This window comes from Arthrobacter antibioticus (assembly GCF_030063205.1).
Taxonomy (GTDB): Bacteria; Actinomycetota; Actinomycetes; order Actinomycetales; family Micrococcaceae; genus Specibacter.
In genome coordinates, this window is sequence record NZ_JASISQ010000003.1 from 346,029 (window position 1) to 401,108 (window position 55,080).

At 56.4% G+C, this 55,080-nt stretch carries 52 protein-coding genes and 3 pseudogenes (1 of these 55 cut by a window edge); 22 read left to right on the forward strand and 33 right to left on the reverse strand.

The features are described from left to right. Window positions 1–755: the 5' portion of an ABC transporter permease gene (locus QMG40_RS09040; RefSeq protein ID WP_283530697.1), read on the reverse strand. 229 nt of this gene lie to the left of the window's left edge; only the first 755 of its 984 coding nucleotides appear in the window; it begins with the start codon at window positions 753–755; the stop codon falls past the left edge of the window. Window positions 756–1,284: 529 nt separating this feature from the next. On the opposite strand from QMG40_RS09040, the gene QMG40_RS09045 reads away from it, so the two are divergent. Together QMG40_RS09045 and idi are read left to right on the forward strand one after the other, a co-directional pair. Next, window positions 1,285–3,126, forward strand: a complete 1,842-nt coding sequence (locus tag QMG40_RS09045; RefSeq protein ID WP_283530699.1) for a hypothetical protein — start codon at window positions 1,285–1,287, stop codon at window positions 3,124–3,126. A gap of 125 nt (window positions 3,127–3,251) precedes the next feature. Continuing rightward, window positions 3,252–3,800: an isopentenyl-diphosphate Delta-isomerase gene (gene idi, locus QMG40_RS09050; RefSeq protein ID WP_283530701.1), complete on the forward strand. Its 549-nt coding sequence runs from the start codon at window positions 3,252–3,254 to the stop codon at window positions 3,798–3,800. A 16-nt stretch (window positions 3,801–3,816) separates the two neighbouring features. Here idi and QMG40_RS09055 read toward each other — a convergent pair whose 3' ends face one another. The 4 genes from QMG40_RS09055 to QMG40_RS09070 form a co-directional block, all read right to left on the reverse strand. Then, the gene (locus tag QMG40_RS09055; protein ID WP_283530703.1) at window positions 3,817–4,638 is read right to left on the reverse strand and encodes an SDR family NAD(P)-dependent oxidoreductase; all 822 of its coding nucleotides are present in this window, start codon (window positions 4,636–4,638) and stop codon (window positions 3,817–3,819) included. 67 nt (window positions 4,639–4,705) lie between these two features. Further along, window positions 4,706–5,413 (reverse strand): hypothetical protein, encoded by a 708-nt coding sequence (locus QMG40_RS09060; protein WP_283530706.1) that lies wholly within the window; start codon window positions 5,411–5,413, stop codon window positions 4,706–4,708. A 56-nt stretch (window positions 5,414–5,469) separates the two neighbouring features. Then, on the reverse strand, window positions 5,470–6,231 hold the full coding sequence (locus QMG40_RS09065; RefSeq protein ID WP_283530708.1) for a TetR/AcrR family transcriptional regulator: 762 nt from the start codon (window positions 6,229–6,231) through the stop codon (window positions 5,470–5,472). Window positions 6,232–6,341: 110 nt separating this feature from the next. Further along, on the reverse strand, window positions 6,342–7,046 hold the full coding sequence (locus QMG40_RS09070; protein WP_283530710.1) for a FadR/GntR family transcriptional regulator: 705 nt from the start codon (window positions 7,044–7,046) through the stop codon (window positions 6,342–6,344). A 200-nt stretch (window positions 7,047–7,246) separates the two neighbouring features. Between QMG40_RS09070 and QMG40_RS09075 the strand changes: the two genes are divergently transcribed. The 4 genes from QMG40_RS09075 to QMG40_RS09090 are packed head-to-tail and all read left to right on the forward strand — an operon-like array spanning window position 7,247 to window position 12,021. Beyond that, window positions 7,247–8,710 (forward strand): four-carbon acid sugar kinase family protein, encoded by a 1,464-nt coding sequence (locus tag QMG40_RS09075; RefSeq protein WP_283530712.1) that lies wholly within the window; start codon window positions 7,247–7,249, stop codon window positions 8,708–8,710. A gap of 51 nt (window positions 8,711–8,761) precedes the next feature. Then, a complete protein-coding gene (locus QMG40_RS09080) occupies window positions 8,762–9,664 on the forward strand; it encodes an NAD(P)-dependent oxidoreductase (RefSeq protein WP_283530713.1) in 903 nt (300 codons plus the stop codon). 51 nt (window positions 9,665–9,715) lie between these two features. Beyond that, on the forward strand, window positions 9,716–11,170 hold the full coding sequence (locus QMG40_RS09085) for a GntP family transporter (protein WP_283530714.1): 1,455 nt from the start codon (window positions 9,716–9,718) through the stop codon (window positions 11,168–11,170). Then, window positions 11,170–12,021 (forward strand): class II fructose-bisphosphate aldolase, encoded by an 852-nt coding sequence (locus QMG40_RS09090; RefSeq protein ID WP_283530715.1) that lies wholly within the window; start codon window positions 11,170–11,172, stop codon window positions 12,019–12,021. The genes QMG40_RS09085 and QMG40_RS09090 overlap by 1 nt, the downstream gene beginning before the upstream one ends. Window positions 12,022–12,069: 48 nt before the next feature. On the opposite strand, the gene QMG40_RS09095 is transcribed toward QMG40_RS09090, so the two are convergent. The 8 genes from QMG40_RS09095 to QMG40_RS09130 all read right to left on the reverse strand — a co-directional run bounded on the left by QMG40_RS09095 (window position 12,070) and on the right by QMG40_RS09130 (window position 20,543). Continuing rightward, window positions 12,070–12,864: a triose-phosphate isomerase family protein gene (locus tag QMG40_RS09095; protein WP_283530716.1), complete on the reverse strand. Its 795-nt coding sequence runs from the start codon at window positions 12,862–12,864 to the stop codon at window positions 12,070–12,072. A gap of 37 nt (window positions 12,865–12,901) precedes the next feature. Continuing rightward, a complete protein-coding gene (locus QMG40_RS09100; protein ID WP_283530717.1) occupies window positions 12,902–14,251 on the reverse strand; it encodes an MFS transporter in 1,350 nt (449 codons plus the stop codon). A 187-nt stretch (window positions 14,252–14,438) separates the two neighbouring features. Then, window positions 14,439–15,218: an SDR family NAD(P)-dependent oxidoreductase gene (locus QMG40_RS09105; RefSeq protein ID WP_283530718.1), complete on the reverse strand. Its 780-nt coding sequence runs from the start codon at window positions 15,216–15,218 to the stop codon at window positions 14,439–14,441. A 35-nt stretch (window positions 15,219–15,253) separates the two neighbouring features. Continuing rightward, window positions 15,254–16,231: a 3-hydroxyacyl-CoA dehydrogenase family protein gene (locus QMG40_RS09110; protein ID WP_283530719.1), complete on the reverse strand. Its 978-nt coding sequence runs from the start codon at window positions 16,229–16,231 to the stop codon at window positions 15,254–15,256. A 2-nt stretch (window positions 16,232–16,233) separates the two neighbouring features. Beyond that, on the reverse strand, window positions 16,234–16,722 hold the full coding sequence (locus QMG40_RS09115; protein ID WP_283530720.1) for a ribose-5-phosphate isomerase: 489 nt from the start codon (window positions 16,720–16,722) through the stop codon (window positions 16,234–16,236). A 2-nt stretch (window positions 16,723–16,724) separates the two neighbouring features. Continuing rightward, window positions 16,725–18,461, reverse strand: coding sequence for a dihydroxyacetone kinase family protein (locus QMG40_RS09120; protein WP_283530721.1), 1,737 nt, complete (start codon window positions 18,459–18,461; stop codon window positions 16,725–16,727). A 72-nt stretch (window positions 18,462–18,533) separates the two neighbouring features. Beyond that, window positions 18,534–19,541 carry a sugar phosphate isomerase/epimerase family protein gene (locus QMG40_RS09125; protein WP_283530722.1) on the reverse strand — a complete coding sequence of 336 codons (1,008 nt, stop codon included), beginning with the start codon at window positions 19,539–19,541 and terminating at the stop codon, window positions 18,534–18,536. A gap of 318 nt (window positions 19,542–19,859) precedes the next feature. Next, on the reverse strand, window positions 19,860–20,543 hold the full coding sequence (locus tag QMG40_RS09130) for a GntR family transcriptional regulator (protein WP_283530723.1): 684 nt from the start codon (window positions 20,541–20,543) through the stop codon (window positions 19,860–19,862). Between the two features lie 174 nt (window positions 20,544–20,717). Between QMG40_RS09130 and QMG40_RS09135 the strand changes: the two genes are divergently transcribed. Further along, entirely contained in the window at window positions 20,718–21,773 is a 1,056-nt protein-coding gene (locus QMG40_RS09135) for an alpha/beta hydrolase (RefSeq protein WP_283530724.1), read from the forward strand. Window positions 21,774–21,802: 29 nt separating this feature from the next. Here the strand turns inward: QMG40_RS09135 and QMG40_RS09140 are convergent, their stop codons facing one another. From QMG40_RS09140 to QMG40_RS09170, 7 genes are all read right to left on the reverse strand, one after another. After that, a complete protein-coding gene (locus tag QMG40_RS09140) occupies window positions 21,803–22,540 on the reverse strand; it encodes an FMN reductase (protein ID WP_283530725.1) in 738 nt (245 codons plus the stop codon). A 115-nt stretch (window positions 22,541–22,655) separates the two neighbouring features. Then, entirely contained in the window at window positions 22,656–24,089 is a 1,434-nt protein-coding gene (locus QMG40_RS09145; RefSeq protein WP_283530726.1) for an aspartate ammonia-lyase, read from the reverse strand. A gap of 74 nt (window positions 24,090–24,163) precedes the next feature. Continuing rightward, entirely contained in the window at window positions 24,164–25,132 is a 969-nt protein-coding gene (locus QMG40_RS09150) for an asparaginase (protein WP_283530727.1), read from the reverse strand. Further along, a complete protein-coding gene (locus QMG40_RS09155) occupies window positions 25,129–25,836 on the reverse strand; it encodes a FadR/GntR family transcriptional regulator (RefSeq protein ID WP_283530728.1) in 708 nt (235 codons plus the stop codon). The genes QMG40_RS09150 and QMG40_RS09155 overlap by 4 nt, the downstream gene beginning before the upstream one ends. Before the next feature lie 147 nt (window positions 25,837–25,983). Next, a complete protein-coding gene (locus QMG40_RS09160) occupies window positions 25,984–28,050 on the reverse strand; it encodes a DUF5107 domain-containing protein (protein WP_283530729.1) in 2,067 nt (688 codons plus the stop codon). A gap of 214 nt (window positions 28,051–28,264) precedes the next feature. Continuing rightward, entirely contained in the window at window positions 28,265–29,140 is an 876-nt protein-coding gene (locus QMG40_RS09165) for a TIGR01777 family oxidoreductase (protein WP_283530730.1), read from the reverse strand. Then, window positions 29,137–29,787 carry a TetR/AcrR family transcriptional regulator gene (locus QMG40_RS09170; RefSeq protein ID WP_283530731.1) on the reverse strand — a complete coding sequence of 217 codons (651 nt, stop codon included), beginning with the start codon at window positions 29,785–29,787 and terminating at the stop codon, window positions 29,137–29,139. Before QMG40_RS09170 ends, QMG40_RS09165 begins: the two co-directional genes overlap by 4 nt. Before the next feature lie 382 nt (window positions 29,788–30,169). Between QMG40_RS09170 and QMG40_RS09175 the strand changes: the two genes are divergently transcribed. After that, on the forward strand, window positions 30,170–31,267 hold the full coding sequence (locus QMG40_RS09175) for an alpha/beta hydrolase (protein ID WP_283530732.1): 1,098 nt from the start codon (window positions 30,170–30,172) through the stop codon (window positions 31,265–31,267). A gap of 39 nt (window positions 31,268–31,306) precedes the next feature. Here the strand turns inward: QMG40_RS09175 and QMG40_RS09180 are convergent, their stop codons facing one another. The 3 genes from QMG40_RS09180 to speB all read right to left on the reverse strand — a co-directional run bounded on the left by QMG40_RS09180 (window position 31,307) and on the right by speB (window position 34,858). Then, on the reverse strand, window positions 31,307–31,936 hold the full coding sequence (locus tag QMG40_RS09180; protein ID WP_283530733.1) for a CG0192-related protein: 630 nt from the start codon (window positions 31,934–31,936) through the stop codon (window positions 31,307–31,309). Window positions 31,937–32,093: 157 nt separating this feature from the next. Further along, window positions 32,094–33,782, reverse strand: coding sequence for a thiamine pyrophosphate-binding protein (locus QMG40_RS09185; protein ID WP_283530734.1), 1,689 nt, complete (start codon window positions 33,780–33,782; stop codon window positions 32,094–32,096). Then, window positions 33,779–34,858 carry an agmatinase gene (gene speB / locus QMG40_RS09190; protein ID WP_283530735.1) on the reverse strand — a complete coding sequence of 360 codons (1,080 nt, stop codon included), beginning with the start codon at window positions 34,856–34,858 and terminating at the stop codon, window positions 33,779–33,781. The genes QMG40_RS09185 and speB overlap by 4 nt, the downstream gene beginning before the upstream one ends. A 1,383-nt stretch (window positions 34,859–36,241) precedes the next feature. Here speB and QMG40_RS09195 point away from each other — a divergent pair. Next, window positions 36,242–37,108, forward strand: coding sequence for an SDR family oxidoreductase (locus QMG40_RS09195; protein ID WP_283530736.1), 867 nt, complete (start codon window positions 36,242–36,244; stop codon window positions 37,106–37,108). A 359-nt stretch (window positions 37,109–37,467) separates the two neighbouring features. On the opposite strand, the gene QMG40_RS09200 is transcribed toward QMG40_RS09195, so the two are convergent. From QMG40_RS09200 to QMG40_RS09210, 3 genes are all read right to left on the reverse strand, one after another. Next, on the reverse strand, window positions 37,468–38,274 hold the full coding sequence (locus QMG40_RS09200; RefSeq protein ID WP_283530737.1) for an aminoglycoside phosphotransferase family protein: 807 nt from the start codon (window positions 38,272–38,274) through the stop codon (window positions 37,468–37,470). Window positions 38,275–38,437: 163 nt separating this feature from the next. After that, the gene (locus QMG40_RS09205; RefSeq protein WP_283530738.1) at window positions 38,438–39,016 is read right to left on the reverse strand and encodes a dihydrofolate reductase family protein; all 579 of its coding nucleotides are present in this window, start codon (window positions 39,014–39,016) and stop codon (window positions 38,438–38,440) included. Between the two features lie 32 nt (window positions 39,017–39,048). Next, window positions 39,049–39,324 carry a hypothetical protein gene (locus tag QMG40_RS09210; protein ID WP_283530739.1) on the reverse strand — a complete coding sequence of 92 codons (276 nt, stop codon included), beginning with the start codon at window positions 39,322–39,324 and terminating at the stop codon, window positions 39,049–39,051. Window positions 39,325–39,812: 488 nt separating this feature from the next. Between QMG40_RS09210 and QMG40_RS09215 the strand changes: the two genes are divergently transcribed. From QMG40_RS09215 to QMG40_RS09230, 4 genes and pseudogenes are all read left to right on the forward strand, one after another. After that, window positions 39,813–40,229, forward strand: a complete 417-nt coding sequence (locus QMG40_RS09215) for an SRPBCC family protein (protein ID WP_283530740.1) — start codon at window positions 39,813–39,815, stop codon at window positions 40,227–40,229. A gap of 317 nt (window positions 40,230–40,546) precedes the next feature. Then, window positions 40,547–40,831: a hypothetical protein gene (locus QMG40_RS09220; protein ID WP_283530741.1), complete on the forward strand. Its 285-nt coding sequence runs from the start codon at window positions 40,547–40,549 to the stop codon at window positions 40,829–40,831. A 322-nt stretch (window positions 40,832–41,153) separates the two neighbouring features. Continuing rightward, a complete protein-coding gene (locus tag QMG40_RS09225) occupies window positions 41,154–41,378 on the forward strand; it encodes a hypothetical protein (protein ID WP_283530742.1) in 225 nt (74 codons plus the stop codon). A gap of 197 nt (window positions 41,379–41,575) precedes the next feature. Beyond that, window positions 41,576–41,983: pseudogene (locus QMG40_RS09230) on the forward strand (RidA family protein). A gap of 321 nt (window positions 41,984–42,304) precedes the next feature. On the opposite strand, the gene QMG40_RS09235 reads toward QMG40_RS09230, so the two are convergent. After that, window positions 42,305–42,742, reverse strand: a complete 438-nt coding sequence (locus QMG40_RS09235) for a hypothetical protein (RefSeq protein WP_283530743.1) — start codon at window positions 42,740–42,742, stop codon at window positions 42,305–42,307. A gap of 296 nt (window positions 42,743–43,038) precedes the next feature. Continuing rightward, window positions 43,039–44,280, reverse strand: coding sequence for a serine hydrolase domain-containing protein (locus QMG40_RS09240; RefSeq protein WP_283530744.1), 1,242 nt, complete (start codon window positions 44,278–44,280; stop codon window positions 43,039–43,041). A gap of 165 nt (window positions 44,281–44,445) precedes the next feature. Here QMG40_RS09240 and QMG40_RS09245 point away from each other — a divergent pair, with 165 nt between their 5' ends. The 9 genes and pseudogenes from QMG40_RS09245 to QMG40_RS09285 all read left to right on the forward strand — a co-directional run bounded on the left by QMG40_RS09245 (window position 44,446) and on the right by QMG40_RS09285 (window position 52,008). Continuing rightward, window positions 44,446–45,180, forward strand: a complete 735-nt coding sequence (locus QMG40_RS09245) for an ATP-binding cassette domain-containing protein (RefSeq protein WP_283530745.1) — start codon at window positions 44,446–44,448, stop codon at window positions 45,178–45,180. Then, entirely contained in the window at window positions 45,174–46,016 is an 843-nt protein-coding gene (locus QMG40_RS09250; protein WP_283530746.1) for a hypothetical protein, read from the forward strand. Before QMG40_RS09245 ends, QMG40_RS09250 begins: the two co-directional genes overlap by 7 nt. A 14-nt stretch (window positions 46,017–46,030) precedes the next feature. Continuing rightward, window positions 46,031–47,236, forward strand: coding sequence for a sensor histidine kinase (locus tag QMG40_RS09255; RefSeq protein WP_283530747.1), 1,206 nt, complete (start codon window positions 46,031–46,033; stop codon window positions 47,234–47,236). Then, window positions 47,233–47,910, forward strand: a complete 678-nt coding sequence (locus QMG40_RS09260; RefSeq protein ID WP_283530748.1) for a response regulator transcription factor — start codon at window positions 47,233–47,235, stop codon at window positions 47,908–47,910. Before QMG40_RS09255 ends, QMG40_RS09260 begins: the two co-directional genes overlap by 4 nt. A gap of 53 nt (window positions 47,911–47,963) precedes the next feature. Beyond that, window positions 47,964–49,376 (forward strand): serine hydrolase domain-containing protein, encoded by a 1,413-nt coding sequence (locus QMG40_RS09265; protein WP_283530749.1) that lies wholly within the window; start codon window positions 47,964–47,966, stop codon window positions 49,374–49,376. 439 nt (window positions 49,377–49,815) lie between these two features. Next, on the forward strand, window positions 49,816–50,058 hold the full coding sequence (locus QMG40_RS09270; RefSeq protein WP_459252981.1) for a type II toxin-antitoxin system Phd/YefM family antitoxin: 243 nt from the start codon (window positions 49,816–49,818) through the stop codon (window positions 50,056–50,058). Further along, window positions 50,055–50,315: a Txe/YoeB family addiction module toxin gene (locus QMG40_RS09275; RefSeq protein WP_283530751.1), complete on the forward strand. Its 261-nt coding sequence runs from the start codon at window positions 50,055–50,057 to the stop codon at window positions 50,313–50,315. The genes QMG40_RS09270 and QMG40_RS09275 overlap by 4 nt, the downstream gene beginning before the upstream one ends. A 62-nt stretch (window positions 50,316–50,377) precedes the next feature. Beyond that, window positions 50,378–51,452: pseudogene (locus QMG40_RS09280) on the forward strand (IS30 family transposase). A gap of 121 nt (window positions 51,453–51,573) precedes the next feature. Continuing rightward, window positions 51,574–52,008, forward strand: a complete 435-nt coding sequence (locus QMG40_RS09285; RefSeq protein ID WP_283530752.1) for a hypothetical protein — start codon at window positions 51,574–51,576, stop codon at window positions 52,006–52,008. Window positions 52,009–52,117: 109 nt separating this feature from the next. Here QMG40_RS09285 and QMG40_RS09290 read toward each other — a convergent pair whose 3' ends face one another. From QMG40_RS09290 to QMG40_RS09310, 5 genes and pseudogenes are all read right to left on the reverse strand, one after another. Then, the gene (locus QMG40_RS09290) at window positions 52,118–52,465 is read right to left on the reverse strand and encodes an SdpI family protein (protein ID WP_283530753.1); all 348 of its coding nucleotides are present in this window, start codon (window positions 52,463–52,465) and stop codon (window positions 52,118–52,120) included. Window positions 52,466–52,540: 75 nt separating this feature from the next. Further along, window positions 52,541–53,131 (reverse strand): GNAT family N-acetyltransferase, encoded by a 591-nt coding sequence (locus QMG40_RS09295; protein ID WP_349361615.1) that lies wholly within the window; start codon window positions 53,129–53,131, stop codon window positions 52,541–52,543. A 289-nt stretch (window positions 53,132–53,420) separates the two neighbouring features. After that, window positions 53,421–54,377 (reverse strand): GNAT family N-acetyltransferase, encoded by a 957-nt coding sequence (locus QMG40_RS09300; protein WP_283530754.1) that lies wholly within the window; start codon window positions 54,375–54,377, stop codon window positions 53,421–53,423. 150 nt (window positions 54,378–54,527) lie between these two features. After that, window positions 54,528–54,719: pseudogene (locus tag QMG40_RS09305) on the reverse strand (IS30 family transposase); the annotation flags it as partial. Window positions 54,720–54,748: 29 nt separating this feature from the next. Further along, window positions 54,749–54,964: an IS3 family transposase gene (locus QMG40_RS09310; protein ID WP_283530755.1), complete on the reverse strand. Its 216-nt coding sequence runs from the start codon at window positions 54,962–54,964 to the stop codon at window positions 54,749–54,751. Between the last annotated feature and the right edge of the window lie 116 nt (window positions 54,965–55,080).

Sequence of the window (55,080 nt, forward strand, 5' to 3'; positions counted from 1 at the left end):
GGAATCAGAGCCACCCGGACACCGTGCCGGACCAAGGCAGAACCGCGGGTTCGCCCTTTGGAACGTGCTGTACGGATGTAGTCAGCAGCGAGTACGTCCAACATGGCGCTTCGCTGGTATCTGGAATACCCGGCCGCGCCCAAGAGTGCCAAGGAAATGGTGGGAAGCAGCAAGTGAGCGGCACGGTCCCAGAAGTGGACCCAGAAACCGCCATCCAGCCCTGCCGTGTATTCGCCCGTGAAGTTGATCAGTTGCAAGCCCAGGAAGTTGTTCAGCATGGTTGCCACGATCATCAGCAAAATACCCAACACAAATGAGGGTGTGGCAAGAACAGTAAAGGATGCGTAGGAGATGGTCTGGTCACTGAACTTGTATTGGCGCACAGCCCCCCACACGCCGATAGCCACGCCCACAATAGCGGCGATGATGGTGCCAAGAATCAGCAAACGGAGGCTGGTGCCTGCTCGTGCTGTCATTTCACTGATAACAGAGGTGTTGTGGATGGTGTCCCCGAGTGAGCCATGGGCAACCAGGTTCACAATCCACGCCCAGAGCCGCTCAATGACGGGAGTGTTTGGGTTGACGCCCAGATTGTCCAGAATCGCGTTGATGGTTTCATCGGAAGGCCGGGGGTTTCGTCCCAAGTACCTGCTGGCCGGGTTCAGGATCACGCTAGCCAAAACATATGCACTCAACGTAGCGATGGCTGACAAGATCGCGTAGTTGATAAACCGTTTTGCTATGAAACCGATCATGGGATCAGCCTCCACAGCACAGCAGATGCGGCATCAGTGTGACGATGCGCCATCCGCTGTTTGGGTGGGTGCAATGGCATTTAATCATCCTTAAAAGCTGGCCCGGCACACTGACCGTGGTTGACGATCTGTTAGCAACGGGGGTTTGTTCGGTTTCTTCGTGAAGTGGGAAATGTGATCTCACCAACACGTCGTCAGGCAAATGTACCCCAGCTCACACCGGGCTTTCTCGAACAAAAAGTGCGGACTATCCAAAAGGACTACTGTTCGGTAACCCCCGGCAGTATCGCCAATCATGGATTCGCTGCCATGACGCGGAAGCTGCCGTTTAGCAGCAGCAAAAACGTGACAGAAGCGTTATCTGCCCCAAGCCATCTGAGCACCGACACTGATCCGGCCAAATGGAACCCTCGATGCGCTTGTTGACACATTTTCAAGAATATGGAGGCACTTCTACGTGAAGGTACACCCCGGATGTAAGGTAAGTCACTAGAACTATCCGGAAATTGGCAACCGGAAAGGAGAGTTCATGCCTGCACAGAAAAACAGGAACAAGCTCTCCGTGCCGGAGGCCCCGGAGGCCCTGGAGGCGTCATGCGTACCTGCTGCACCGAACGGCACAGAGGCGCAGACGTATGCAGTGCACAGAGAGAATGGGAGCGTTCTGGCCCAGATTTTGATGGATCCGCGGCGGTCCTGCACAGTTGTTGTCATCTCCTATATCAATGCCGATGTGCTGCGCATAGATGCTGCACGGGTTGCTGCGCAGGTGGGAAGCGCAGCACAAGTGTTTGAAGTTGCCAACGGTGTTGAGACGCATCGCTTAGAACGGGCGTTACCTGAACTGATGCACATATTTGGCACCGGGGCCCGTGTGTATCCCCACGGACACCAGTGGACCACCAGGACACCACGGCCGCATGTTCCCCGGCGCCGCGACCAGGTGGCTGCCCTGTACCAGGCCCTTGAGCTGGAAGTCTTGGCAGCAGAGTACTCAAATGCCCCCGCCACCCTGCCGGTCTCAGTTATTTCCGAGGCTTTGGTCATGGGCTTTCCGGCCGCAGACAGGGCTGTGGTGGAGGTGCTTCCCGGTGGGGAACAAGCTGTTATTCGCGGTGAAGACCTTCTGCCGGGAGTGCCAGTGAGCTGGCTCGTGAACAAGGGTCAACGGCTGACGGGACTCCACAACCCTGGGACTCACGTTTTCGACATCAACTCACTCCTGCTCCCCCGGCCCTCTCCGGTGTCCGTCTACAAACATGGTGATGTGGCACTTGCTCGGGTCAACTCGGTGTGCGCGGAACATGCCCTGGTGCATCTGTGGCCCAATAACGACTTCCGGATTGGAGTCGAGAGTATTTCATCCAATGATTTGGACTCCGCCGAAGACCTCCTGACTGAGGGTGAGGTGGTACGGGTGCGGGTCTTATATGAGAACGGTGCCGTGCGTCTGTCCATGCTTGACGTGGACGACGACGAAACGGCAGTACCAGCCCCGGCGCTGGTTCGTGGGGGCCCGGCCTGGCTTGACTACGACAGACCCTATACGAGCATCTTCACCGCAGGTTCCGCCGTTACCGGCACTACCCCAGACGGACTGAACGCCACCTCGCAGACTGGCTCTTCCGGCGTCGACCATGACGAAAAAGAGTCACTGCTCAGCCCGGCCCAACGCCGCACGGCCCTGCAAAGCACACAGATGCAACTGGTTTCGGCACGGCGCACCATCGATGATCTTGTGGCGGCGGCCAAACAGCAAGGCGCCACTGACAAGGTGGCACGGGCATTGCAGGACCAATTGGAAGATGAGCGCCGGGATTCTGCTGGATTGGCGCGTCGCCTGGGCACCGCCGAACACCAAATGGAGGCCATCCGGGAAGAGCTGGCTAGGACCAAGACTGCGCTGGTGCAGCTTCGCCAGCAGCGGCGTTCAGCAACCTCGCGCACTGAAATGGCAGCGGAGACACTGTTTACGGATCCTGCTAACCAATTCACTTACGATTTATTGCAGGCATGGGCTAGGAGTGTTCCCCCTGCTGAGAAGGACGCCCATCCGCTAGGAACATACAGTTGCAACCCGCAGTTTCTGGCCTCATGGCTCGCCATCACCGAGCAGCAGCGCAGCAAAACTCTCCGGGCAGTGGTGGATCTGGTGGCGGAGAGAACAGGAGCGCTGCGCAAGCGTGAACCACATGTGCTTCGCCTCAATGAAGGTGCCCACGCCAAACCAACCATGCGTGGGGAAGACGTCTGCATGAGGCTGTATGTGGAACAACGAACTGCTGGGGCACTGCGCCTGCACTATTGGAAACTACGCTCCGGCGGTGTGGAACTCCATGAGGTGGTCTCGCACAACGTAGTCAAGCCATAGACTGATCTTTGCTCGAGCCACCAGCGGCTCCCGACGGCTACACTGGACCACGCTGCTACGCGCCAGGTGCGAAAAACGTATCGGTCCTGTTGAGCGTGAAAAAAGTGGAAGGAATTGTGCCCGCTATGGATGAAAAAATTGAGTTGGTCAGGTTGCTGGATGACAATGGTACTGAAATAGGCACAGCCAACAAGGCCCTTGTGCACACTCCTGACACGCCTTTACATTTGGCCTTCTCCTGCCACCTTTTTGACGCCGAGGGCCGGACGCTACTGACCCGGCGGGCCTTGTCGAAAGTGACGTGGGCAGGAGTCTGGACAAATTCTTTCTGCGGTCATCCAGCACCGGGTGAAACCTTCGAGGAGGCAATTATCCGGCGCGCAGCGGTGGAGCTGAACATTACAGTGAAGAACATTCAACCAGCCCTTCCCGGCTTCCGGTACCGGGCCACTGATGCTTCCGGGATCGTGGAAAACGAAGTATGCCCCGTTTACACGGCCGTCTATGCTGGCGAAGGCGAAATTTCACCCAACCCTGAGGAAGTGTGCGACTGGGCTTGGGCAGCTGTTGTTGACGTTGAAGAAGCCGCAACAGCTACGCCTTTCGCCTTTAGTCCATGGCTGGTTGAGCAGCTTCACGAAGGTGTCTACACGGGCGGGCGCCTACCTGTTTGAACGTGGCGGCAAATCCTCAGCCCTGGCGCACCATTGCTGCGCTGGTGTCCCATAGCTGCTGAGCAAGATGCGGATCCTCGGCTAGCTTATTGGCCTTGGCAGGTTTCCGTCGAACATAGTATTCCCCAGGCTCCCAGTCTGTGCCCGGCTGTGTAGTAGCCAGCCAGACTAGCGTGTCTGCTCCTTGCGGAGGTGAAAGCATAAATCTCCGGCCAAACAAGCTGTAAATCATCCGCAAGGAGCCCGCTGACTCAGACGAAAAGTTGGTCCCCACCATTCCCGGGTGGAAAGCAGCAGCGTTCACACCATGATCGCCGTACCGTCGGTTTAGTTCCTTGGTGAATAGAATATTAGCTAGTTTTGCATTTCCATAGGCTGAATTGGGTGTGTAATGCTGCTGGGCGTCAAGATCATCAATATTGAACTTAGCCATAATTTTATTAGCAGCACTCGAGGTGTTAATAATCGTTGCTCTGCTCTTCACCAGTTGGTCTATCAATAACGTAGTAAGTAAGAATGGGGCCAGGTGGTTCACCTGAAATGTTTTTTCATGCCCGTCAACTGTCATTTCGCGTTGACCCATGACGCCGCCAGCATTGTTGGCAAGCACATCAATACGCGGGTACCTGTGTGCCAAGTCCGCAGCAAGTGCCCGCACTTGGGCCAGGTCGGCGAAGTCCGCAAGGAAATAGTCAGCGTCTAGCTCTTGAGCAATGGCTTTGGTTTTTTCTTCTGAACGCCCAACCACCACCAAGGTATGCCCTGGGTATGCGAGCATTTTTGCTGCCGCAGCACCGATTCCATCGCTTGCGCCGGTAATAACAGTTGTCCGTTGCATCTTGCGTCCTTAGAATAATTTTCAGCTTACATCTTCTAGCTGCGAGGAAATGCTGAAGATTTGTTTATTAGGCGCCGTCCAGCATACGCACCACTTTTTGCTCCAGAGCGGCGATGGTTACATCGGGAAGAACTATCAAACCATCGAGTTCTTTGCGGGCCCTCTTGTACGCTGTTTGCCGCTCAGCGGGGGTTGCCCCCTCATTTTCTGCGATTTTGACGAGTTTACGTGCTGTACCCAGGCGGTGCCGCTCTTCTTGGCTGAACGCTGAATCCTTGATTCTGTGCGCCTCCTTTTCAGCGACTTCGAACGCCACCGCATAAGCATTGACGGAATTGCGGTAGTCATCCCACCGGCTTTTGGCAGTAATCTCGGTGCCGTTCAAAGGGCGCAGCCCATCAGCATCCCGTTTTGCCCGGAGGAAAGCAACTGTCAAAGGTTCACGGACGTCACTCATCATAGGAAAGTCAATCAGTTTCCCGACGTCAAGCTCATAGTCCAGCCAGCGTCGGTTGACGGCGTCGTGCTCATCCACAACTTTGGCGACGTCGGCCTCAGAGTAACCTCGGTCCTGCGGCTGCTGCTCGGAAGGAGGCTGGCTGCTCGTTGGATGCGCTACGCCATCCAGCACGGGGTGCTGGAGCTTGTACATTTCAATGTTGTTTTGGTGTTGGCGCTCCCGGGAGGCTAACAAGCCCTTGAAGCCTGCGCCTATCAGCCCTGCGAAGGGAAAGAGCAACCACCAATACGCGGCAAACAGTTCAGGGAATCGCATGTCACTATCCTGCCACCATGTCAGCGGCCCACCAACTGTTGCGGGCAGTCCTGCGACTAGACCAGCCCGGCCGATTCGCCTTGAGCAGCGAGCGTTCTGACGCCAGTTGAGGCGTTGTAAGTCAGCTGGTATGCGACCTCAGTGATCCGTTCCGTGCTGGCGGTGGTGTCGGAGAGCAGAGCATCACAAAGCATATTGTTCACTCCGCCCACTATTGAGATGGCCGTGAGTCGAGCAAAGTCCAAGACCTCGGCCAGTAACCCATCTTCGGCGCAGGCCGTGAGTGGCCTTTGTGCCTCTGCTGGATCAATTCCACCTAACAGCAACAGCTGACGCATGGTTGTTTTGGCAAATTCAGTGAGGGAATGATGGCGTTTCGATTCAAGCTCAGAGGAAACACCCACAATTTCCACCAAAATGATTCTGGCATGGCGAGGGTCCCCCAACATGAAATTTACTACCACTGCCAAGCCAGCCCTGACTGCGTCTTTGAGTGCCATGCCCGGCACCTCAAGGGCCAGGACTACCTCGCGCATCAAAGTGCTAGAGAGATTGTCATAGATAGCAGTCAGTAATTGTTCGCGCGAGTCAAAGGACTCATAAAAATAACGTTCGCTCAGGCCTGCGCGCTGGCATATTGTCTTGATCCTGGCTGTTGAATAGCCTGCTGTACCAAAGATCTCTATTCCTGCTTCAACGAGGCGCCCGTAGCGTTCTGTTGTTCGTTCGGAAGAGTGCATGCCAGAGTAGAGGCGGCCTACGGGCACCTCTTTAGAAGATTGTTTCAGCGGGTCGGCACTGGGGGCCTGTCGTGTCACGCTCCCACTCTAGTAGACGGAAATAGCGCCCCTGTTGCTTTAGCTCTTATATCTAGATTGCAGGCTATCCATATCCTTGCCTGCAGGACCGTGCCTGCGGGGCAATCCAACTACGACAGACCGAGCACGTGCTCTTTCAAATCATTCAGCGTTTGTGTCATGTGATTATCCATGGCAATTCTGGCGCGTTCGGGCTCCCGCAGGGTAAGGGAATGAAGAATTTTTTCATGCATATCAATTGCGTTTGACTGTATTTTCGGTACCCTTGAGGTTTCCTCCCGACGGCTCTCCAAAACCCTGTGAAGCGGATCAAAAAGCACTGCGACAAAGACATTCTCTGATGCGTGCAAGATGACGTCATGAAACGCCAAGTCCGAGTCAACAAATAATGCAACATTGCCAGTCTTGTGCGCTCTACGCATGGCATCAATATGAGCCCGGAGTTTCGCCAGATCCCCATCGCTAATCCGTGCAGCAGCTAGTTCACATGCACCAGTTTCCAGCATGCGTCTGAGCTCAATGAGCTGCACGGCCGCCGTTGCGTCATTCCGACCCTCAGAGAGCACGCGCAGCACAGCCTCAAGTGACCCCCATTGGTCTAGAGGATTCACGAATGTGCCCCGGCCGCGTTCAACTCGAAGAATTCCCTGGGCGGCCAGAGTTTTCATGGCCTCCCGCACTGTCATCCGGCTGACCTCATGCTGAGCACCAAGTTCCAACTCGCCCGGGACTATTGACCCAGGCGCAAACTCGCCGGCCACGATCCTGTCAAGGAGGTCATCGGCAACAACCCCCGTCAGCGATTTGCGTGCCATGCTCCTCCGTTGCCAGTTTGATTACTGCTTATTTGTGATGACCATTGTATGGTTCGGCGGGGCCATACCAGTGTTGTTGCCGAGAAACATGCACAACTATTTGCTGCATTTGCGCTCCCTTTGTGCCATATGCCACAATAACATTCAAATGCAAGATGTCAGACATCTTACAAAAGACACAATTCACGATGAGGTGCCCCGTGGTTCTTGAATCCGATTTGCTATCCCACTTTCCCTCCGAGGTTCCAGTGACGGCCGCAACAGTGGCACAGAAGGTGATCGAATCCGGTCGCGTCCTAGTAGTCCTTGACGATGACCCGACAGGCACCCAGTCAGTCTCCAACCTCCCCGTTTTAACACACTGGGACATTGCGGACTTCCGCTGGGCTTACGCACACCTCATTGACGGCCACCGGGCCAACGCCATCTACATCCTGACCAACACCCGCAGCTTGGACCCTAGTGAAGCGGCGGCCCGAAACGCCCAGATCGTCAGAAACGCACTAAAAGCGGCAACCGAGGCGGGAGTCACACTCGGCTTTGTCAGCCGCAGCGATTCAACTCTCCGCGGGCACTATCCACTCGAGCCGGACACCATCGCCGCGACATTACTGGCAGAGGGTGCCGGGCAAGTTGACGGCGTCGTCATGGTTCCAGCGTTTCCCGACGCCGGGCGGATCACCATTGGTGGCGTCCACTACACACGAGCTGATGCCGGGTCCCTGATACCGGTTGGCGACACTGAATTCGCCAAGGACGCCACCTTTGGTTTCACAAGCTCTCGACTGGATGCTTATGTGGAAGAAAAATCCCAGGGACGTTTTGGAGCTGCGAACGTGATCCCCGTTGACTTGTCCCTATTACGCACTGGCACGCCAGCCCAAGCCGCTATGGCAATTGCCGACGCCATCGAGGCAGCGCAGGATTCCTGCCCTATTGTTGTAGACGCCGTGAGCGAAAATGATCTTCGCGTGCTGGCTCTGGGACTTGATGAGGCTGAACGCCGAGGCAAACACCTCATCTATCGTGTTGGCCCGCCTTTTGTCCGGGCTCGCATTGGCCAGGAGATCCGCGCCGAACTGAACCCTTCGGAGATCTATTCCTCTCCCGCCCCTGCCACCCAGAGTGCTGGTGGGCTCATAGTTGTTGGCTCTCATGTTGGTGTCACTACCCGCCAGCTGAAGGCATTGACGCAACAGCACAGCGCCGCACACATCATTGAAATTGACGTGGAAAAGCTGTTGAAGGCCGACGGCGGGACTCACCTGGACGACGTCGTGGAACAAGTTGGTGCCGCACTGGCTAGTGGCGACGTGATTGTGCATACCAGCCGTCTACTGATTAAAACGGACGAAGCCGCAGCAAGCCTGAAGATTGCGCGCACAGTCTCAGCCGCTGTCGTTGAGGTGGTCAACCGGACGTTGAAGGCTACACCTCCCCGTTTTGTCATTGCCAAGGGTGGCATAACTTCCTCTGACGTGGCCGCGCATGGATTGGAAATCCGCCACGCAATTGTGCGCGGTCCGATGCTCCCGGGCATTGTCTCTCTTTGGGAGCCTGTTGATGGGCCCGCCGCTGGTATCCCCTACATCGTCTTCGCCGGAAACGTTGGCAATGACCAGTCCTTGGCCGATGTGACCCGCAAGCTCAGCAGCACTTTCTAAAACCCGCTGGTCGATTCCGTACCAAGTTCACATAATTTCAAGGAGAACACCATGTCAAAAAACTACACCGTTGCCGTGCTGGGCCTGGGCGCCATGGGCCTTCCCATGGCCACCAGACTAACCACCGAACTCACCGTCCATGGCTTTGATATTGCCCAGTCACGGCTCAATTTAGCGACAAAGGCCGGCATTAGAACCTTTGATTCTGCCCGCGCAGCTGCGGACGGGGCCGATGCCTTGCTATTGGCCGTTCGAAATGGCGAGCAACTCAATGAGGTGCTTTTTGGAACCAACGGTGTTGCCTGCGCCATGGCGAAGGGCTCGGTTGTTATTCTCACCAGCACTGTAGGAACCGAAGCGATTCCGGACACTGTGGCACGGTTGGCGGAGTACGGCGTCGAACTTGTTGACGCACCACTGTCAGGTGGGCCTATTCGCGCCGGGGAGGGCGATCTGCTGATCGTTGTTGGTGCCACCCCGCAGGCACTCAAGCAGGCAGGGCCTGTTCTGGATTTGCTCGCCTCAACACTTTCGGTCGTCGGCGACAAGCCCGGTGACGGCCAAGCACTAAAAACAGTGAATCAGCTCTTGTGCGGTGTGCATATCGCAGCCGCCGCCGAAGCACTGGCTTTGGCCGACGCCATGGGTTTGGACCAGAGTAAAACCCTTGCAGCACTGGAGGCAGGCGCTGCAGGTTCCTTCATGCTCTCCAACCGTGGACCGCGCATCCTTGAGGCATACAACGAAGGTGGGGCCGAGGTCCTGAGCCGTCTAGACATCTTCGTCAAAGACATGGGCATCGTGGGCAAGGCCGCCCGCGCAGCAGGCATGGCGGCCCCCGTCGCTGCCGCGGCCGAACAACTGTACTTGCTGGGCCAAGCCCAGGGCTTAGCCGCAGCTGACGATTCTGCCGTCATTAGAGTTGTTGCTCCTACCCAGCGCCATGCTCGCTGATCCACGCACACAAGCACTGATTCATAGCGTGTCGAAGGAGAATACCTGTCAATGAACACCCTGATTATCCCCGCGATGCTTCGTGCAGCGGACACGCCTGACATTAAACCAGCAGCCGAACTAGGAACCCCTCTGCTGCTCACCATCGCAGCAGCAGGAGTTATTCTGCTGCTGATCCTGATTGTACGTTTTAAGATTCACGCCTTCGTGGCGTTGCTAGCAGTCAGCATTGCAGTGGCCGTAGCGGCCCAGATCCCCCTGCAAGACATCTTCACCGTGGTATCCGCCGGCGTTGGCGGAACAATGGGTAAAGTTGCCTTGCTGATAGCACTTGGCGCCATTTTAGGACGGATGATCGAAGTTTCCGGCGGAGTCCAGTCCCTGGCTGACCACTTCACAGCAAAACTTGGTCCCACACGAGTTGCCATTGCATTGACAATTGTGGGCTTCCTTGTGGCTGTTCCGGTCTTCTTTGAGGTCGGTGTCATTGTATTGGTGCCGGTGGTTTACGCTTTCGCTAAGATCGCCGGGGTACACCCCGTCAAGTTCGGTCTACCCATGGCCGGAATCATGTTGGCGATACATGTGGCTGTCCCGCCACACCCCGGCATCGTGGCTGGCGCCGGAGTTCTCGGTGCAGACGTGGGGCTGATCATGATCATTTCCCTGCTGATCTGCATCCCGCTGGGGTTTCTTTCCTACGGTGTTAGTGCCCTGCTGAATCGCAGAAGTTATGAACTGCTCCCGGCAGTGAAGAAGATAGTCGAGGAATTTGGCAGTCCCGAAACCCTCATCACTTCACATAAAGGCGGGATCGCACCCCCGCGTCCACGCCTAATCATCTCCTTGGTGGCCGCCCCAATTGTCCTGATTTTATTGGGCACAGTGGGCACCCTGACGATCCCGAAGGAATCGTTTTGGTATGGTTTCTGCGCCTTCATTGGCAACCCGTTCTTCGCTCTCTTGGTAGCCGTGGGCCTCTCGTTCTTCACTTTGGCAGTACGTCGCGGTTGGTCCTTGCAAGAAACCAGCAACGTCTTTGAAGAGTCCCTGCCACCCATCGCATCAATCTTGATGATTGTTGCCGGTGGAGGGATTTTCGGCACCGTTCTGCAGGTCAGTGGAATTGGTGCTGCACTCTCCAAAACTTTAGATGGTTGGGGCTTGCCCATCCTGCTCCTGGGCTTCCTTATTTCCTTGATCCTGCGAGCCGCCCAGGGCTCAGCCACGGTAGCAATCGTCACCACAACTGGGCTGCTTTCATCCGCCATTTTGGCTGGGGGCTATACTCCGGCACAGATTGCAGTCATTACCATCGCCATCGGATTTGGTGCCCTTGGGCTCTCCCACGTGACCGATGCCGGTTTCTGGGTAGTTGTGCGATATTACGGCTTAACAGTGGCTGACGGATTAAAAACCTGGACGGTGCTCACAACCATTTTGGGTGTGGCGGGGTTCCTCTTGACATTTGTGGCATGGATTCTAGTTGGAGGATTGAGTACATAATGAGAGCTCGTTTGGATGATCTGGTGAACAGTGCCTTGGCGGAAAAAGCGGCGGTACCGGCGTTTACCTGCTACGACTTCACCACCGCACTGGCAGTGGTTGAAGAGGCGGAAGCCAAGGGCCGTGGTGTGATCCTTCTGGTTGCACCTAAAACAGCTGCGGCTCGCTCAGGTCTGCGGCTGATTGCTGCCCTGCGCGGTCTTGCCGATGCAGCCACCGTGCCGGTGGTAGTGCAACTTGACCATGCAACCAGTATCGAAGCCATCACAACGGGACTTGCGGCCGGGGCAGATTCAGTACTGGCGGACGGATCGGCCCTCGATTTCGAAGAGAACATTGAGTTTGTTGCAGCTGTGCGTTCCTCATTCGCAGATCCAACGATCGTGGTGGAGGCCGAGCTCGGCGGGCTTGCAGGAAACGAAGACCAGGCGTTCGCTCTGGAAGCCGCCGGACTGACAGACGCCACGCAAGTGGCCGATTTTATAGCCCGTTCAGGAGCCCAGCTACTCGCTGTGGCTGTGGGCAACGTCCATGGAAAATACGCTGGCGAGCCACTCTTGCACTGGGACCTCCTGGATCAGATATCCGCCCAGTCAGCAGTGCCTCTTGTCCTGCACGGCGCCTCCGGCATTCCGGCGGAGGACTTGGCCAAAGCCCCCGCGGCACGGATAGGCAAAGTAAATTTTAATACTGAACTGCGTACCGGAGTCCTGCGGATGCTTGAGTTGGAAACCACGGCGCACCGGATGGCCGGTGAAAATCTAGTAGACCTGTTGGAGCTGTGGAGGGAGTCGGTCCGAAATTTCACGGACGGCGCGCTCAAAATGCTTCAGGCTGAACCCAAGGGATAGATTGCCTGGCTTTCACGCCGAGGAGCCCTTGCGCGAAGAAACTACCCCTCAGTGCTGTTGTAACGTGAGGGCTTCATCCAAGATTGCCCCGAAGTTCACGGGATCGTGGACAAACCTTCCCAGAAACAGACCAGAGACATGGTTCAGCTGCGGCAGCAGGCCGGGTTTGGCGGAACCACCATAAACTATGGGCAGATCGGAGAGCCCATGCTCGGCCAAGAGTGCGCGCACGCCCTGAATAACGCCGGAGATATACCCCGGTGCCGCAGGCTCTGCGGCACCGATCGCCCAGACTGGTTCATAAGCGATGAACAATGACCGTGCGTCCAGCCAGTTACCTGCAACAGCCGCGAGAATCTGCTCATACACAAACAGTGCCGCCTTCTCAGGCGTTGAATTCTCGCTTTCTCCAACGCACAACAACGGTTTAAGTCCTGCCGCTAGGGCCGCCGCGACCTTGCGCGATACAACGTGATTGTCCTCCGCAAAATGTTTGCGGCGTTCGGCGTGACCTATTTCAACGAAATCAACTCCGAGCTCTGCGAGCATTGACGGCGCCACCTCTCCGGTCCAAGGCCCGTCGGCCCAGCCACAATTTTGGGCGCCAAGGAGCAAAGCGGTTCCAGCAATGATCTCCTGCGCCTTGGCCAACACCGGAAAAGATGGGATGACAAAGGGGATAACCCGCCCGGCCGTAAGGCCGGGTCGGGCTTCCACTTCATGACGCAGCGCCCGCAGCCAGCACAAACTGCTCTGGTAGCCCATATACATTTTGGTGCTTGCGCCAATGTATATGGCCGGGCTTTGCAGATGTGGGCCGATAGTACTGGTGGGATGCGTCATGAGTTCTTCACTTTCATTCACTTCGTAAAGCCGGTGTTTACTTCTCGAGTAGATCGTCGGCCTTATTCTTGAATCGGCGGGTGCCCCACATCATCAAGGCAGCCACAAACGGCAGCACACCCAATGCCATGATGCCCATGGCTCCGGACTCGGAAGCAAACGTTTCATTGACGCTTGTGCGCAGGATTGGGGCAACGAATCCGCCCAGGTTACCCAATGAGTTGATCAGACCAATACCTGCTGCTGCCGCGGTTCCGGTGAGGAACGCAGTTGGGTAGGACCATGCGATGGGTCCAATGGATAGGAAGCTGCACACCGCCAGGGTAATGAAGATGATGCCCAGAGCAGGAAGGCTGTTGGCACCTGCCCATGCCGACCCAAAGATACACAAACCGGTGGAGACGAACAACCAAGTCCCCAGGACACGGCGCCGAATAACAGTAGTGGCGTAGCGGCCAATAATGATGCAAGCGAACATCCCGAAGAACCACGGGACAGCGGCCAGCAAGCCCACCGTCATACCAACTTTTTGCCCGGTCAGTTGTGCCACCTGCTGTGGCAGGTAGAAAGTAACACCGTATACGGCGATCTGGAGGCAGAAGTATATGGCTGTGAAGTACCAGACACGGCCATTGGCTAGTGCTGCGGCCACTCCCGAGGGGCCTGACTCTTTCTTAATGGTGTCCTCTTGGCGCATCGCCGCCGTCAGCGCATCCTTCTCATCCTGCTGGAGCCACTTAGCTTTTTGTGGTCCGTCAATAAGCAGGAAGAAGGCAAAGACTCCGGCAACAACGGCCAGCATTCCTTCTACGAAGAACATGACTTGCCAGCCGTGGACTCCGGGGACAGAGTCACCAATGTTTATCAGCCAACCAGATAGTGGAGAGCCAATAACCTGCGAGAAAGGCTGCGCCAAGTAGAAGATAGCGAACATCTTCACCCTGTGCTTGTTCGGAAACCACTCCGCCAGGAACATGATAACTCCGGGGAACAGCCCGGCTTCCGTGACACCGAGCAGAAAACGCAAGGCGATAAAGGAAGAATCACCTTGAACAAACATGAAGCATGCTGACACTATGCCCCACGTGATGGCGATCCGGGCCAGCCATATTTTTGCCCCGACTTTTTTCATCATCAAGTTGCTGGGGATCTCAAAGATCGCATAGCCGATGAAGAAGATACCAGCACCAAGTGCGTATGCTCCTGCGGAGATACCCCGGTCTGCCTCTAACGCTGCTTCAGCGAACCCCACATTGGTGCGGTCAAGAAAAGCGACGACGTAAAGGATGACAAGCATCGGCATGAGCCGAACGGTCGCCTTTGATATTGCTGATTTTAGTGCTGGACTCTCCAGCAGTTCCTTGCTTGCCTTGATTTCAGCAGCCATAAATAACTCCTCATTGAGTATGAACTTTGCAAAAAAATTAACGGATTGGTTCTTGGTGCAACGGTGATGTTTTTATCGAGGGTAGGTCATCAGCAGAATGGCAAGTCCGCAAACCACGATGCCGACAACGAGGTAGAGTTTGCGCGCAGTGCTCCAATTAGTGGAGTTATTGGTATTCATGTTTTCCTTAATGCATGTACAGCCCGCCATCCACATTCAGCGTCTGACCGGAGATGTACCCCGTGTCCTCGCTGATCAAAAAGTGGATAGCTGCGGCAATGTCCCTGGTGGTACCCACACGGTTGACGACAAGATCCTTGACCATTTCATCTTTACGGTTCTGGGATAGTGTCCCGCCCATGATGTCGGTGTCTATAGGCCCGGGTGAGATGGCGTTGACGGTGATGTTGTAAGGGCCAAGTTCCCGCGCAGTTGCCCGGGTGAGGCCAATAACGCCGGCCTTGGCCACCGAATACGCTGTTTTCGAGAATGTTCCTCCACCGCGCTGAGCAGATACTGAGGAAATGTTCACAATGCGCCCGATGCGGTTTTTGACCATGGACTCTGCCACACGGCGGGTGGCGTAGTGGACCCCATTGAGGTTAATATTCAAAACCCGATTCCATTCTTCGGGCTCCACTTCCAAGTAGCCGATCGGTGAGCTGACGCCGGCCACGTTTGCTAGCGCTACGATCTGGGGCAGCTCTTCTTCCATCTGGTCAATGGCGCTACGAACTGACGACTCGTCACCGATATTGGCTCCGACTCCATGGGCTTTGACCCCAAATTCTGCTGTGATACTTGCCGCGACCGCTTTGCATGCCGCATCATCAAGGTCTATGACACCGATGCTCCAGCCACGCTCAGCGAGGTAGTTCACTGTGGCCCGTCCAATCCCGCGCTCTGAGACGGCACCCGTGACAATTACGGTGCGTTCCGTCGGAAAAATTACAGGGTTTTCAGTCATTGCTTCTCCTAGTGTGTTTTAGAACTAAGTATTGATTAATTGATGGGTGCCGGGCCAAGGTCGTCAAGAAGCTGTGCCATGGCCACATATGCCTTGTTGCGGTATGCGATAAGTTCTCCCGTTCGTTCTTGCGGCACGTTCAGGAATCCAGCGCCAGTTTTTGTGCCCAATTTTCCTGCTTCAACCAGGTCACGCAGGATCTTCGGTGTGGCAAATCGTTGCGGGAAGCTGGTTTGTAGAGATTTGTAACAGAAATCGTAGACGTCCAGCCCAGCCATGTCAGCAATGGCAAACGGACCAAAGAACGGCAGGCGAAACCCAAACGTGGTGCGCACCAAAGTGTCCACATCATCCGCCGTCGCAATTCCCTGCTCTACTAGTTGCGCCGCTTCATGGAAAAGCGCGTACTGCAGCCGGTTCAGGACAAAGCCTGTAACATCCTTGACCACAGCAGTTTGCTTGCCAGTGGAGTGCACCATGTCCCGTGCGGCACCTACCGTTGCGCTGGATGTTTCAGCGTGCGGAATGATCTCAACACCAGGGATGAATGGTGACGGGTTTGAAAAGTGCACGCCCAGGAAACGTTCCGGGTTCAGGACAGCCACGGCCAAATCGGCAATCGAGATGGTGGAGGTGTTGGAACCAATGATTGCCTCAGGGCGCGCTGCTGCACTAATCCGTGCGAGAGATTCATGCTTGATGGAAAGCACTTCAGGGACAGCTTCTTCGATGAAAGCAGCCTGCGCAACGGCCTCTTCAATAGAGGCGGCCGCCCAGAGGTTTTTGCGAAGAAGGTCCGTGGAGCCTTCGGGAAACAGGCCGTCTTTTACAAACTGGTCTGATTCAACCAACAGACGCTCATAATTTTTTACGGCTATTTCGCCCGAGACATCCGCCAAAGCCACGCGAGCTCCACCAAGTGCGAGAACTTGAGCGATTCCGCCGCCCATATAGCCGGAACCAACCACCGCGAACTGCAATTGCGTTTCCGAACCCACCTGGTTACTTCCCATAATCAGTCCGCCTTAGTGTAGGTAGGTTCGTAGGAGCAGATTGCGTCAACCTTTTCAGCCGATGCCGATGACTCATCAAAGGTGTAAGCAAGCCATTCTGTGACGAGCTTCTTTGCCAGTTCAAGCCCGATAACTCGTTGACCCATAGTCAGAACCTGTGCGTTATTGCTCAGTACCGAGCGTTCCACAGAGTAGCTGTCGTGAGCTGTCACTGCCCTGATACCTGGCACCTTGTTAGCCGCAATAGCCACACCCAAGCCCGTTCCGCAGATCAAGAGGGCACGGTCCGCTTCTCCGTCAGCTACCTTGCGAGCTGCGTCAACTGCAACGTGGGGGTATGCCCGGCAATCATCAGGACCAACGCCAATATCCAGAACAGATTCAACCCTGGGGTCTTTCTCAAGCAGGGCCTTCAACGCGTTCTTGTATTCAACGCCTGCCCCATCATTTCCAACAACGACTCGAAATCCCTTTGTGCTATGGCTGGTCATGCTCATACCCCGCTTTCATTTGATGTGTTCAAAAGATGCTGGCCGAACCGCTCCACGATGAGACCAAAAGAAACAGCCCCGGGATCGGGGTGTCCTAGGCTCTTTTCTGCCAACGGACGTGCTCGGCCCTTGAGCGGGCGAAGCCGGGCAGTTTCTTCAGCGGCTGTGCGAGAAACGCCGGCTGCTGTCTGGAATGCGTGCCCCAAAGTGGCGTCTCCAGCAAGCGCATCAAGGAATGAATCCCGGAATGGGACCAGGGCATCAACCATTGTTTTATCGCCTACTTCGGCTTTTCCAAGTTCCGTGATTGCGCTGGCAAACATCGTGACGGCCTCGCCGGCGTTTTGCTTGCAGTAGGTGTCCCTGTTGCCCAGCGCGGCGCCCGCGGCGATCACTGCTGTACCCCACAGTGCCCCGGAAGTACCCCCAGCCTTTTCGGACCAAGCTTCACCGGCTGCGGTCAGGACGGCACCGATGGACGCCCCGCCTTCTGTTGCCGCCATATTTTCCGCGGCTGCCGTTGCAGCCTCAACTCCACGGCGCATGCCGATCCCGTGGTCTCCGTCGCCAGCAATGGCGTCCAAAGCTCCCCATGCTTCTTCGTTCTGCACAACAACGTCTCGGATAGCTGAAACGACTGACACAGCAGCGCGGCCCAAAGCTGCAGCAGCCGGAGTTGGTGTTTCAACGCTGGCGCTCACATTCTCGGTGACCTCAACCATGTTCCGGCGTGCTCGTGGCACTGAGTTACCTTTGCGGTACGCCGGTGCGTCGGCGGGGGCATGCCAATACTGTTTAAGCTCCTCGTCCAGCCAGAGCAGTGTCAATGAGAGACCGGACATGTCCAGGCTGGTCACTAGTTCACCGCACTCTGGTTCAAAGATACTCAGCCCTGCTTCTTTCAGCAGGGTATTCACCTTGCCAAACAGTAAGAAAAGCTCGTCATACTTCACCGTGCCGAGGCCGTTGACGATGGCAACTACTTCGCTACCGGCATCATCCGGTTTGTCAGCGAGCAGTTTGGAGACCAACAACATTGCCAACTCGGACGCTGTGGGCATGGCATGCTCGGATATTCCGGGCTCACCATGAATGCCCAGGCCAAGAGCCATTTTTCCTGCTGGCACACGGAAGAGCGGCTCATCCGCACCTGGCAGGGTACAACCATCAAAGGCAACGCCAAGAGAACGCGTGCGGTAGTTAGTCTTGATTGCTAGGCGCTCAACTTCGTCAAGATTAAGTCCTGCTTCGGAAGCTGCACCTGCGATCTTGAAAACCGTCAAATCTCCGGCGATCCCGCGACGCTTTTCCAACTGGTCAAGAGGGGCGCTGGCGATGTCGTCAGTGACCACAACAGTCCGGGTTTGAATTCCTTCTGCATTGAGACGCACTTGAGCTTGACCGAAATGCAGAACATCTCCGGCGTAGTTGCCGTAGCTTAGTAGCACTCCCCCACCTGTATTGGAGGCTTTGGCAACGCGGTATACCTGACCGGCTGCGGGAGAGGCGAACATATTGCCACAGGCAGATCCTGCGGCCAGACCGGCTCCAACCAAACCTGCGAATGCCGGGTAGTGCCCGGATCCACCGCCAACCACAAGGGCAACCTGTCCCTTGTTCATCTCCGTGGAACGGACCACGCCGCCATCCACTCGGGCAACATGCTGCTGGTTTGCGGCAACGAAACCTGCAAGGGCCTCATCGGCAAAATCAGCCGGGTTGTCGAATATCAGAGTCATAATTCCTTCTCGGATTCTTTGCGATTATTCATGGCACAGTTTGCTTTCTCAAGCAGTTGCTTGGTTGCTTTCTTAGACAGCAGACAAGGAGAGTGCGGGGGCGGGCTCCTGCCGCCCTTGGGCTACCTGGCTGGTACCGAGAACATAACCGTCAGTTTTTGGCAGTACTTGTGAACGCAAATACGCTTGATTGCTCGCCGTCACGCTGAGGCCATCGCCACCGTAGTGCTCGGTGCAGATGATGCCCTGGTAACCAACCGACAGGGCCACCTTGAAAGCTTCGCGGTAGCTGATCAAGCCGCTTTCCATCGGGGCAGGCATGGTGACATAGCTGCCACGTGCCACATTTTCATCCCGAATGTAATTCTTGACGTGCCAGTAGTTGGAATATGGCAGCGTCTTCGCCACCATTTCCCGCCAGTCTTCAATGGGGCGGTGCAGTCGCACCAGATTCCCCAAATCGGGATTCAAACCAACGTTGGCCAAGTCAATATCCTGCACCAATTGCACGGAAGAGTCTGCTGTTCCAAGGTAGGTGTCTTCATACATTTCCAGCGATAACAGGATGCCTGATTCGGCCGCATGCTTACCGAGTTCGCGAAGGCGGTCAACTGCCTTGTTCCAGGTCGCTTTATCGTCCACAGGATCGGTGTGGCCCTGCACAGTCCAGAACCATAGCTGTTTTTGCTGCTCGGCTGTCAGCGCTTGATGTAAACCAAAGGAAACAACTTCACAACCCAGTGCTGCTGCAGCGTCAATGGTGCGGTGACTGTAGGCAAGGTTATCTTCCCACTTGCTTTCATCGATCACGCTGCGGCGGATTGCCGAAATCACGGGAATACCGATTCCCGCATGCTCGGCGGCGGCCTTGAATTCTTTGAGGCGGGCAGCGCTCAGGTCACCGGGGCGAACCCAGCTGTCGGTCAGGTCTGCATTTGAAAAGCCTGCATCCTTAACCTCCTGGAATACTTCGATCCAAGCCGAGGCGTCGGCATCGTTGATGTGCTGCCCTGTGGCATCTACGCCCGGGAACTGCAAAAGGGCCGCCGTAATGGGCCAGTTTTCCGCTGTGTATGCCATCTGCTTTTACTCCAAAATCGTAATCATGTTTCCTATAGGATCTATCATTACGAAGGAATTGGAATATGTCAAGCATCACATTTTTAGCAATACTGGGGTCATGGCAGAGTGCTTAAAAGGGGGCGGAGGTGCCCGCGTGGCACACGACAGTCGGCCAGGTTTAGGCAGGCCAAAGAGCACAAGCGTGGATTGCAGGTAAGGGGCGGGGCCCGAAGGACTTCCGCCGCGTGATGATCATTTCGCGGCAGTTAAGGGCTTTTATGAGTCATGCGCCGCTGGACTCCGCGACAAGTCGGCAGGAAACAAAAACCAGTTGAGCTAGGACTCGGGTGCGTCCGCCATGGCCCGCCCACGGACTTTCGAGACATGCGCTGCCATCATCTCCGAAGCAAGTGTTGCATCCCCGCTCAATAGGGCATCAAAGATTGCCTGGTGCTCAGAAATTGCGTGATCCGCATCCGTAATGCCAATTCCGCCGAACAAACGAAACCGTTGGACTTGGCCACCCAGAGCGTTATATGCAGCAAGCATGAACGGATTACCGGCATTTTCGGCAATCAAACGATGAAAAAGCTCGTCTGCATCAAAATAGTCTCTAAATTCAGCAAACGAGGGGCCTCTTTGGGCGGTTGCTAAATTATGAATGGATCGCTCAAGGGCCGCCAGGGTCTCCGGCGTCATCCGCTCACAGGCAAGTCTGGTGGTGACGGGCTCAATGGCAAGCCTGGCTTCCATCAATTGAGCAAAATCCTCAGAGGAGAACAGCGGCGCCACCCTGTACCCCTTCAACGCCACACGACGGACCAACCCGGTGTGCTCCAACCGAGCCAAGGCTTCCCGCACAGGAGTGGGCGAAACCTCCAGCTCCCTGGCCGTCCCGTCAATGCTCACTGAGGCGCCGGGTTCCAGCCGCCCATCCATGAGTGATTCCAAAATTTCATCATAAACATGGTCCGCCAACACTTGGCGGTTGATGGCATGGGATCCGGGCAAAGGCTTCATGGTGTTAAATCCTATAGGATTCTCAATTGGTTGATGGCTGTGGCGATCATTACCGAACATACACTATGGATACCTCTTCTGAATTACCACCAGCGGGTAACGGCTGCCGTCGACGCGCGCAGTAAAAAAATGGCTTGGAGTCGTGGAAGCGTGAAAGAATGAGATCGAATAATTATGACTACCAGCACAGCATCTCACAGCACAGCGCATCAGGACGAGGAACCGGAACGGCCACCTTCTGATGCCAAACACACACGCCAGATTCCTGACGTTCCCCGCAGGTTCTTTTTCCTGACCATGGGCGCGGCCGCCGTAACTACCGCTTTTCAAACCAACATTGCCGTTGATACCAAGCTCACCGAGCGCACGCAATACCGGATCACAACACCGCAGAATGCGGAGAATAAATCTGCCGCATTGAAGTTTCCCGGTAAGACTTGGTATCTACTTGGCGGCTTTCGGGTCAGTTACCGTGACTCTGGCCGCAAATTAGAGGCCCTACAATCGGCAATGAACCGCCGGGCCTCAGCGTCCTACATCGGCTACTCCAACGAGGGCATCGACATTGCCCAGCTGTTCATCGCCATTCAACGCGATGTCTTTGAACGGAAAATCAACACTGTCTACTTTTACGGAGATAGTTTTGGTGGGATGGCCGCAGTGGTTTTGGCATCTCTGCTGACACAAACGGGCATCCGTGTGAAGCTGATTGTGATGGGCTCCAGCCCCAGCAACGTTTCAGACACACTGGACCCCGGCAGCGAGTACATCTCACTGGCCGGCCAGGTTGTCCCCTACCTTGGTTTGCTTGGCCGGTTGGGCGCAGGGATCTGGGGCGGGTTAGCCAATCCCAACGGCCAGGGCATGTACCAGGCCGCTCGCAGTGGAATTTCCAGCTCCCTTGACCCCAACAACAATTCACTGATCCTGAGCACAACCCAAGCCACATTTTTGCAGGCATTCCCGCGGCAGTACGACGGCGGAGTGCCCGCCAGTACCGGGATCGGTCTCATTTACGACCCCAAAGACTTTATTGTCAATGCATCTTCAGCGATTCGTGGCTGGGAGGCGCTTTTGGAGAAGAATCCGCATTTTGTCTACGACGTTCCACACACAGGTCACGCCAGTCCTGAGATCCACCCTGAGATCTACCGCACAGCGCTCACAGTGGTCCTTGATGAGCTAGATCCGCCACCAGTGACATCCAAGCCTGTTCAGCCGATCTTCTAGAGAACCGTAGTTTCAAAGTTGCCGCTGCGTCAGAGTCGCTGCGTTTGTGCCAACAGTTCTTCAAAAGGCAGCGTGGACATAGTGGCCATTATCTGCTGAGCGCGCCTGTCCTTGTGGCTGGAAGCATCCACAAGGTCCTGCTCTGCCTGACCTGAGTCACCGGAAGTGGACGCACCAGCATTGGTGCCATCCGTCGTCGTACCTTGTGAGCTCTCGGAAGAAGTCAGACGAGCCGCAAGAACGGCGGCAAGCTCACCGGCGCCTTTTCCAATACGATGCTCCAGGGGGTTGGTTCCGGAGCCGCCCCAGTCCTCCGGCGAGGCGTAAACGGCCGTGGCCATGGTGTTCGCGCGCAGGTAGCTAAAGAGCGGACGGATTGCCATCTCCAGCACCAGCGAGTGGCGCGGGGAACCGCCTGTGGCGCCAAATAGCACAGGCATACTATCAATAAATTTTGGATCAAGGACGTCAAAGAACGACTTAAACAAACCTGAATACGAGGCACTGAAAGTTGGCGTAACAGCGATCATGGCATCCGCGGCCCCAACCCGTTCAATGACGGTGGCCAGCGCTGGACCGGCATATCCGGTGACCATATTGTTGGCAATATCCACGGCATACTCACGCAGGTCGATCACATCCAGGACAGCGCCGATTCCCCTAGCGGACAGGCGTGCTAAAACTTCGGCACCCATTTGATCTGCGAGCATTCGAGTGGTCGATGGAACGCCAAGACCGGCTGAAACCACAACAACTTTTTGCTGCACAACTACCCCTTTGAAACACGCCAACCGTTCATGCATCTGCATCTGCTGGATTCAACGGCAGTGCCCCGGCTGTTATTCCCAACCGGGGCACGGCGTGTCAGTCAGGTTCGGCGCGTCAGTCGCCGAGGTTGGCCAGGTGCTCCGGGCGCAGCAGCTCATTGAGTTGTTCCGCGGTAAGCAATTTGTGCTCCAGAACCAGCTCGGCAACACCGCGCCCGGATGCAAGCGCTTCCAAAGCGATTTTGGTCGACGCTGCGTAACCCAAAACCGGGTTGAGGGCTGTGACAAGGCCAATTGAGTGCTCAACCTGTGCACGCAACTTGTCCTCATGAGCTGTAATGCCGCTGATGCACTTGTCAGCCAGCGTGGTGCAAGCAGCTTCCAGGTGACGCATGCTCTTGACCAGGCTGTGCACAATGATGGGCTCAAACGCGTTCAACTGAAGCTGCCCACCCTCGGCAGCCATGGTGATGGTGACATCGTTACCAATCACCTCGTAAGCAACCTGGTTCACAACTTCTGGAATCACGGGATTGACCTTGCCCGGCATAATCGAGGATCCCGCCTGCACTGCAGGTAGCGTGATCTCACCGAAGCCAGCACGGGGGCCAGAGGACAGCAGACGAAGGTCGTTGCAGATTTTGGATAATTTCACGGCCACGCGCTTGAGTACTCCCGACAGGTGCACAAACGCACCAACATCTTGGGTGGCCTCGATCAGGTCAACGGAGGTTGTCAATGGCAGCCCGGAGATTTCTACCAGATGGCGGCAAGCCAGTTCCGAATAGCCCAGGGGTGCGTTCAGCCCTGTGCCGATCGCAGTGGCGCCGAGGTTGATTTCATGGACAAGCAGCGTTGATTCGGCGAGGCGTGCGCGGTCCTCCCCCATAGTGACCGCGTAAGTGTTGAACTCTTGGCCAAGTGTCATGGGTACCGCGTCCTGCAGCTGGGTGCGGCCCATCTTGACAACTGTCCGGAATTCAACTGCCTTGGCTGCGAAGGCATCACACAAATATTCCATGGCACCCACCAGCGACTTTGCCGCGAAAATCGTGGCCACGTTAACGGCAGTTGGGTAGACATCGTTGGTGGACTGGCTCAGATTTACATGGTCGTTCGGGTGCAGGTGCTGGTAATCGCCTTTTTGGTGGCCGAGGATTTCCAAAGCACGGTTGGCAATGACCTCATTGGCGTTCATGTTCGACGACGTTCCGGCCCCGCCTTGGATAACGTCCACCACGAAGTGCTCGTGTAAGTTCCCGGCGATGATCTCCTGGCACGCTTGAATAATGGCGCCAGCACGCACATCATCAAGCAAACCCAGCTCGTGGTTGGCTTGGGCGGCGGCCTGCTTGACCATGGCAAGTCCATTGACAAGTTGGGTGTTGTTGCTGAGTGGAATACCTGTGATGGGGAAATTTTCCACCGCCCGCAAAGTGTGTACACCCCAGTAGGCGTCTACGGGGATGTCCCGGTCACCAATCAGATCGTGCTCACGGCGGTAGGCCACTGTTGGGGCGATGGGATTACTAACAATTGTTTGAGTCATGATTCTCCTAGGTGCGGGCGAGCTTCGTTGCGCCTTATAAAAGTGGATGAAAATATGTGTGTTTGTGTCTGGTGTTAGCCGGTCAGCGGCAATCCGCGCAGTTCCCCGACCTGCCGTCCGCCCCCGTAGACGGGAAGTTCGTTGAACGCGCTCAACAATGCAGGGTCCACACCCAATGCCACCAAGGCTGGGACTGCAGCTGGCATCCGGGCGCGATCACCGCCGTCGGCAATCTTCAGAGCTACTGCGCTTCCATCAGCGAGGGCTATGAGTTGGATACCTTCGAATCCATCTTTTGCCAGCAGTCCGGGCACGGCCAGCATGAGGGCAGTGACGTCACGGCCGCGTCCGGCAACCATGTCAGGGTGTGCACGCATGGCGTCAGCAACTCTGCGTTCGGGTGTGCCGGGAGCCGCCGTGACCAAACCGCTAAAGGCCCGGGCCATCCCTGTCAGGGACAAACCAAACACTTCCGTGCCACAGCCATCGGTGCTGATGGCAGTGATTTTCTCCCCTGTCAGCTCAGCCACCGTGCTCCGGATGAGGGCCGCTAGGGGATGGTCAGGATGTAGGTATGTCTCCAACGGCCAGCCGTTCGTCCTACATGTAGCCAGGAGTGCGGCGTGTTTGCCGGAGCAGTTTTGCGCCAGTTGGGTGGGCTTGGCTCCTACGCGCAGCCATTGCTCTCTTTCAGCCACGCCATAAGGCAGGTCGCAGGAATTGCGCAGGTTTTCAGGTGACAGCCCAGCGTTGGCCAAGATCGTGGCGGCGCTCTCTTGATGCTGCGCGGAACCGGAATGGCTTGCGGCTGCCAGAGCCAGCTGACCTGTTGGCAATTCCAGTCCAGCCCGGAGCATGGCTACGGCCATCAAGGGTTTGAGCGCGGACCTGGGGTACATGCGCGCGGTGGGATCTCCAAGCGAAACCAGGCTCACGCCGTCGGGCCCCACAGCCGTTAGCGACCCATAGTGGACGCTCTCAACAAGCTCGCCGCGGGTTTGCACGGCGAGGGGGGTGTGGGCGGGATGTTTGTTGTGGTTCATGCGTGTTCTACTCCCATGATGGTGCTCAGCGCTGAGTGCGCCGCTGAAAGGTGGTCCGCCATAGCTTGGCCTGCTGCAGCGCTGTTGCCGCTGTCTATGGCGTCCACGATGGCCCGGTGTTCGAGGTCGGATTGGTGGGCTCTGCCGGTGATCAGGTTGATAGTTTCGGACGCCATGGCCATGGCCTCGCGGATGTCATTGACCACGCGCTCGAAGACGTCATTGCCGCTGGCCATGGCAATCGCGGCGTGGAAGTTCGAGTCAAGACGAACCCATGCTTCGGGATCTTCTTCCTCAGCCATCGCCTCCACAATGCCGCGCATCTCGGCGAGCTGGTGCTCTGTCCGGCGCGAGGCAGCCAGCTCAGCGGCTGGCACTTCAATGTGGGGGCGGGCCTCAACAAGGCTGCTGGCCGAGAACTTACCCAGCACCAGATCGCGTGAGGCCTGGCTGGCAATAACAAAAGTTCCTTTGCCAGTTTGCGTCGCTGTCAGTCCCAACGCCGTGCAGGAGCGCAGCGCCTCCCGGATCACAGAGCGGCTGACCCCATATTGGGCTGCGAGCGCAGCTTCGGAGCTGAGCTTGGCGCCGACCGGTAACGCCCCGTCCTCGATGGCGGTGCGGAGGGCTTTGAAAACTGCTTCGGCGGCGCTGACGCGTACGATTTGTGACTGCGCTGCTGTCCAGCTGTCTGACAGGTTCATACTGAGGACTCTGCCACCATGTACGGCACGTGTCAAAAACACTCACAAGTGGCTACCCACTCGGTGAGGTAATGCCGGGGTGTCTCTCCCCGCGGAGTGAGCGAGCGTCGCAGGAAACACCACGTGGAGTGACCGAGCGTGGGTGGGCTACCGCAGGCTGAACTGGTATTGCCCCGGAACCTCTTCGCCAGGACATACCCGCTGCCAGAGTTCCGCAATTGAGTTATCGCCTTCACGCAGGTCAGCCACCTCTATCCCGGCCCGCAGAATGGCAGCAGCCTGGCCGCTCTCCCCCACATCAGCAAGCGCCTGAGCCTGCAAGAGCTCCACCCTGCCCAACGAGGCAAAGGCTTCTGGGCCATTTTCCAACAGATCCAGCGCCATCTGTGGGGCGCCATTCTCCACTGCCAGCGTCATTGCCTCAATCAGCAGCGCCCGGGTGCCGTAAGTAGTGGAACAAGCAAGTTCCAAGTGATGCAAGCCCTCCTTCACCTCCCCCGCGGCCAAGAGAGCCAACCCCTTTCCACGCAAGGCCAGTTCCCGGCTTCTCTCACTCAGCGGCGCCCCTGCTCCAACAATCCCGTCCCCGCCAGTGCCCGCCTCACCAGCATCGCTCCCACCAAGAGCCCTGTCGTACAAACCAACAACAACAGCTAGGTCCGCTGCCCTGCTGGATGCTCGCGCATGAACCATGACGGCATGGTGAAAGGCAGCCTCAGCGCTAAGGTTGCGTCCTGCTGTGAGTAGATCCTCCCAATCAAGACCCCGAACAAATGACACCGCCCCACCGAAGGGCTGACTGGGTGCTTCCGCAGCGGAGGCTTCAAAAGGTTTTTCAACAATGCCTTCATTGGCGCGGAGAAGCTCAAGCCATGGGCTCTGGTCAGTGGTGAGCGTTTCTGCGCCAAAGGGCGTTCCACTCTCATCCACCCACTCCATATCGCTGTGTTGGCGACGTCCGCTCTCCAAAGCACCCCAGCCGCTGCCAGCCACCAGCAATTCGGTAGGGGGCAGATCAGCCCAGCGTCCGGCGTCGGACAGGGCATCAGCAATGCCCTGCCGTGGAACCAGCGTCTCCACGCGCTGCGCCCCATGAGTGAGCGCACTATCCCACGCCCCGGCGGCGAGCGCGGGATCCAGCGCCGCGTTACCGTAGGCCTCAACCCATTGCCAGCTCGCCCCGGCAGGCATGGGCACGTGCTCAAGTTGGGTCTGCGCCAGGCCCGATTGAATCTCCGCATAGCGTCGAGGTTCTCCGTCATTAGAGGGGCTCAACCATTCCTGCCAACGGTGTCCACCCGTACTCTCCCCCCACATGAACAACTTCCGGCCCCGCAATTGCTCGCTAGAGACCATGGCCAGCCCGTCGCCGTCAGCATCTGCGGCAAGCTCCCAGCGGCGTTCTTGCGGCTCAATATCGAAGAAGAAGTCAGCGGCCTGGCCGTTATTGACGGGCCACGTAACATCCACGCCCTCTACGTTTGTGGGGTCAATACGGCTCATGGCCCCGTCATAATTGGAGAGGAAAGCCTGCTTTGCGGGGGCAAGCACCCGGGTACCGGGGGTCTGCGGCACGGCCGCATTGCTCCACCAATACATGGGGACAGTCTTCTCATTGGGATTACGGATACGCACCGCAGTGAACAGCACCTTCGACTCGACAGGCAACCACGCATCAATTTGAAACACCACTTCCCGCAACCGGTCAAACTCCCACATTCGGAGCACTTCCTGGCCCTCCGGGGTCCGCACAATGGCTGTGTGCAGCGGCGAACAGGTACTTGGCGAGTGTCCTCGTGTGCCAATGTTCCACTCGATCCCGCCGGCAAACCACGCGTTGCGCAGCGCCAGATTGGCGAACTGAACGCGGTCCGAGGTGTGCAGCAAGTCCTTGCCACTGGCCTTATCCTTTAGTTCCCAGAGCCGTCCACCCAGCCCGGGCAGGAAAGTCGCCTTAATGTGCGCATTTTCAAGTACGACGGCGGTCAGGTCTGTTGCGCTTGTCTCTCGCGTGTAGTTCTCCTGCATGGAATAGGGATAGAGGTTATTCACCCTTCCCCACCGCACCCCGGCCAAAATTTCTTCCGGAACACCCTCACCCACTGTGTACGGAGGTGCCAGCAGAGGCTGTACGGATGGCAGTGCGGACTCTTCAACCAGTTCTGCCAGCTCGAGGGTCCGCGTGGTGACGGTTAGCGTGGAGGAGGACTTCATAGGGCTTCCAATCAGCAATTTTGTGGCGCAGGTCCCGGCGGCGGCTTGCCAGGGCTCTTGATGCGAGCCTATCCGACGGCGCAGCAGCCACGATGTGTGGTGGCATTATGTGTCTACACTAGCGATCCCACCGGGTGGTTACGCCGTAGAGCTTTCTCCGGCGTGGGTGTCTTCTCTGCAGCCATTAGCTAGCCACCGCTTTGCTCCGCGCTATCTAGCTGTCCACCAATGCACTCTCCAGATCCGGGTATTGCCAGGTAAATCCGGCATCTTGGAGCTTCTTCGCCGCAACCCAGCGACTCTTCAAAACAAGTTCAGTCTCCGTCCGGATCAGGACGGCGCCAAGCTTGAGTAACCATGCCGGCGTCGGTACTCCAAACGGCATTCTATGTTTACCCTGGACAGCCGCCATCAGCTCCGAATTGCTGATGACTTGTGGGGCCGCAATATTGACGGGACCGGTTATCTCCCGGTTGTTGTGCAGAAATATGACGGCACGGAATAGGTCTTGCACATGAACCCAGCTAAATTTCTGCCCACCGTCTCCCATACGGCCGCCCAATCCCCAACGGGCGAGGTTATTGATGGGGCGCATGGCCCCTCCCTCGGGTCCCAGGACTATGGTCATGCGCAATGGAATCTTCCGTGTTCCGCTGACATCCGCTAATGCAAGCGTTTCTTCCCAGCCCCGCGCCACCTCAACGGAGAACCCGGCGCCAAATTCGCCGTCGTACTCATCTTGGGGCTTATCCCGAGCGTCTCGATAGATGGTGCCCGTGCTGGCGTTAAACCAGTCCAGGGGAGGGTGGAGGCAGGAAGCAACCGCTCGTCCCAGCTCCGCGGTGGTATCTAGGCGCGAGCGCATAATTTCAGCCTTGTTCACGGCAGAGTAACGGCAAGAAACTGACTTGCCGGCCAGGTTGATCAGCAACTGGGCACCCTCAAGTTCAGCGCTGATGGCAGCTGTGTCACCCCACACGGCATCACCTGACCTACCCAAGGTGCGGACCCGCCACCCCGCCGCGGCAAACTGACGATAGAAATGTTTGCCAATGAACCCCGAAGCCCCTGCGATAACGACAGTTTTCATGATTGCACCCTCACCTTGAGCGTCAGAGCCTCTTCGATCATGGGTTTGACCACGGGCAGTCGCGAAAGGGCCACGAGTTTGGCGATCAGTGGCGCGCCTCCATCAATCAGTATCCGGGTGCGGCGCTGATTCTCGGAGCTGTCATAAACCCAAAAAAACACCACACCCATGTAGACAAGCCAGAGGAGTTCCGGCAGTTGAGGTCGCAGGAAGTGCGGAACTTTGGTGCCCTTGATGACTTCACGGAAGATTCCCACGGCTTCCTCTCTCGCTTCGGTTGATGCCCCACCAAAAGGGTTGAGGACCGATTGCGGTGGTAGCGCGCTACTCATGAAGGCACCACCGAAGCCGTGGTAGGGGGTCATCGCATCTATTCCTGCGTTCAGGGCCGCCTTGAGCCTGTCGCCGAAACCATTGACGTGCTCCAAAGCTACCGACGCTGCCATACCCTGCTCTGCTACCGACTCGCGGTACAACTCCAAAACCAGCTCATCCTTTGAAGAGAAGTAATAGTAGGCACTGCCTACGGAAATACCCGCTTCCTCGGCGATGGCCCGCATCGTTGTCTTAGAGAACCCTTTGCTGCGAAACATGCCAAGGGCCGTATCCAACACCAAAGCCTTGGTTTGTGCACTCTTACTATCCATAACCCACTCCCCAGTTTTTGAACGTGTTCAATTATAAGTAAAGCACTCTTTTTGAACACGTTCAATTCTTCTGTGGGATAGCTCGGGCTCTTGCCGCGCCCGGAAAGCTCTGCGCCGGTGCTTCTACGGACAGAGCACACTCAAGCTCAGGCCCTTGAGCTGCCCTTACTTGCCCTTACTTGCCCTTACTTGCCCTTACTTGCCCTTAGGGTCAGGCTATCCACGGGGTAAATGAACTCATCTATGATCTACTGACAACTATTGCCGATTTTCATAATTCGAGCCTGACCTCGCGTCGGGCTCTCACGTTAAGTAGCTCATCGAACACACTGAACACGCCACGACAGTTTTGTCTTGACACCGATTGGGGTTTTGAAGCGACATGGAAAAGCACGTCATAGCGAACAATATCGACACAGCTAAGCGTCAAAGACCTCTCCGGCGTCGACTTGTGATCGCTGGGGGAACCCTAGTCGCCGCCGTCGCTCTGACAGCAATCGTCGCCGCCATCACCCCCTGGCCATCAGTGATGGTCATCCGCACGGTTTTCGAGAAGGGCGCCGCGTCCACCGTCGCCGAGATGGAACCACACGTTTCCGATACGAAGCTCGCCGAGTACCGAGATATCGCTTATGCCCCACCCACCGGCTCGCTCCCTCAATCAGATACAACCCTCGACGTCTACACTCCAGCTGGTGGCACCAAAAAGTTGACCACAATAGTCTGGGTACACGGTGGTGCATGGATTTCAGGGCAGAAGGAAAACATTGAACCCTACTTACGTATCCTCGCGGCCCAGGGGTACACGACTATCGGCGTCAACTACACCACCGCACCGGAAGCCGTCTATCCAACGGCACTCACGCAACTGAACACTGCACTGCGTTATATTAGCGAGCACGCCCCTGAATGGAACGGTGATCCAAACCGGATTGTGCTGGCAGGTGACTCCGCAGGCAGCCAACTGGCCAGTCAGCTCGCCATCCTCACTACCAACCCCCGCTACGCGCACCTTTCGGGCATGACACCTGGGCTCAAAGAAGAACAAGTTGTGGGGGCCATCCTCAACTGCGGCGTTTATGACATGCCAGCCATGTCCGCGCTCAACGGTATCGAAGCATGGGGGCTACAGGTCTCACTCTGGGCGTACGCGGGAACGAAGGACTGGTCATCTCGATCAACTGGCTCCCTAATGTCTACGATCGACTTCGTCAATGCTGACTTTCCGCCGACGTACATTAGCGGGGGTAACGGTGACGCCCTCACTTGGTCACAATCAATCCCCTTTGCGCAAGCACTTGAGGACTCTGGAGTGTCGGTGACTCGGCTCTTCTGGCCTGCAAACCACGAACCAAAGCTTCCTCACGAGTACCAGTTCCACCTTGATCTCAACGAGGCAAACGTGGCACTGGCTGACACGATCAAATACCTGCAAGCGCTCGATTCAGAGTCCACACAGAGCAGCACGAAGCCTTCTTAAGGGCCCTTCCTGGAACAGGACACCCTGTCCGTGGTGCACTCAGGCAGGGTTTGCAGCTGCGATCACCAAAGGAATCTCCTGCCCATCCCAGCTGAGTTTCAAGGTGGTGTCGCTGTGCAGTACTCCCGCAGTGTTCAGCTCTCGTAAAACAACCAAATTCAGCACTCCAGCCGGAATAGTTGTCACGGAGTTGGACGTCTGCGGAGCACCAATCTGCAACTCGGGAACTTCAGTTTCCGGCGCACCAGTCCTACTAAGCAGGGCTGTGGGGGCCACGTGCTTAAGCCCATCATTAACCACTAAATTCTCACTAGCGGCAGGTTTGCCAACCAGCAACGCCGCAGCGAGTTCATGCACGTAAACAGGGTCGGCAGTGGCGTCGTACACCCAGCGAGCGCCCAGCACCGAGTGCTCCATAGTTGTTATGAGGTACTTCTCAGCGCCAGCCAAGGGTGCGCCACGGTAAGTCAGCGGCACTTGGTAGATCCGCCCACCAACGCCCACCACATGAGTCTCAATGCCAACCTCACCGGCCGGATCATCAAAGCGAAAAGCCGCCAGCCGCCTTAGCTCCGTTGCATCCTGAATAAACCATGGCTGGGTAGGCAGCCACTGACTCAAAAGTTCGGACTTTGACGGGCTGAGTTCAGCATCATAAAGAGTAGCCATGCCACCAGCATAGATGCCTCTCCCACGAGAACATTCTGAGTCGACTTAAATGAAGTACGACGCCGTGAGGTCACCTTCTGAACGAAGGTGACCTCACGGCGTCGTACTTAGTGAGCGAGCGTCAGGAAAAACCAGACGTGAAGTGAGCGAGCGTTGGCTAGATGTCCAGGTGCGTGGGGCCGAACATCTTCAACAGCACATCAACCACCACAACGTTTGGACCCTCAGCGGCGAAGGCGGCCTTAAGCGCCTCCCCCACGTGTTCGGCCTTCACACGCTGGGCGGGAACACCGAAGGCCTCCGCCACTTTCACAAAGTCCGGCCGCGCCAATTCAGTGTGCGTGGCTTTACCAAAGGTGTCGATCATGTATTCACGCAGGATGCCGTAGCCGCCGTCGTCAACAATGAGCCATGTGACAGGGGCATTGTGCTGCTTGGCCGTAGCCAGTTCCGAGATGGAATACATGGAGGAACCATCCCCGGCAACTGCCAGTACACGGGAAGGCTTGCCCGCGCTCTCCAGCCCCAGCGCGCCACCAATAGCGGCCGGGAAGCCGTAGCCCAACCCACCAGCACCTTGGGCGGAGTGGAATTCTCCATCCTTGGAATCCCAGCAGCTCCAACCCCAATAAGCTGAGATGGTCATGTCCCAGAAGGTCTGCATCTCGGCAGGGACAGCTTCGCGAATGTCGGCCATGAACTTGCGCTCCAGACCCAGATCCTGCTCATCAAGACGACCCTGGACCTTGGCAAGAGTCGCCGTCACAATGTTCTGCGGAGTTTCCCCGTGCCACTGTGCCTTCTCCCCATGAGGTTCAGTCAGGGCCTCATCCAGCGCCCTCAGCGCCTGACCGGCGTCAGCACGGATGCCCAAGGCCGGGCGGTTGGATTCAAGCACGCGAGGCTCAGCATCGATCTGAATGATGCGCCCGCGCGGCTCCATGGTGAAGTAGTTACTGGAAACCTCACCCATGGATGACCCAATAACAACAAGCACATCTGCATCTTCAAGTACTTCGGTAACGTACCGATCTTCCATCCACGACTGCAGCGAAAGCTCATGGTTCCACGGGAACGCGCCATTGCCGCCCGGGGTGCACACCACAGGTGCGTTGAGCTTTTCGGCAATAGCGAGCAGCTCTTTTTGGGCATGGCCGCGACGCACGCCACCACCTGCAACAATGACGGGACGCTCAGCGGCGGAAAGCCACTTCACTGCTTCCCGGACCAGCTCAACTCGAGGCGGGTTATCGAAAGGTTCCGCCAAAGCATCCTCAACAGCCGGCACAAAGATGGGGTCCAACAACACGTTTTGGGGTACTTCAATCCAGACCGGGCCCTGCGGGGAGGAAACTGCTTCCGTCCACGCATCCTGAATGGCAGAAGGGATTCCTGAGGCATGCTGGATCAGTCGCTGGCTCTTGGTCACATTGGCCGCGGAGGCTTTTTGGTCATCGAGCTGATGAAGCATGCCCTTGCGGCGGGCCCCCAAACCCTCAAGCGGGATCTGGCTGGCCACAACAATCATAGGCACGCCTGTGGCATACGCTTCCTGCAAGCCGGCAAGGGCAGTCAAGGCCCCGGGGCCTGTGGACAGGAACAATACGCCCACCTCGCCGGTGGCCCGGGAGTAGCCATCGGCGGAAAACGCTGAATTGTTCTCCACGCGGGAAGAGACAAAGTGCAGGGGTGAACGGCCCAAGGCATCAAAGAGGCCCAGTGCATGCTGGCCCGGGATGCCAAAGACGGTTTTGGCGCCCAAGGCAGTGAGTGTTTCAACAACCAGGTCTCCACCGTTGCGCTGAATTTCTGTAGTCTGCGTTGACTCGTTTAGCTGGTCAGTCATTTGGTACCGCCTTCGGTGGTAGTAGATCCAAAGCCGGCTGTGCGGCGTCGTTTTTCGGCGTCAAGGGCTTGGGCGGCATAACCGTTGGGAGTGCCGAACCGGTCTCCTGCAACGTGGTTATCTGCCATCAACGTCACGAGTTCAAAGCCCACGTGGCTGGCAGCGATTCCGGTAATTTCGGCGTGGTCATAGGCTGGGGCCACTTCCACAATGTCAGCACCTACCAGATTCATGCCGCGGAACCCGCGGATGATCTCGATCAGTTCGCGGCTGCTGATGCCGCCGGCCTCTGGCGTACCGGTACCGGGGGCGTGTGCGGGATCAAGCACATCAATGTCCACCGAAATGTACAGGGGGCGCTTGCCGATGCGGTCACGGATTTTGGCCACTGTCTCGAGGACGCCTTGGTAATAGACGTCGGCTGCTGTGACGATGCCGAAACCGAAACGGTGATCGTCATCCAAATCCTTCTTACCGTAGAGTGGTCCGCGGGTTCCCACGTGGGAAATAGCTTCGGTGTCCAGGACGCCTTCTTCAACGGCCCGACGGAACGGGGTTCCGTGAGTGTATTCGGCACCAAAGTACGTATCCCAGGTGTCCAAGTGGGCGTCAAAGTGCAGCATGGCAACTGGCTCGCCGGCTCGTTCGGCAGCCGCACGCAGCAGGGGTAGGGAGATGGTGTGGTCGCCACCGATGGTGAAAAGCTTGGCGCCGTCAGCGGTCAAATCCAGCGCATTCTGCTGGATGGTTTCAATCGCTTCATTGATATTGAAGGGGTTCACGGCCATGTCACCGGCGTCGGCAACCTGGCAGTTTTCAAACGGCGAAACGTCCCAGGCCGGGTTGTACGGGCGCAGCAGGCGTGAAGCCTCCCGCACGTGGTTGGCACCAAACCGGGCGCCGGGCCGGTATGAAACACCACTATCAAAGGGGACACCCACAACAGCGATATCGGTTTTTGTGACCTGGTCAAGTCTGGGGAGGCGGGCGTAGGTGGCGGCGCCTGCGTAGCGCGGGATCTGGGAGGAATCTATGGGACCCAGATTGCCATTGGCCTCGATACGGAGCTCTTTCATGGATGTCCTCGTTTCTGTGACATTAGATGTGCGTCACATCAGTGCAGTTGTCAACCATCGTACAACTGATGTTGCCTAATGTGAACCAAATGTTTCATCTCAGATACATTTTTTGGGCACCTTTTTTTGGGGACTTCAGGGTGTTTTAGCATTTTTGAAAGATGATTGCACAGATTGCCGGTAATCGTGGGCGCATCAGCTCTATTTGCGAACGTGGAACAGGTAAAGGACACCTCTGCTGGACGGGTGAACGATCACAGATATAGCCTAAAAATTATCCCAGGGAGAGGATGTGTTTGTGCTGAGCTGCTCCCATCCATGATCGAGCATTTCGGATACTTCTTCACGACTCCAGCACGGGCTTCCAAGCAACTCGCCCGCGCACTGAGGCGTACGTCAGGGATCTAGTGGTGCACCTCGTTGGAATGAACCTGGTCTTCACAGCGATCCATCTTCACAGCAATCCTCTTCACAGCGATCCTCAGAGAACAACCACCGCCGCAACGTGGTCTGGAGCCGCACTACTCTTTGTACAGTCGCATCTCCGTACCCAATCACGCGGCGTTCGATTCAAGCCGATGCAATCCGCCCACAGCTACCCACCCTCCTTGGATGCAACCTCCATCGATCGGCTCGCCGCGTTCCTCTGCTGATCAATTGACACAGGGCATCCCAATAATTGACCCTCATTCCTAACTTCTGAGGTGCAACCCATCCGTGCAGAGAACGGTTACCGAAGTATCTTCGTTCAAAGCGAGCGGCAATGTGGAGCGCTTGAAGGGGAGCTTAGGTCGTATTCAGCGCGATCCATACTCTCCCCGAAAAGCCCCCAAGCATCTCCCGGTTGAAAAGAGAACCGGAAATTCTTGCCGTTCCGCTTGGCGACATCGAAAGCTCGTGTTGGAGCAACATTCAATTATTTGCACAGCTGACGGCAATCAAAGAGTGATGACCGTTGCAGTCGTGTGGGCCAGTGAATGCAAATTAGATCCGTCGGCTTGGTTCTCAGGCAGTCACGCCATAGCGCACTGACCCATATCTGCCCGCTGCGCCTATTGGGAGCGTCCCATCTAAGCGCATAGCTGACCACTGATTTCGCGCTGAAATCTGCTCTAGACCCTATGGGACTGCATGATCCGGGTCATGGGCTCACCGACGTCCTATCAGCGGTTGACCAACGCGGCCTCTGAACAAAAAAGACAGGGATGCCGAAGCTGTGCTGGGTGCCGTTTCGGAGAGGCGGCTTTGCGGCTATTCAATATTCGGGCGGCGCGCCGTAGCTGATCCCGCCCAGGCGCCTCGCTAAGCTCGGATCATGCCTCGCTGCTCGTCAACCGGGCCGCGAAGATATCTAAACGAACAGTGTGGTCTGAGGAGTATCAAATGACTGTTGTGATTGCCGGCTGTGGTGACCTTGGAACTGAAACCGGGCTGAGGTTCGTTTCTATGGGCTACCGGGTCATGGGACTTCGACGCTCAGCAGGCAAACTGCCCTCCGAAATCGAAGGACAGGCCATTGATCTCTCCACTGAGGTACCCACGCTGCCGCCAGACACCAGCATCGTGGTGATTGCCATGAGCCCTGATGCGCGCAGCGTAGATGGTTATCGAGCAGCATACGTCGAGAGCGTTCTGCGAATAACCGCCGCAATCCGTAACGACTGCGCAGCGCCACCGCAAGTGTTATATGTGTCATCGACAGCGGTCTACGGCATTGATGACGGATCCTGGGTCAACGAAGCCACTCCGGCCAAACCCACTACCCCAACGGCACGTGTGCTGCTAGAAGCAGAGGAGACATTGCTCCAGCAGATTCCCGAGGCGAAGATTCTGCGTCTTGGTGGCCTCTACGGTCCAGGACGCACCAGGGAAATTGATCGTGTACGTCAGGGCACCGCGACGGTTTCCTCCGTGCCAGAATTTACTAGTCGGATACATCGTGACGATGCTGCGGCATCTATCGTGCACCTCATGACCATGCAAAACGGGACCTTGGTGGAGTGGCCTGAAACCGTATACATCGGCGTCGATGACCTCCCGGCCGATCGTCGCGAAGTCACTGAATTCTTGGCACGCAGTCTTGACCTACCAGCGCCGGCATTGGTCAACGACTCTTCTCACGCTCAGGGCGGACGCGGCAAACGATGCCATAACAACAGGCTGCGGGAGACCGGATTCGTGTTTTCTTACCCCACCTATCGGGAGGGCTATGCGGCCGTTCTTGATGGCGTTGGCGTACGCCATTCCTAGATGACCTGAGACCACTTTGCTTGATCAAACAAAAATGTTCTGGGCCACAAACAGCGGCTAGATAAGTTTTACGATGTGTTGTCAGAGATTGAACTTACGGCGTTGACGCGCTCCGGATATAACGCGGATCCATTGATACCTCTCTCCACCTCGTTCCGGTCACCGCGACGAACTCCTACCACTGCGGGAAAGTTTCGGTAACCGCTTCTTCCACTGCCAAACCTGATTCGGGTTGATGTGGATAAACGCTAGCAACCTGCATGAACCGATAAAAGCGGTTGTTTCGCTCCACCCGACGGGCTTCGAAGAGGCAACCGCGTGCGGACAGGGTTCGCCGGCTGAACCGCATGCCCATGGTGCTAGCCGAACGTGCTCAAGATGGTGTGGGGCGTCCATGGCTGGCCACCGCTCTTGTCGCTCCACACGACCGAAAGGGCGCACCAAACGATGACCCATGATCTCACCGTATCGACGTCGAGCCCTGAGTGCTCGCTGACGATCGCCAGTCGTCTGTGGAAATTTGACAACGCCACGTCCGTGGACGGATTGCAGAAAATATTGGCGTAGTCGAACGCCCGATGGCCAAACAACCCTTTGGGGTCAATCGCGCGCCAACGCCCGTTGAAATCGAGAACATTGCCGTGATGGAGGTCCCCGTGAAGAACCACATGGGCTTCTGCGGCCGAAACCTCCAGTAGCTCTTGTGCCATGGTTGCCGCTCGCTCAAGGTTGCCTGCATGAGACTTTGCAGCATGTGGCTCGATCAGGTCTTGAAACCAAAGCGCCAAGGGCACGAGATCACTGGGAGCCGACGATTTGTCAGGGACGCCGTGCAGAGAGGTGATGGTCTCGCAGAGGATACTAGTAGTCTCATCATCGCGGCCCGCCTGGCACATCGCTGTCAAGGCCCGTTGGCCGGAGGCCAAGTCCATCAGGACAGCCTGGTCGGTGACTTCATGCACGTCCACTGCGGCGCAACCGGCCCACCAAGCAAGGACGCGGCCACCGCGGGCCTCTTCGGCAACGCGGGCGACCTTGAGCATGACGTTTCGATCATGCCAGCGACCTGTAACTAGCCAGCTAGAGGGAGTGATGACCATTTCCCCGCGTTGCCCTATAGCCCACCGATCCATGTACGCCGGCACTGTTCCCGCAACCCAATCCATGAACAAGATCGTATCGGGTTGATAGACCGTTGGTCTTTCAATCAGCGGTTGCCGGCCTCGCTCATCCCGAACGTCCCCCTCCGGTATGCCGAACCTTAGGCAGGGCTACCGGGGTGTCCCGGTCAGTGGGTCTGCTTCTCATTGAGTGTTAGCAGAGATTGGGTCAGGCACGGTCGTAGGTGAGCACTCTTATGCCTGAGTCCAGCAGTGTCTCATCAACGGGCTGGAACATATGGGATTGGAACGGTCCATTGAAGAGTGGGATACCAGAGCCGATGACGGATCTGTTTTGTTTGAGCACGAGCCGGTCGATCTCTGGCAGCAATGAGTGGGCAAGTGTGCCACCTCCCACCAACCATAGATCTTTACCTTCCTCGGTCTTGAGCGTGCGCACGTGGTCTAGAGCCCCGTTGCGGACGATCTCGACGGCTGGGTCCTGGCTTTCTAGCGTGGTTGAAAATACCAGGTGACGAAGGTGTGGATAGGCGTCCGTCATTCCGGCCGCAAGACCGATCTCGTAGGACGACCGTCCCTCTAGAACGGTATCGAATACTTGGCCGGGGCTGTCAATACCCAGAGCAGCACGCGCAGGCCAGGGAAGAGTTTCGGGGTAATGCTCCACGATGAATTGGATGACATCGGGCGTCAGCGGGAAGTAATCCGCCCCGCTTGGATCAGCACCGCCCGGTCCTGCTATATAGCCGTCAAGTGTTGTCGCCACGTAATAGACGAGCTTTCTCATGATTGTCCGTTCCCGAGGCGACAAATGTTTACCTAGTTTGTCAAGTGCCTCGCGTGCAGGTCAACAAGTAAACGTTCTCGAAGGGACTCCAAATACGTCATCCGTTCGTTCCCGCGAGCCGATCGGTAGCTGGCGTAGGGTGTCGAGGACAGCGGCTGGAACTCAGCATAAAGTCGGGTGCGGCTTTCCGTTCGGACTATGACCTGCCTGGCTGGGGTGCGTTGTACACAATCGGCCTTGCCATTGTGCTCGAGGGTCTTGATCTGCTCACCCTGGGCCTCGTGCATCCATGTGGCAACTCGTTCCACAGTGGATTCCGCTGATACGTGGCCAGCAGGTTCGCTCGATCGCTGCGGTAATCCCGGCTGCCACCGGTGCGCCGCACATCACACTGACCACCGTCAGCCAGCTCATGCTGTAGGGCTGGGTAGACGGCTCCGGCCTTCCCCTCATGGGATTGGCTTAGGCGCCCATGCTGGTTTGGGGGCCGCTTCTCGGCATCGTAACGGTTTCCTACTATCTGCGAACATGACCGTCTCGGTGACCGGACTGCGTTTCGCAACGTAAGCAAAACCGTTCTCATCCGCTGTTCAACACGGTAAATAACGTGTTCAACGTCGGTGTGGTGTAGCCCGGCTGCGCCAGGTATCAGGGGCAATCACCTGGTTTTCAGACTATTTTACGATCGTAGTCACCTGTCCGCGGCCCTTCCAGTCCGGGATAATTCGGGCAAAACACAACCGACTGCCATACTCTGTTCATGACAGTCTCCTTTAGATGCACGACACAGACCAGTATGCCAAAACCGCAGCTCTTTGACCTCGCCCGGAGTATCGACGCACACGAAGAATCAATGGCGCATTCGCGTGAAAAGGCGGTGGCTGGTGTCACCTCAGGTCTCATTTCACTGGGAGAAGAAGTGACGTGGCAGGCCTGGCATTTCGGTCTTCCGTTGCGGATGACGAGTCGGATAACCCAAATGGAAGCGCCGAACTACTTCATCGATGAACAGGTCAAGGGGCCGTTTCGCAAGTTCCGCCATGTCCATGAGTTCAGCGAAGATACAGAGGCAACCACGATGATCGATCAGATCGAGTTCGAGGCACCCTTTGGGCTCCTAGGACGCCTCGTTGAGAAGCTGATTCTGGCCCGCTACATGCAAAAGCTAATTGAGTCGCGGAATCTCCACCTCATCGCAGACTTCACGCACTGATCCTTCATCCCTGCTAAGTGAACACAGAGTGGATAAATTGGCATGCGATCCGTGCTCGCAAGGCATGTTTCGTATAGAAGTTTGCCAAGGTGGCCTAACTCTTAGTGCCGAAACAACCCACCAAGAATTGACGAAATGCAAGAAGTCCACGACACCGCTTCCTGGCTTTTGCCGGGTCCCTGCAACCAGCTGTGACACCGGCCTGGGCTAGCTGCGCCGTCCCGCTATATGGGGCCCCAATTGGGCAGGCAATTAGTCGCTTCTTCCGCAAATACACGGCTTTCCACGGGCGCGCCTCGAGAAGCGAGTTCTGGTGGGTGGAACTGGCACACGCCGTGTTCTCACTCATTGCGTCTGCAGCCCTGAGCATTGGTGTAATCGTTGGCGCCTCGTGGGCCGCAAGCAACAAGCAAGCAGAATACTACGATTATGACAACGGTACGAAGACCCTTATTGGCTATACCCAACCGGGGGTTACCGAATATCCCCCTGCGGCTATTCTCATCGTTATCGGCCTTATGGTTGCGGCGCAGCCGTCAAAGGATGCCGGACGCAGATTCGATCGCCAACCTAACAGCCCTGGCAGAACACAAGTGGACTGAACCTCCTCGAGTCATCTGGATTTCTCCGGCTATCCGATCCTCTCGATGGTGGTCCAGTGCGGATAGGATCCCGGTGTCGCCGCCCGCGTATATAGCGGCGCGGACCCGGGTTTGAGAACAATCCGTGCGGAAATTCACCTCAAGTGGTTCAACTGCGCGTGAACCCACCCTGATGAGAATGGAACTAGTCTTAGAAGTGGAACTTCAAGGGGGACGTTTGCGTAACTATGTGACTAAACGATTGGGCACCGCTCATTGACGGATAGTCTCGGTTCACCATGGAGACACCTTCACTCACCCTTGAAACTGCCATAATCGTTGAATGGGAAATGTACCTAACGGATTCGAATTTAGCGTGACCGAGGATGGTGTAGTGATCCGCCATCACGGGCGGAAGGCAACAACTTTGCGGGGCGCGACAGCGGACCAATTCCTTGCAGATGCTGACCGCGGGAATTCTCAGGAGCTCATGGCCCGAGTGACGGGCAATTACAAGCACGGCAACGAGCGGATCGCCAAGAATCATCCACGCAATCAAGCTCTCTGAAGTCTTGCGGTCCGCCACACTAGAGCACAAGATACCTCGTAAGACGTTGCGCCAACGGTTGCGAAATGTCTGTGCAATGAGGGGTTACTCAACGAATGGTTCGGGAAGTGGCCTGCTCAGGAACCATCGGGTTCGCGCCCGAATTAGCACCGATAGTGTGGGAATCGCCCAGTAGGTCAATCTAAACAAGGACGGCCATGCCGCGTGCGGTCACCTTCATCCATTCGGGTTCGCTTTCCGACGTCGCCCAATACGTCTATGCTGCAACTGCTCCCAGCGATGCACGCCTCATCTTTCTCGCAGGAGCCTGTCCTTTGAATAAGGACGGATCAACTGCTGGAATAGGTGATTACGCAGCACAAGCCTCCAAAGCGCTCGAGAACATGCATGATTACTTGGAAGCCGCTGGGGCGGGCCTGGAGAATGCGATCAGTACACGGGTTCTGGTGGCTTCTTCTGACCAAGCTGACCTAGTGACGGCCTAGGACGTAGTTTGTGAAGCATTCAGCAGCCACGGTGTCCCAAGTACGCTTATGGGCGTCACGGTTTTGGGCTACCAGGATCAACTCGCAGAGATCGAAGCAGTCGCAGCGGTTATCCACTGATCTGGATTGTCCGGTGAGCGTTCCCTACGGGAACTTCCATCGGGCGACTTTTCAGCTTCCGCGTGCGCCTGACTACACAGTTCGGTATACGGCCGGCGTACTGGATGCTTTCGGCGTGAGTGTGCAGACACCCCTTATGAGCCCAGGGCTCTTCGGTGGGCGCAATCCGCGCGCCTTAACTTCCTTCACGTCCACGGAAAAGTAATAAGAGCCGTTTTTCGCAGCCTTTCGTAGCCCAAATCGTCCTGTCCTGCAGGGCCATCCGCCGGGATACTGTTTGCGTTTCAGAGATTTACCCTGGGCTACTGGACACGCCAAGTATCACTCGCTCGGGATAGCGGAGGTTCTTTGCCTGTTGCCTATAGCCTCGACTGCTGCAGCGGTGCCAAGCATGCCAGCTGTACCGAAAGTAGTACCAAGGGCAACAAGTATCGCCCCGACAACCCACAGGCCGCTCGAATCCATGGCGGAGGCAGTGCTCATCCACGCGAGCGTGAATGAAACGGGAATTACCAACAAAGCAACTACAAAACGCAAGAGCCTGTAAGCGAGCCCTACCACCACGACGCCGCACAGGAACGCCGCTACTGCCTGCCAAATTTCGTACGGCCCAGTCATTTCTCCAGTGGCCGCATCGTACTGGTACTCGCCATCCCAGCCGAACCAACCGAACCAGAGCCCTGCTGACAGAAGCGAAATCAGGATGACGGACGACCATTGCTCAAGGTGTGGCCTGTCACGGCGTCGGGTTAGTCGCATCCTTTACTATAAGGCCCCGTTCTCCTCTGGTTGTCCCTGGGGACATCTAGTGAGAACTTCCTTTTATTCAAAGGAACGGTTCACGTCGATCTGGCAGCATAGGTTCTCTATCCATGACAACCACTCGTGGCCTCGCACTTACAACCGATATTGGAGAGCCATTCAGGTCACCATGCAGGAAGCCCTCCGAGTGTTCCAGGGGAGTTTCCTTTGATGCGAGGCTTGGGAAGTTCTTGCGCCTGAGAGTTTAAGCATAAGGAAAGCCGATCAGTTTCAGATCCTTTAAACACTCAGCGTCATTTCTGGCAGAAAGCCGCATCTACAGTGTCGGTGACGGATTTATAGGTTTTCATAAGGAGCTCCTCGTCCTTGATATTGATGAAGGCCCAGGGCAGCGAAGTCACTGCAACGCTGAAAGCAGTGCCATCGGATGCCACGCCATTGCGGGTCTGGAAGCCATGGATATCTCCACCGTGACCCCAAATTACCCCGCCGCAGCTAAGAGGATAGCTTTGCAGACCGAGCCCGTATTCCGCTCCTGGCCAGAGGCTGTCATCGCTGGGCACTGTCTTTTTCATCTCTGCCAGCATCTCTGGGCCGAGTAGACGGCCATCGAGCACTGCTCGGGTGAACTCATTGAGTTCGCTGGGGGTGGAGATGACTTGTCCGGCTGCCCATCCCCACGAGGGATCCAGGCGGCTCACGTTGGTCTGTGTGCCCTTGGCATCCGGGTGAAAGCCTGCGGGGTGTGCACCTCTGAAGTCCTGTTCGCCAACCTCTGGAAAATAGGTATGTTTGAAATCCAGTGGTTCTGTGATGCGCTCCGTGATTTGCTCGAAGATGGGGCGTTGGGTCATCTTCTCAATGAGTAAGCCCAGCAGGATGTAGTTGGTGTTGTTATATTCCCAACTTTTCCCCGGGCCAAAGTGTGCTGGTTGACGGAGCGCGAGATCAATGAGGTCCCGGGGAGAGAAGTAAGTGTGTCGTATCTTTTGCAGCTCCAAAGCAATTTCATTTGTGTACTCGGGAAGACCACTCGTATGCTGCAACAGCTGCCGAACGGTGATCGTGGCGCCGTCGATGCCTTGACCGCGAAGTAAACCCGGTAGATAGCTCTCGATGGGAGTATCGAGCTCAACGAGCCCCTCCTGGACCAGTTGGAGAACTACGACGGCGGTGAACGTCTTAGTATTGCTGCCAATCCGTACCTCCCCGTTGGTGGGTACCTTTTCGCCGGATTTTGGATCCCCCACTCCTGAGACGTAGTCTTCGTGATCCCCGCTGGGATGCGTTAATGATGCAAGTGCGGCGGGAAAGCCACGGGCGATCAGACCATCTAAATGTTTTTGTACCACGCGGTTGCCGATCGAGGTGCCAGCCGGGCTTGTAGGGGTCAGGGCTCCTGCTCCCCACCAAATGCCGGCGCCTATAGTGGCTACTGCTAGTAAGGTCGCGACTGTTATGGCAATGAATGGTCTTTTAGACGAAGAGGTTTTCGCATCAAGAGCGGTTCCATCAGGCTCTGTTTCGTGAATCATAATGATGTTCCTTCGTTTCGGGGACAGCTGGTATTCACAGTCCGCTTGAATAGGTAAGGACCAGCCTTGCCCGTCCAAGCACGCAGCGCCCTACACTCATGGTTAGGTTTAGGACTGTTCTTGCGGAGGGGGCGGTGGATATGTGGGTGTCCGTACGCTGAAGAAATGAACAAATCTAGCGCACCAGCGGTGGCCGTTCGAGGGCTAACTAAGTCCTTCAACGGCCAACCAGCGGTCAATAATGTTATTTTCGACGTCCTCGAGACTCGGGTCGTCGGTCTCTTGGGGCCCAATGGGGCGGGCAAGACCACAACCATTCAAATGATCCTTGGGCTTACTTTCCCTGATAACGGTGAGGCACTTATCCACGGCCGGAGGTACCGTGATCTTGATCGGCCGGCTCGCACCATCGGTGTTGTCCTTGATTCAGGAGGGCTGCACCCTGGCCGGACTGGCCGCGAACACTTGCGGATCCTCGCGGCACAGATTGATGTTTCGAAGGATCGTATCGATTCAGTACTTGAGGAAGTAGGGTTGCGTTCCGTAGCCGAGCGTCGTGTAGGGGGATATTCGCTGGGTATGCGGCAACGTTTAGCCCTGGCAGCGGCTTTGCTTGGTGAACCCTCGATCCTGATACTTGATGAGCCCACGAATGGGCTGGATCCGGCTGGGATGCACTGGTTGCGAGAGCTCATTCGCTCGTTCGCCGACGGCGGTGGGTCAGTTCTCTTGTCTTCTCACGTGCTCTCGGAGGTAGCCCTTGTTGCTGATGACATTGTTGTTATCGCTGATGGCAGTGTAGCGGCGGCGGGGAAATTGAACGACGTCGTTGCAGCCTATGGTGGGGACCTCGAAAGTTTTTATCTTGACCTCACGGCTAAAAGCTCGGCGGTGTGCTGATGATCCGCGCAGAACTGCTTAAACTGACGACGACCACCGCGGTCAAAGTTGCTGTCATAATCGGCGTTGTTGGCCTCATCCTGACGCAGATTACACTTCTGACTCTTCTTCCTGCCCTCGCCTCTGGTGCTATAGGACCAGGCCTTGACACCCTCGGGGTAGCTTTGCCGGACTTCGGATTGGAATCTCATGCGGCTCAACTTGCTGCGTTGAGTCCACTTGGTGCTTCGACAGGTTCGGGATCGCTGGGTATTGCCGTACTGGCTGTCGTAATCTTAGGTGTGCTTGCCGGTACTAGTGATTATCGCTTCGGCGGTATCGTCACTACAGCACTGGCGCAACCGCGCCGGGGGCTGATTTTGGTAGCAAAAATTGGCGCTTTGGCGCTTACCGGACTTCTTGTCGGTTTTGTATACGCGGCGATAAATCTGCTCACACTGATAATTTCCCTACCTTTAGCAGGCGCCGAACTGCTTGTGAGTGCGCCGGAGCTGATTTTGGTGCTGGTGCGAGGCACGGTGGTGGTGACGCTACTTGTGTTATTGGGCTTGGCCGTCGGTCTTCTCGCTCGTGACCAGGTGGTGGGGATATTGACCATGCTGGGTCTGCTCCTATTTGAAATTATTGTCCAATCCATTGCTCAACTCGTGAGCGGAACTCTTCCCATCTGGGCGCAGATCATGCCGCTTTCTCTTGCCCAAAGCGCTATCTCGTCGCCCATGAACGGAGGGTTCCCGCCAGTGGTGGCGCTTGCTGTTTTAGCTGCTCTGGTTGCCGTGGTTCTGGCGGGAGCAGGCGCCGCTATGCGCACCCGTGATATCTGCGTGCTGAGGTAGCTGAGAATAGGGTTATGGCATCTACGTTTTCACACGCCCGCATCCGCAGCGTGCTCTGGCAGTTTACTCCCGTAGTGGTGGTGGCGCTGCTGGCGCTTGGCTACATTTTGGGGGTGGCTTTGATCGAAGACGGTTCAGGCCAGCGTCCGCACAGCTTACTACCGGGCGTGTTTATGTTGGCCCAGGCGTTCGCGCTACTGGCCCGGCACCGTTTTCCTTTGACCGTGTTGCTGTTCGTAACGGTATTGGATGCCGTCACGCTTCTGGTCTCTTCCGGTGAAATTGGCACGGGCACCGTTGCGGTGATGATCGCTGTGTTCTCCTACGCAAGCACGAGCACCGGCCGGGGACGTTACCTAGCCCCGGCCAGTCTCAGCGTCCTTGCTGTGATCATTACTATGATCGCTGTGCAGAGAAGCACCCTGGTTCCTTCTGAGTTTGTTCTAGCATTCGCGCTGGCACGCAACGTCTTGGTCTTTGGATTGGGAGTTGTGACAGCAGAGATCGTTGGCCAACGAGCCCGGCTTTTGGAGGCACTCCGTGAGCGTGCTGAGGCTGCTGAGTATGAGAAGGAGCACCAAGCACAGGAAGCAGTGTTGCGTGAACGAGCCTTGATGGCACGTGAATTGCACGACGTTGCTGCTCATCACTTAACGGGCATCATTGTCAGCGCCCAAGCGGCAGAGACACTGAGGATATCCAATCCTCAGGAAGCTGGGGAGTACGTCCGGCAGATACAGAACGCTGCGCGAACCACGCTCAATAATCTGCGTCAAACCGTTGGTCTCCTTCGCGCCGACGGGGAAAGTGAACTTGCTCCCATCGCCTCGATCGAGCGTCTCCCGGAGCTCGTTGCACAGGCGTCAACAACAGGCACAAGCGTGCACCTAAAGAAAAGTGGTACTCCAAGAGATCTTGGCCCACTTGCGGGGATTGCTGCCTACAGGATGGTCCAGGAATCACTGGCGAACTCGCTTAGCCATGCTCCCGGCACACATCGAGCTGTTCAGATCGACTACGGAACGGCGTCGCTGCGGGTGACGGTCACTAACGGACCGAATCTACTTATGCACAGGAAACCAGAGACAGCACGAGCAGGGTATGGGCTGATCGGCATGGCCGAACGCGCCGAGCTTCTTGGCGCACGGCTTCGCACAGAATCCGTAAAAGATGGCAGTTGGGTTAATACCTTAATCATTCCCTACGAAGGTCAGCTATGAGTATCACAGTGGCGATAGCCGATGACCAAGCGATTGTCCGCGCAGGTCTGAGCGTTATCTTGAGTGCTGCACCGAACATTCGTGTTGTCGGTGAAGCAAAAGACGGATATGAGGCCGTGGCGCTGGTGCGTGAGCAACGTCCAGACGTTATTTGTATGGATATTAGGATGCCTGGTCTCGATGGGATTTCAGCAACACGGACAATAACCGGTGATCTGGAGAACACCACAGGTGTGCTTATGCTGACCACCTTTGAGCTTGACGATTACGTGTTTGGTGCTCTTGAAGCCGGCGCGTCCGGTTTCCTGCTCAAGGGGGCAGATGAGAAGTCGCTTCTGAGCTCAGTTTGTTCTGTGGCCAGGGGTGAAGGCACCCTTGACCAGCGTTTGACCCGTCGGGTGCTGCAGGAGTTCGCAAAGCGGACCGCTGCACCGATCAACCCATCCCGCTCTCTAGTCGTCCCGCTCACAGCCCGGGAGACAGAAATTCTCACCCTCTTGTGCGAAGGACTTTCTACCCCGGAGATCTCAAGCAAGCTCTTCATCGAGTCCACTACGGTGAAATACCATGTCGCCGGAATCCTGGCCAAAGTGGGTGTTCGGGATCGACTTCAGGCCGTTGTTTGGGCGTTTAAAAATGGTGTGGTCGCCACACCCCGCTATCACAGCAGATAGGGGCGAATCGCCCTAAAAACCACAAACATAAAGACAAAGGGATAAAGAAGAACATGACAATAATGGTGGAATCAAGAAGCCTTCCCAATGGATTCTTCAACAGTGAGCGGTGGCAAACGCGGATCGAGGAACTTGCTGGCCGGCACCAAGTCCCGGGCGTGCAAATTGGAGTGTTGCAGCTAACCGACCAGGGCTCTGCCGAGATTAGGACAATGTGCTCGGGGGTTACCAGCGTTAAGACTGGAGTTGAACTCACAGCGGACACACTGCATCAATACGGGTCGATCACTAAGGTGTGGACCGCCACGCTAATCATGCAACTCGTAGATGAAGGACTTCTAGCACTGAACACACGTGTTGACGAGGTACTGCCGGACTTCACGCTGGCGGATTCCACGGCGGCTCAAGCCATCACGATCGAAATGCTGCTGAGCCACACTAGCGGTATTGATGGGGACATCCTTACTGACACTGGCGACGGAGATGATTGCGTGGAACAGTACGTCAATCGTTTGGGCACAGCTGACATCACCTCACGCGTCGGTGGCCCGCTCAGCTATAGTAACTCCGGTTACGTTCTACTGGGCCGAATCGTCGAGGTGCTGCGCGGCAAGGTCTGGGATGAGGCCATCGCTGATCACATCCTCGTACCACTGGGCTTGGAGGGGGTCATTACGAAAACGAAGGACGCGCCGTTGCACCGTGTCGCAGTAGGTCACCTTCAAACCCCGGACCATTCCAGGACAGAAAAGTATTTTCCGACTCCGGTCTGGGCACTGCCGCGTTCACTAGGACCAGCCGGCGCTGTGACTGGTACCGCCGATAATCTGCTGCGGTTCGCTGCCGCACATCTACGCGACGGCTTAGCTTTGACCGGTGAACGACTGCTCAGTGAAGAATCGGCACGTCTCATGCGTTCCCAGAAGGTAGACCTGAGGGGAATCAATAGCGTCACAGTGGGCTGGGCGACGGGTTGGATGCTGGAAAAGTGGGGTCCCACTATAGCCGTTGGACACAACGGGGATACCTTTGGCCAGTCCGCCTATCTTGATACGTTCCCAGAGCATGGGCTGGCACTAGTGGTTCTGGGCAATTCACCCGGACTTGCAGCCCTCGAACGGGAACTGATGGTGGATGTCGCCTCTGAGTTGGGACTTGTCGGCCCCAGCGAGAACCCCATCGATAGCAGCATCCCCATCGATTTGGGCCGTGTTGTCGGTGACTACGAATCCGGTACCCAACGATTCGAGGTCCGTGCTGACGATGCCAATGCCCTCACGATTTCTGTAGTGGCCAAGGTTAGTCTCGGGGGCATCGAATCACCTCGACAAAGCGCTCCCCTGGTGCCTAACGGTCCTGCCCGGTTCCTGAGCAAGATCATTGGTCGTGTGCTTGAGTTCGCATTGGTAGACGACGGCGGTATTCAGTACCTCTATGTGGGTCGGCTCTACAAGAAGATCTCATAGAAACGCCAGCGACCCGGTGGAGTGGCCTGAAGCAGCAATCCCCATACAGCAAAATCAGAGCTCGTTACCCTGCGAGGGAACACGCAGCCGGTCGTCGTGGAAAACTAAAAGAAGAAGGGAGAGTGCATCCCTATCTTCTGGGTCTGTCCTCAGGCTAATTGGGAGTTTGACGTTCTTTTATCTTTCAAGAGGGACTCCACATGCACCGCGGCGGAGGATGTGGCTCGCGCACAGCTGTACGAGCCGGATAATTCGGTATACAGGGCTTCGAATGGACCCACAGAACGGCAACATAATTTACTGAGCATGGAGCGTTCTATCGTGTAATTTCGTTCCACTACTACCAAGCCCTAGATCTGTCCATAGTGCCAACCCTCGCGGGACATCAATCAAGTTCGTACAATAAGTTGTACAACAAGAAAGAAATATTATGCGCACAATGACCTACTCAGAGTCCCGAGCACACTACGCTGCGACGCTGACCGCTGTGGTCGATGACCGTGAGGAAGTCATCATCACTCGCGCGGGTCACGAACCAGTAGTCATCGTCTCGCTAGATGATTATCAGTCATTCAAAGAAACCGCGTACCTCTTGAAATCCCCCACGAATGCCAGGCGACTCCTCGGCGCAATAGAACGCCTCGAATCTGGTAAGGGCGTCGAGCACGACATCACAGAATGAAGCTGGTCTGGGACGAGGACTCATGGGAGGACTATGAGTGGTGGCAGACACAGGATCGTAAGGTCCTCAAACGCATCATCATCCTACTGCGGGTTATCGCACGAAACGGAAACGAAGGCATCGGAAAGCCGGAACCGTTGAAACACGGTTTGCCTTGCTACTGGTCGCGACGAATCACCGACGAACATCGCCTAGTGTACAAAATCGACGATGATGAAAATCGCATTGCCGGATGCCGATATCACTATGGTCACTAGCACATAGCGGCGGTCGCGCGCGAGGAACCTTGGGTTCTTGCGGTGATTGCAACACTTCGTGAATGAGTGTTGCAATGGCGAACTATTCAATCCTTTTCCGGCCGGATCTACTGCAGGTCTTTTGGGCATGGATGCAGGCAGGTGATTTCATCACTGATGCCGTTATTCCGATCAACACCAGTAGGCGTACCGGGCGCACTGTTGTGGCTAACGCTGTTGGTGTGCGGCCACGCCGCGGCAGGAATTTAAAGGGCCGGTGCCTGACCCTCACTCAGCGTGAAGAGATCGCGATTCTCCGCGCCCAGGGACAGTCCTTGAGAGCGATCGGGGAGGTTATTGGCCGGTCTACCTCGACGGTATCCAGGGAGTTGAGACGCAACACGAAACCCGGCACCGCCTACCGGGCAACCTCGGCCCACATGCTCGCCTACGAGCGTGCCAGACGGCCGAAACAGGCCAAACTCCACACGAACATAGCCCTGCGTACAGTGGTGGAAGCGGACCTTGCCAAGAAGTATTCACCGGAACAAATCGCAGGACGATTACGCGTCCAGTTCCCCAACGAAGAGGCGATGCAGGTGTCACCGGAGACTATTTACCAGTCCCTGTACGTCCAGTTCAGGGGAGCCTTGAATCGAGATCTGGTCGCGTATTTACGCACTGGGCGGGCCGTGCGGCGCACCTCCCGCAAGACCGTGCCGTACCAGGACATTGGGAAGGAGACTTGATCATTGGCAAGGGTAACCAGACCGCTATTGGGACCCTGGTGGAACGCAACACCAACTACACGATGCTCGTTCACTTACCCCAGGGGTACAAAGCTGAGCAGATGCGTGAGGCATTGACCGCGAAGATCAAAACACTCCCGCAAGCACTGCGACATTCCCTGACCTGGGATCAAGGCATTGAAATGCAGGACTGGAAAACCGTGAAGATTGATACGGGCATCGAGATCTACTTTTGCGACCCGCATTCGCCCTGGCAGCGTGGTATCAACGAGAACACAAATGGACTGATTGGAGCATCCACAGTGCCCAGGATCTTGACTGGGTCGCCGCTGAACTCAACGACAGACCACGCAAACGACTAGAGTTCAAGAAACCGATCGAACTGATCGAACCCCTCCTGTTGCAATGACCGCCAGAATCCGCCGAACGTCTACGGGAAACTTTGGCGGGCAGCATGGCTTCGTATTGTTTTGGTTGACTGCAGGGCACATGCTGTAGCGTCAAGTGAAATCGATATTTGGGGAGAAAAAATGAAACTTCTGTCATTTCCGCTCGTCATGGCGGCGAGTATTGCGGTCCTTCTGCTGAGTGGCTGTTCGGCCGAGTCCGGACTCAAGGCTCTGGACCGTGCGGCCACGACCGAAGATGCGTTGCCCGCATTCGTCACTATGCAGGAACAGGTGGACAGAGACAGCTCGCGGCTCCTTGCCACTAGAGACGGGGTGCAGTACTTCGCGTTGCAGAGCGAGGATGCCAAAACGACGTGTTTGGCCGTTGTTCTACCTGACGCAGACGATGAGTGGCAGGTTGGCTGTAGCGATACGAAACGCAGCGGTGACATCGTAAGTATGTCTTCGCTAAAAGGCTCCCTGTCCACGATTCTTCTCGGAGATGACTCGGATACCGGAAAACTTGAACCAGGATGGACGAAGATCGCAGACAATATCCTAGTCTCCGCCCGTTAGGAACCCACCAGCAGTAGCTAGTTCATATCTTGATCGGTAGTGCCGCGATCGGTCCCTTAGCCGGAACGCCGAGCGGGGTACGTTTGCTCTATATCGAGCATTGCCGGTGCTAGTGCCGTGTTTCTAGAGCTAACTTTGCTGCCTTTGATCCTGCGGATGCACCAGCGATGACGCCGATGAGCATGATGAGGCACGATCCGAGAAGGAAGACTGCTTGCAGCGCTTTCCCCGGGACAAAGAGAGTTGGAAGTAGGAAAATTATGGCGCAATAAATTCCTGTTAGTGATGGCCTTTTAGCGGCTTTGTGGCCTGCGATCCATGTTTGTTCGGTAGCCATGATCGAAGATATCCGAATGCCTGCCAGACCGTTGACGCCGATCCGGCCATCAGCACATCGCACGATGACAATGATCAGCAGAACGTAGCAGGCAAGAAGAAATACCACAGAGAAGATCATGCCCTCAGCCTAGGCCCCACCACAGCGGGCTGGTTCACTTCACACATCCTCCCGCATGCCGAACCTTGAGTGGGATTAACGTGATTCGTCGTTTTCCAAGTCAGTTATCGTCTCGGCTCTTACGCTGGCGTGTTCATCGCGCAAAATGGAATAGAGCATAGAGTCCCTGCGAACTCCTCGCACCAATCGGTGGGAACGAAGCCGCCCCTCTAGGGTGAACCCGCTCTTTTCTAGAACTCGAATTGAACCGATGTTGCCAGGATGGCAGGTGGCGCTGATTCGCTCCAGTTTGAGCGTATCGAACCCAAATTTAAGTAGCTGGACCGTAGTTTCGGTGGCATAGCCGTTTCCCCAGTAGGAGCGGTGGAAGGTGTATCCAAGCTCTCCGTTGTGATCGTATGGATCGGTAGTCCAAATGGCCACAGAGCCAATGGTCTTACCCTCCAAAACAGCAGCAAGTGAAAACGCTGATCGGCCCTCTTCCAGGTGCGCACGGGCCGCATCCTTAACAAAGGAAATTGTTTGCTCTAAAGTATTCGGTCCCCATGTTGACCAGCGAGTAACCTCAGGATCTGAGGTGAACTCGTGCACAGCCGGGATGCCCTCCGCCGTGAAGTCACGGAAACTCAGCCTAGGGCCATGTGGGTAGGCCTTTGAAAGACTCAGCGTTCACCTGTCAAGTTGATTGTTGAGTTTCAATCCTAATCTGCTAACCGACTGGCATTAGTACATGGTGGGTAATTCCACGTCGCTGCACATGCGGGAGCCAAACAAGATGAAAATGACGCTGGCACTGTCCTTAGGGCTGTCGCACATAGGAATATTCGGAGTGTCCCGTAAGCCGCTCGGTCGGTGGTGCGATTAAGAAGCAAACTCAGTTTGCACTCACGTCAGCTCGTCATGTTCCGCTGGTGACCCTCTATCGGTGCACTCCGGTCGCGTTGACCGATCCACATCATGCTGTGCCAAGAATATTGGCAGGATGGGGCCCAAAGACTATGCGGACCGCGGTCACGTCATATCCGGCGCGGCGAAAAGCCGCCGCCATCGGAGCGTTGGTCGTGTCAGTCGTACCCGTGATGCTGGGTGCACCGTTATCCCGGTGCATGATCGTGATTTCCGCAAGGAGGTCATCGACGAAACCATGTCCACGATGCTCTGGGACTACTCCGAGATAGCTCACGCTCGCGTTATAGGCACTCCGGGAAGGAATGATGAACCCAACGCGATCTCCCTTCAGATTCTGGGCGATTCGCCACATCTGTCGATCACCGGGAAGCCCCAGGTAGAAATCGAGATCGTCCGCTGCTTGAACGTCCGGTCCAAGCTCTGCCAAGTCTGCCTGTGTGTGTATGTCCAGGCTTCCTTGGGCGGCCTCGCTGAAGATCTCAAGGAACACCCGATCATCAGCAGGGGTGAAGGTCAGCCTGTCGCTGCGCTTAGGTGTGGGTTTGTTCCCCGTCCAGGCATAGCTCAGCCTTTCAATGGTCTCACTCAGCCCAGCGGACACGACGGCGTCTTGGCGCCACTTGACTGCTGCGACGGCACGCGGGTCGTCGTGCCAGTTTTGAGGGACATCCATATTCAGATCGGGAAGGCGATCGATGCCGCTCGCGCGCAACGCGTGGTGCCCGGCCTCGACGAGGCGGCCCGCGATGATGCCCGGGTCAGTGATTGACGGGTCTACCCAGAGGCAATCCAGCGAGACGGGATAATCAGAGTGGGGTTGTCCCCACCACAAGGCGCGCGCTATGAGCCGCCCGTTGATTTCGTGTAGCCAGCTCCATTCGGGCCGATATTGATGGAGTTCGAGTTCGCGGCGGTAGCGCTCCGCGTCGATGATCCCTACGGGGTCCTCGGCGCGCGCAGAAAGCAGAAGATCGAGGTCAGAAATTGATGCAGGTCGAAACATGAAGGAAGCCTCCGGTTCAGGAGGCGACTCGCCCGGTGAACGATCCAGGCCCTATCGTGCCCGGGTGAGTTCATGGGAGGAGGCGCCCATGGTTGTGGTGATCACGCTGGGCCTCCTTCCCGGTAGCACTTGAGACATGTGACGGCGAATTCAATCGGTCGTCGCACCAGGGGCTTTCTCTGGTTCCGATAGTAGCTGTTCCATGGCCTGTGCGGGGGTCCTACCTCCGAGGATCCTGCGGGGTCGGTCGTTGAGCTCGGTGGCGACTTCCAGCAGCCGCTTCGGTGAGTGCACGGACAGATCCGTGCCCTTGGGAAAGTACTGGCGCAGGAGTGGAGTGGTCCCCGAAAGTTGGACGGGTTAATAAAACTCTACGTGATGGCCGTTTTGTTGGCACGGTATTCGTCGGGACTGAGGTAGCCGAGTCGCTTTTGGATGCGTGTACTGTTCCACCACTGCATGTACTCTGATAGCCCTACGTGGAACTGCTCGATGGTTTCGGGTTGCTGAATGCGGAACCATTCCTCTTTTAGATGACTGAAGAAGCCCTCCATCGCGGCGTTGTCCAGGCATGTTGGCGAATTCAATCGGTCGTCGCACCAGGGGCTTTCTCTGGTTCCGATAGTAGCTGTTCCATGGCCTGTGCGGGGGTCCTACCTCCGAGGATCCTGCGGGGTCGGTCGTTGAGCTCGGTGGCGACTTC

Bases quoted from the DNA above. Each gene is read 5' to 3' on its own strand.
- QMG40_RS09045 (WP_283530699.1), top strand. From the start codon at position 1,285: ATGCCTGCACAGAAAAACAGGAACAAGCTCTCCGTGCCGGAGGCCCCG.
- idi (WP_283530701.1), top strand. From the start codon at position 3,252: ATGGATGAAAAAATTGAGTTGGTCAGGTTGCTGGATGACAATGGTACT.
- QMG40_RS09055 (WP_283530703.1), bottom strand. From the start codon at position 4,638: ATGCAACGGACAACTGTTATTACCGGCGCAAGCGATGGAATCGGTGCT.
- QMG40_RS09060 (WP_283530706.1), bottom strand. From the start codon at position 5,413: ATGCGATTCCCTGAACTGTTTGCCGCGTATTGGTGGTTGCTCTTTCCC.
- QMG40_RS09070 (WP_283530710.1), bottom strand. From the start codon at position 7,046: ATGGCACGCAAATCGCTGACGGGGGTTGTTGCCGATGACCTCCTTGAC.
- QMG40_RS09080 (WP_283530713.1), top strand. From the start codon at position 8,762: ATGTCAAAAAACTACACCGTTGCCGTGCTGGGCCTGGGCGCCATGGGC.
- QMG40_RS09085 (WP_283530714.1), top strand. From the start codon at position 9,716: ATGAACACCCTGATTATCCCCGCGATGCTTCGTGCAGCGGACACGCCT.
- QMG40_RS09090 (WP_283530715.1), top strand. From the start codon at position 11,170: ATGAGAGCTCGTTTGGATGATCTGGTGAACAGTGCCTTGGCGGAAAAA.
- QMG40_RS09095 (WP_283530716.1), bottom strand. From the start codon at position 12,864: ATGACGCATCCCACCAGTACTATCGGCCCACATCTGCAAAGCCCGGCC.
- QMG40_RS09100 (WP_283530717.1), bottom strand. From the start codon at position 14,251: ATGGCTGCTGAAATCAAGGCAAGCAAGGAACTGCTGGAGAGTCCAGCA.
- QMG40_RS09105 (WP_283530718.1), bottom strand. From the start codon at position 15,218: ATGACTGAAAACCCTGTAATTTTTCCGACGGAACGCACCGTAATTGTC.
- QMG40_RS09110 (WP_283530719.1), bottom strand. From the start codon at position 16,231: ATGGGAAGTAACCAGGTGGGTTCGGAAACGCAATTGCAGTTCGCGGTG.
- QMG40_RS09115 (WP_283530720.1), bottom strand. From the start codon at position 16,722: ATGACCAGCCATAGCACAAAGGGATTTCGAGTCGTTGTTGGAAATGAT.
- QMG40_RS09120 (WP_283530721.1), bottom strand. From the start codon at position 18,461: ATGACTCTGATATTCGACAACCCGGCTGATTTTGCCGATGAGGCCCTT.
- QMG40_RS09125 (WP_283530722.1), bottom strand. From the start codon at position 19,541: ATGGCATACACAGCGGAAAACTGGCCCATTACGGCGGCCCTTTTGCAG.
- QMG40_RS09130 (WP_283530723.1), bottom strand. From the start codon at position 20,543: ATGAAGCCTTTGCCCGGATCCCATGCCATCAACCGCCAAGTGTTGGCG.
- QMG40_RS09135 (WP_283530724.1), top strand. From the start codon at position 20,718: ATGACTACCAGCACAGCATCTCACAGCACAGCGCATCAGGACGAGGAA.
- QMG40_RS09145 (WP_283530726.1), bottom strand. From the start codon at position 24,089: ATGACTCAAACAATTGTTAGTAATCCCATCGCCCCAACAGTGGCCTAC.
- QMG40_RS09150 (WP_283530727.1), bottom strand. From the start codon at position 25,132: ATGAACCACAACAAACATCCCGCCCACACCCCCCTCGCCGTGCAAACC.
- QMG40_RS09155 (WP_283530728.1), bottom strand. From the start codon at position 25,836: ATGAACCTGTCAGACAGCTGGACAGCAGCGCAGTCACAAATCGTACGC.
- QMG40_RS09160 (WP_283530729.1), bottom strand. From the start codon at position 28,050: ATGAAGTCCTCCTCCACGCTAACCGTCACCACGCGGACCCTCGAGCTG.
- QMG40_RS09165 (WP_283530730.1), bottom strand. From the start codon at position 29,140: ATGAAAACTGTCGTTATCGCAGGGGCTTCGGGGTTCATTGGCAAACAT.
- QMG40_RS09170 (WP_283530731.1), bottom strand. From the start codon at position 29,787: ATGGATAGTAAGAGTGCACAAACCAAGGCTTTGGTGTTGGATACGGCC.
- QMG40_RS09175 (WP_283530732.1), top strand. From the start codon at position 30,170: ATGGAAAAGCACGTCATAGCGAACAATATCGACACAGCTAAGCGTCAA.
- QMG40_RS09180 (WP_283530733.1), bottom strand. From the start codon at position 31,936: ATGGCTACTCTTTATGATGCTGAACTCAGCCCGTCAAAGTCCGAACTT.
- QMG40_RS09185 (WP_283530734.1), bottom strand. From the start codon at position 33,782: ATGACTGACCAGCTAAACGAGTCAACGCAGACTACAGAAATTCAGCGC.
- speB (WP_283530735.1), bottom strand. From the start codon at position 34,858: ATGAAAGAGCTCCGTATCGAGGCCAATGGCAATCTGGGTCCCATAGAT.
- QMG40_RS09195 (WP_283530736.1), top strand. From the start codon at position 36,242: ATGACTGTTGTGATTGCCGGCTGTGGTGACCTTGGAACTGAAACCGGG.
- QMG40_RS09200 (WP_283530737.1), bottom strand. From the start codon at position 38,274: ATGGATTGGGTTGCGGGAACAGTGCCGGCGTACATGGATCGGTGGGCT.
- QMG40_RS09205 (WP_283530738.1), bottom strand. From the start codon at position 39,016: ATGAGAAAGCTCGTCTATTACGTGGCGACAACACTTGACGGCTATATA.
- QMG40_RS09215 (WP_283530740.1), top strand. From the start codon at position 39,813: ATGCCAAAACCGCAGCTCTTTGACCTCGCCCGGAGTATCGACGCACAC.
- QMG40_RS09225 (WP_283530742.1), top strand. From the start codon at position 41,154: ATGGGAAATGTACCTAACGGATTCGAATTTAGCGTGACCGAGGATGGT.
- QMG40_RS09235 (WP_283530743.1), bottom strand. From the start codon at position 42,742: ATGCGACTAACCCGACGCCGTGACAGGCCACACCTTGAGCAATGGTCG.
- QMG40_RS09240 (WP_283530744.1), bottom strand. From the start codon at position 44,280: ATGATTCACGAAACAGAGCCTGATGGAACCGCTCTTGATGCGAAAACC.
- QMG40_RS09245 (WP_283530745.1), top strand. From the start codon at position 44,446: ATGAACAAATCTAGCGCACCAGCGGTGGCCGTTCGAGGGCTAACTAAG.
- QMG40_RS09255 (WP_283530747.1), top strand. From the start codon at position 46,031: ATGGCATCTACGTTTTCACACGCCCGCATCCGCAGCGTGCTCTGGCAG.
- QMG40_RS09260 (WP_283530748.1), top strand. From the start codon at position 47,233: ATGAGTATCACAGTGGCGATAGCCGATGACCAAGCGATTGTCCGCGCA.
- QMG40_RS09265 (WP_283530749.1), top strand. From the start codon at position 47,964: ATGACAATAATGGTGGAATCAAGAAGCCTTCCCAATGGATTCTTCAAC.
- QMG40_RS09270 (WP_459252981.1), top strand. From the start codon at position 49,816: ATGACCTACTCAGAGTCCCGAGCACACTACGCTGCGACGCTGACCGCT.
- QMG40_RS09275 (WP_283530751.1), top strand. From the start codon at position 50,055: ATGAAGCTGGTCTGGGACGAGGACTCATGGGAGGACTATGAGTGGTGG.
- QMG40_RS09285 (WP_283530752.1), top strand. From the start codon at position 51,574: ATGAAACTTCTGTCATTTCCGCTCGTCATGGCGGCGAGTATTGCGGTC.
- QMG40_RS09290 (WP_283530753.1), bottom strand. From the start codon at position 52,465: ATGATCTTCTCTGTGGTATTTCTTCTTGCCTGCTACGTTCTGCTGATC.
- QMG40_RS09300 (WP_283530754.1), bottom strand. From the start codon at position 54,377: ATGTTTCGACCTGCATCAATTTCTGACCTCGATCTTCTGCTTTCTGCG.